This window comes from Streptomyces sp. NPDC047022 (genome assembly GCF_040644155.1).
Lineage (GTDB): Bacteria > Actinomycetota > Actinomycetes > Streptomycetales > Streptomycetaceae > Streptomyces.
The window spans coordinates 57,394-115,064 of the sequence record NZ_JBEYVV010000017.1 but is presented as its reverse complement, the minus strand read 5'-3'; the positions used below and the strand labels follow the sequence as shown (position 1 = coordinate 115,064).

Below are 57,671 nucleotides of genomic sequence, written 5' to 3'. Positions count from 1 at the left end.
CAGCACGCCGTAGACGACCCAGGGCTGACGGCCCATCTCCGTGAATATCCATCCCCAGGAGTTGGCGATCAACGGGAAGGCCAGGGTCCAGATCGCGATACGCCAGTACCAGGTGGTCAGTACCGGGCCGAGTGCCTTCCTCTTGAACAGCACCAGGTTCGGCACCTCGTCCTCGCCCACGCGCAAATGGTGCGGCAGCATGAACTTCTTGCGGGTGAGCCAGAGACCGGCCAGACCGAGGGCGAAGGACGACATACCGAAACCGATCATCCAGCGGAAGCCCCAGAAGGTGACAGGGATGATGGGCCGGTAGTCGCCCGGACCGAACTTCTGCTGCTCGGCCTTGTTGGTGTCGTTGATACCGGGGACGTAGGAGCTGAAGTCGTCGTTGGCGAGGAACGACAGGACACCGGGGACGGACAGCTCCACGGTGTTGTGGCCCTTGCTCACGTCTCCATAGGCGAAGATCGAGAACGGGGCCTCGTCCTGGCCGTTCCACATGGCCTCGGCCGCTGCCATCTTCATCGGCTGCTGCTTGAACATGACCTTGCCGAGCAGATCGCCGCTGACCGCGGTGAGCAGGCCGGCGATGACCACGGTGATCAGACCGAGCCGCAGTGAGGACTTCATCACGGCGATGTGCTTCTTGCGCAGCAGATGGAAGGCGGCGATGCCGACCATGAACGCGCCGCCCGTGAGGAAGGACGCCGACAGGGTGTGGAAGACCTGGGTGAGCGCGGTGTTCTGGGTCAGAACGTGCCAGAAGTCGGTGAGCTCGGCGCGGCCCCTCGCCTTGTTGATCCGGTAGCCGACGGGGTGCTGCATCCAGGAGTTGGCCGCGAGGATGAAGTACGCCGACAGGATCGTGCCTATGGAGACCATCCAGATGCAGGCCAGATGGAGCTTCTTGGGCAGCTTGTCCCAGCCGAAGATCCACAGCCCGATGAAGGTGGACTCGAAGAAGAAGGCGATGAGCGCTTCGAACGCGAGCGGGGCACCGAAGATGTCGCCGACGAAGCGCGAGTAGGCGGACCAGTTCATGCCGAACTGGAACTCCTGAACGATGCCGGTGACGACACCCATCGCGATGTTGATCAGGAACAGCTTGCCCCAGAACTTGGTGGCACGGAGGTACTTCTCCTTCTCCGTGCGCACCCAGGCGGTCTGCAGACCGGCGGTCAGCGCGGCCAGCGAAATGGTCAGCGGGACGAACAGGAAGTGGTAGACGGTGGTGATGCCGAACTGCCATCGCGCCAGAGTCTCCGGTGCCAAAGCCATGTCCACGTCGTCTTCTCCTTACATCGCCGTGGTCACAAGCGGCAGCTTTGCCCTTTTTGCCCTGCACTACCGGGGCAACCAGGGCAACTTTGTGAACGCGTTCACATTCACAAGCAATTATGGCGCATAGAGGTTCGAGCCCGAACAGCCGGGGGGGTCCTAATCGGACAAGATCAAAAATGCCAGCCCCGGCACCGCCCCCTGGACCGCGACCACGGCCTCCGGCGCACCCGCGGACGACAGCACACGGGCAGGCGCGGGGCAGGGCGCGGGGAACTACGCACGCCCCCACGCACCCGCACCCGGCGCCCCCAAGGACACGCCCCCTAGGGGCGCGGAGAACTGTGCGAAAACCCGGCCCCGCAAGCAGAGCACTACAGCCTTGAGCGAAGCGCTACCGGCGGTACCCCTCCGCCGCCTTCAGGAAGATGTCGTTCCCCGCGGCCTCACCGATGGTCACTCGCACACCTTCGCCCGGGAAGGGCCGCACGACCACGCCTGCCTGCTCACAGACCGCGGCGAATTCCACCGTCCGCTCCCCCAGCCGCAGCCACACGAAGTTCGCCTGCGTCTCGGGCACCGTCCAGCCCTGGGCGCGCAGCGCGTCGACCACACGCGTGCGCTCGCTCACCAATGAACCGACCCGGCCGAGCAGTTCGTCCTCCGCGCGCAGCGAGGCGACCGCGGCGTTCTGCGCCATCTGGCTCACCCCGAACGGCACGGCGGTCTTGCGCAGCGCCGCGGCCACCGGCTCATGGGCGATCGCGAACCCGACACGCAGCCCCGCGAGGCCGTACGCCTTGGAGAAGGTGCGCAGCACACAGACGTTCGGCCGATCGCGGTACAGCTCCACGCCGTCCGGCACCTCGGCGTCGCGGATGAACTCCCGGTACGCCTCGTCCAGTACCACCAGCACATCGCCCGGCACCCGGTCGAGGAAGCGCTCCAGCTCGGCCCTGTGCACCACCGTGCCGGTCGGGTTGTTGGGGTTGCAGACGAAGATCAGCCGGGTCCGGTCGGTGATCGCGTCGGCCATCGCGTCCAGATCGTGCACCTCACCCGAGGTCAGCGGCACCTGCACCGCTGTCGCACCGCTGACCCGGGTGATGATCGGGTACGCCTCGAAGGACCGCCAGGCGTAGATCACCTCGTCGCCCGGGCCGCTCGTGGCCTGCAGCAGCTGCTGTGCCACGCCGACCGAGCCCGTGCCGGTCGCGATATGGGCCTCGGGCACCCCGAAGCGCTCCGACAGCTCGGCCATCAGCTCCGTGCACGCCATGTCCGGGTAGCGGTTGAAGGACGCGGCCGCCGAGGTCACGCTCTCCATCACGCCGGGCAGCGGCGGATAGGGATTCTCGTTCGAGGACAGCTTGTAGGCGACCGGGCCGTCGGCCGCGGCGGGCTTGCCCGGCTTGTAGGTGGGGATACCCTCCAGCTCGGCACGCAGCCTCGGGCTCATCTCGCTCACCGCAGTCCTCCTCGCGCACATCACCGGCTCATGACCGCCACCGGCATCCAATGCTTCTCACCTTATGAGGATTCGCGTCCGCTGCGAATGGCCTGTGGACAACCGCTTCCGCCGCCGCTCCGCATCCGCCCGGGAAGCCGAGGCGCATGAGTGCACGAACCCGGGCGCATCGCCGCACCAAGGCGCTTGAAGCGGGGGGCGCGTCGCCCTCCTCAAAACGCGCCGGTGGCTCGCGCCGTGGCGCGCATCCCTCGTGAAGGTGAGTTGAGGCCTCTTCGAAATATGGCCCCCTTGGCAGGCTCATGCGCGCCAAGGGGTCACGTACTGACTCTTTGCCGTCCAAGTCTCGCCACTTCCAAGGCATTTGGACGATGTTGACCATGCAGAAACGTACCTGTCAACGAGTGCATATGCGTCCGCACTACCCCACCGCATGAGCCCTACTATCGGCTCGCCATGACAGCAGCAGGGAAGCACCAGGTGAGCCGGGCGGAAACCTCCCGCCGAGGAAGCCGGCCAGGGCGGGCGGGCATCAGAGACGTGGCCGCTGCCGCCGGGGTCTCCATCACGACCGTCTCCGACGCCCTCAACGGCAAGGGCAGACTGCCGGACGCCACCCGACGCCATGTCCGCGAGGTCGCCGACCGGCTCGGGTACCGTCCGTCGGCAGCGGCTCGCACGCTCCGTACCGGCAAGTCGGGCCTCATCGGCCTGACCGTGACGACGTACGGGGATGAACCTTTCACCTTCACCGAGTTCGCGTACTTCGCGGAGATGGCGAGGGCCGCCACGTCGGCCGCCCTCGCCCGGGGCTACGCCCTGGTCATCCTGCCCGCGACCTCACGCCACGACGTGTGGTCGAACGTCGCCCTGGACGGCACGGTCGTCATCGACCCGTCCGACCAGGACCCGGTGGTCAGCGAGCTGGTCCGGCAAGGGTTACCCGTCGTCTCCGACGGCCGCCCGGCCGGCACGCTGCCGGTCACCGCCTGGGTCGACAACGACCACGAGGCCGCGGTCCTGGGCATCCTCGACCATCTGGCCGAGGCCGGCGCCCGCCGGATCGGACTGCTGACCGGGACCACCACCGACACCTACACCCATCTGTCCACGACCGCGTACCTGAACTGGTGCGAGCGCGTCGGACAGGACCCGGTCTACGAGGCCTACCCGGCCCACGACCCGTGTGCGGGTGCCGTGGCCGCCGACCGGCTGCTGGCCCGGCCCGACCGCCCCGACGCGGTCTACGGGCTCTTCGACCCCAACGGCACCGACCTGCTGGCCGCCGCCCGCCGCTACGGGCTGCGCGTACCCGACGACCTGCTGCTCGTGTGCTGCAGCGAGTCCGCCGTGTACGCAAACACCGAGCCGCCCGTCACGACGCTCTCGCTCAAGCCGCGCCGGATCGGCACCGCGGTGGTCCAGCTCCTCATCGACGCCATCGAGGGCGTCCAGGCGGAGCAGCCGGTGGAGCAGGTGATACCGACGGAGCTGATCGTCCGCACTTCGTCCGAGCGGCGCTCACCCCGTACGACGATCAGCCCGCCGCGCTCTCCCGAACAGGGCTAGGGTCTTTCGTTTGGATCAGGCCGGATCAGGGAGCGGGGTCTGATCCAAACGAGAGACCCTAGGCCGCCGGCGGACCGCGGGCGGCGCACAGGCTGCCCGCGGGCGTCCGGCATCCCGGACAACGGCATGGACACACCGCCCATTCAGGGCGAATGCCGCAGGGAAGCGGGGTCCTTCCCCGATTCACCACCCCTGGGTCATCACATGGTGCGAGCCGCATTCCTATGATGGGCCCACGACACCGCGGGCCGCTGCGACCAGGCAGTCCGATCCGGTGCAGATGCGGCGCGATGGTGGAGGGGTCGATGACTCAGGGGGCCGGCCAGGGACCCGCGGCGGAGCGAACGACAACGCTGCGCGACTTCCGGGTGCCCGCGTACGTCCACGAGCCCGACCCGTACGCACAGAGCACGCCCCCCGGAGCCGTCCCTCCCACCGCGCCCGAGGCCTACCCCGGCGGTTACGACGCCTATACGCCCACCGAGCGGGACATCCCGGTCATCAATCGCGGCGACACCCTCCAGGTGGCGGTCGACCCGAACGCCGTGCCCGGCCCGCAGGCCGCCGAGGGACCGGGACCGCTGTTCGTGGTCGGGGACGTGCACGGGTACCTCGACGAGCTCGTGGCGGCGCTCCAGGAGAAGGGCCTCATCGACGCCGCGGGCAACTGGTCGGCGGGGACGGCGCGGCTGTGGTTCCTCGGCGACTTCACCGACCGCGGACCCGACGGCATCGGTGTCATCGAACTGGTGATGAGGCTGTCCGCGGAGGCCGCCGCGGCCGGCGGCTACTGCAAGGCGCTCATGGGCAACCACGAGCTGCTGCTGATCGGCGCCAAGCGGTTCGGCGACACCCCCGTGAACTCCAGCGCGGGCACCGCCACCTTCCAGGCCGCATGGCTGCTCAACGGGGGCCAGAAGACGGACATGGACCGCCTGCAGGACCACCACCTCCAGTGGATGGCCCGTCTGGACGCGATCGAAGAGGTCGACGGGCATCTGCTGGTCCACTCCGACACCACCGCATACCTCGACTACGGCGACTCCATCGAAGCCGTGAACGACACCATCCGCGAGACGCTCACGCGCAATGACGCGGATGAGGTGTGGGACCTGTTCCGGAAGTTCACCAAGCGCTTCTCCTTCCGCGACGAGGGCGGCGCCGACGCAGTGCGCTCCCTGCTGGACATGTACGGCGGCAGCCGCATCGTCCACGGTCACAGCCCGATTCCGTATCTCCTGGGCGAGGTCGGTTCGGAGGACGGCGAGGAAGGCACCGGTCCGGTGGTCGAGGGTCCCCACGTCTACGCGGACGGCCTGGCCATCGCGATGGACGGCGGAGTGACCATGGCCGGAAAGCTGCTCGTCCAGCAACTTCCCCTGCACGACTAGCCTTTGTCGTCCCGGCCTTTCCGCGTGGAGAACCGGGGAAGGGTGCGGCGGCCCGGGGCCAATTTCCTCGAACCCCCTGTCACCGTGTGCCGTCGCCGCTCTACCATCGGATTATCCGTAGCAGGCTCCCCTCCGTTTCTGCCCGACGGCTCGTCAGCATGCCGAGTCCCAAGCCCTACGGAGCATCGGGGGATGCAGATGAACAGCGTTCCGCAGCACCTGCTGAGCGAGGACCGCCAGGACTATGAGCGGATCCTCGATGAGGCGCTGCGCTCCGCGCCGCACCGCCCGGACCTGACCGCTGTGGGCCAGCGGCTCAACCCCGAACAACTACGCACCATGGCACTGGACGCCACCGCACTCATCACGGCGGCGGCTGCCACCGAGTACCACCACTACGTGAAGATCCGCGAGGAACTGCGCCGCCCGGCGCCGCCCGACCGGTCCGCCCATGAGGGCACCGACGACGCCCTGGAGCAGGAGATGGACGCCCTGGGGCTCGCCGCCAGCGTCGGAGAGGCCACCGTGAGCGCCGGGCCCGGTGCCGTCGCCACGGTACTCGCCCCCTTCCTGGCCGGAGCCGCCGCCGCGATCTTCCTGCTCGTGGGATACACCCTCAAGGTGGTCGACCCCCATCAGGCGTTCGCGCGGACCCTCCTGACCACCGGGTGGATCTTCGGCGCGGTGACCGCCGCCACGATCCTGATCGCCGCGGTCGGTCTCCTGCTCACCGCCCTGCGCAACGGAACCTCCGACGGCGATGCCGGTGTCCAGGAGGAGCTGATGGCTCAGATCGCCCAGGCCAGGGAGGCATGGCACGAGGCCCTGCTGGAGCGGGGCATCCTGCCGTTCCTGCGCGACGCACTCGCCGACCCGGGGACGGCCGCGATGAGCCGTACCTCGCCGGAGACGGCGCCCAGCCGTATGCCGAACCTCGGCTACGGGCGGCCGGGGTTCAGCAGCCCCGACAGCGGCCCCGGCACGGGACCACGCCCGAGCTTCACCAGCCCCGACTTCACCAGCCCGGACTTCGGGGGACCCGAACACCGGCCGGAGTAGGGGCGCTTGCGGCGACGGCCGCCCCACTGCGCCGTGAGCCTCCGGACAACGGGGGGCGCCGCCCCGGGACCGGCCTGTCGTGCCGTCCCGGGACAGCGCCCATGAGCCATGCGCCGATGCCCGAGGTCAGTCGGCGAGCGGGAGATAGACCCGGTTGCCGTGCGCCGCGAACTCCTCGGACTTGACCTTCATGCCCTGCAGGGCGGCCTCGTCGTATTCCGGTTCGGGCGCGGCCTGGCCGTACTTCTCGGTGATGCTCCGGCTGATCTTCATCGAGCAGAACTTCGGCCCGCACATCGAGCAGAAATGAGCCGTCTTGGCCGGCTCCGCCGGGAGGGTCTCGTCGTGGAAGGCGCGGGCCGTGTCCGGATCGAGAGCCAGGTTGAACTGGTCCTCCCAGCGGAACTCGAAGCGCGCGTCGGACAACGCGTCGTCCCACTCCTGCGCACCCGGGTGCCCCTTGGCGAGGTCGGCCGCATGGGCGGCGATCTTGTAGGTGATGACACCTGTCTTCACGTCGTCGCGGTTGGGCAGCCCCAGATGCTCCTTGGGCGTGACGTAGCAGAGCATGGCCGTGCCCCACCAGGCGATCATCGCGGCGCCGATGCCCGAGGTGATGTGGTCGTATGCCGGTGCCACATCCGTCGTCAGCGGCCCAAGGGTGTAGAACGGGGCCTCGTCGCAGATCTCCTGCTGGAGGTCGATGTTCTCCTTGATCTTGTGCATCGGGACATGGCCCGGCCCCTCGATCATGGTCTGCACGCCGAAGCGCCTGGCGATCCGGTTGAGCTCCCCGAGAGTGCGCAGCTCCGCGAACTGCGCCTCGTCATTGGCGTCCGCGATCGAGCCCGGACGCAGCCCGTCGCCCAGCGAGTAGGTGACGTCGTACGCCGCGAGGATCTCGCACAGTTCCTCGAAGTTCTCGTAGAGGAAAGACTCCTTGTGGTGCGCGAGGCACCACGCCGCCATGATCGAGCCGCCCCGCGACACGATGCCGGTCTTGCGGTTCGCGGTCAGCGGCACGAACGGCAGACGCACCCCGGCGTGCACCGTCATATAGTCCACGCCCTGCTCGGCCTGCTCGATGACCGTGTCCTTGTAGATCTCCCAGGACAGCTCCTCGGCCCTCCCGTCGACCTTCTCGAGGGCCTGGTAGAGCGGCACCGTACCGATCGGCACGGGGGAGTTGCGCAGCACCCATTCCCGGGTGGTGTGGATGTTGCGGCCGGTGGACAGATCCATGACCGTGTCGGCGCCCCAGCGGGTGGCCCAGGTCATCTTCTCGACCTCCTCCTCGATGGAGGACGTCACCGCGGAGTTGCCGATGTTGGCGTTGACCTTCACCAGGAACCGCTTACCGATGATCATCGGCTCGGTCTCCGGGTGATTGACGTTGGCCGGCAGAACCGCCCGGCCCGCCGCGATCTCCTCGCGCACGACCTCGGGCTCCACGTTCTCCCGGATCGCCACGAACTCCATCTCGGGCGTGATCTCACCGCGCCGTGCGTACGCGAGCTGTGTGGCCGGCGTACCCGGACGTGCGCGGCGCGGCTGACGCGGGCGCCCGGGAAACACCGCGTCGAGGTTGCGCAGCCCGCCACGAGGCGAGGTGTGCTTGAGTCCGTCGTCCTCGGGACGGACGGGACGGCCCGCGTACTCCTCGGTGTCGCCGCGGGCGATGATCCAGTTCTCCCGCAGTGGCGACAGTCCCCTGCGGACGTCCGTCGTCACAAGCGGATCGGTATACGGGCCGGAGGTGTCGTACAGCGTGACCGACTGCCCGATGGTGAGGTGCACTTGGCGGACGGGCACGCGCAGGTCGGGGCGCGAGCCCGCGACATACGCCTTGTGCCAGCCGATGGTCCTGCCGTCCGCCTGGGACTGTTCGTCCTGGTCGAGGGCAGGCATGGGTGCATCCTTGTTGGTCATGAGACCTACTCCCTACGCCGGCATTACCCGGTAACAGGTTCAGCGGTCGACGCAGCGGTTTCCGCCGGCGATGTTCCACGTGAAACATCGCGCCTGCGGAGGTCAGCGCCCTCTCAGCCCGGTGCTCCGAGCTCCCGCGTGTGCAAAGGTTCCCTCACGCTAGCGTCTCTTTACGCTGGCTGAACAGTAGGCCTTGCGCCTTCTTGCAATGATGCGTCGGTGACCACGACACAGCATCCGCCCCCCTATCCGTCCTCCGAGCCGCCCGGCCACCATGGCCGCGAGGACGGACACGGGCATGGCCACGGTCACTCCCACAGTCACAGTCACGGCCCGGCGGCCCCTGTCTCCCGGCAGCTGCGCAAGGTCATCGCCGCGATCCTCATCCCGTTCACCGCGGCGGTCATAGCCGGCCTTGTGATCCTGTGGCCCGGTGGTGTGCCGTCGCACCAGCGCAGCGGCCTCGGCTTCGACCGGCAGACGCAGCAGGCGACGGTCACCCGGGTCGTGGAGGTGGACTGCAAGTCCGTGAACGCCTCGGGTGGCGGGACCCCCATCGGGGACACCTCCGCCGCCGGCGGGTCCTCCGGACCGCAGAAAGCGAGCGGCACCTGCAAGAAGGCGACGGTCCAGGTCGACACCGGCAAGGACAAGGGACGTACGTTCACGGAGATCGTCCAGCCTGACCAGTCACGGCAGTTGGATCAGGGCGAGAAGGTCGTGGTCGCATACGAGCCCTCCGCGCCCAGGGATCTGCAGTACTCGGTCACCGATGTGAACCGGAAGCTCCCCATGGCGCTGCTCGCCGGGATCTTCGCCGTCGCCGTGGTGATCGTGGGCCGGATGCGCGGTGTCATGGCCCTCGTCGCTCTGGCCGTGAGCTTCCTCGTCCTCAACCTCTTCATCCTGCCGGCGATCCTGGGGGGCTCGAATCCGCTTCTCGTGGCCGTGGTCGGATCGAGCGCCATCATGCTGATAGCCCTCTATATGTGCCACGGGCTCTCGGCACGCACCTCGGTCGCGGTGCTGGGCACGCTCATCTCCCTGTCGCTCATCGGCCTGCTGGGCTCGGAGTTCATCGACTGGGCCGCGCTGACCGGGAACACGGACGACAGCACCGGTCTGATCCATGGCCTGTTCCCGCGCATCGACATGAGCGGACTGCTGCTCGCAGGCGTCATCATCGGCTCGCTCGGTGTGCTCGACGATGTGACCGTGACACAGACGTCGGCGGTCTGGGAGCTGCACGACGCCAATCCGACCCTGGGCTGGCGAGGCCTGTACCGCGCGGGTATCCGCATCGGCCGCGACCACATCGCGTCGGTCGTCAACACCCTCGTTCTGGCGTACGCGGGCGCCGCGCTGCCTCTGCTGCTTCTGTTCTCGATCGCGCAGAGCGGTGTGGTCACGGTCGCGGACAGCGAGCTGGTGGCCGAGGAGATCGTCCGCACGCTCGTCGGGTCGATCGGCCTCGTCGCCTCCGTGCCCGTCACCACCGTGCTGGCCGCCCTCGTGGTGTCGGCGGACCGCCCGGGGACGACCGCCGCCCCGGCCACCGGCCCGGCTCCCGTACCGGCCCGAGGAGGAAGAGGCCGGCGCCGCAAGCGCTGACGCGCTCCGGGCCGCCTGTGCGGCTCCACAGGCCCTGCGAATAGCCGAAGAACCGTTACGGCACTGTTCCGTGCCCCGCACCCGCGAGGAACCGTTACAGCGCCTCGGACGGCTTCAGCCCGCGCTCTGCTCCTCCGCCAGGATCCGGTCGAGCGCCTCGTCCAGATGTGCGTCGAAGTCGGCGAGGGAGCCTTCCTGCCCGAGCGGCACCAGCTTGTCCGTACGGTCGAGGAAGGCCACCAGGGGCACGGCCCCGGACTTGAACAGCGCCCGGTCCGCGCCCACCTGGAGCCGGATCAGGACATCGCCGAAGGTGTCCGGTTCGGCGGGCGCGATATGCACATCACCCTCACCGCACGGCCGTCCGACCCCGTCGACCAGCAACTCGCGCCCGAACGCCCAGGTCACGGGGGCATCCCCGGGCAAATGAAAGGTCAGCCGCACGGCATACGGATCACAGGTCTCGTAGAGCAGCTCCACCGGGATACGGAACGAAAGCTCCTCCGAGACGAGAAAACTCATCATGACCTCTGCCTGCACCGACTCGCGCATCGCCTACCCCGTCAGTAGCCGTCGACTGGCCAGGATTGATCCCCTGACACCTGCTGGAAGTTTGCTGAACGTGCATGGCAGATCACAAGGAGTGAGTTTTCAGATGCTGATAGAGACGGTGAGTGTCCCTAGCAGCTTTCCGATCTCCGCCTGCAACCGACGGGCCGCGGGCAGCAGCCGGTCGGCCTGATGCGACGGCAGGGAGATGGCCACCGCCGCGGCCGTCGCCCCGGCCGTGATGGGCACGGCGGCGCAAACCGTCCCGAGCGCGTACTCCTGGCGCTCGATGACGGGTTCCATCCTCCCCAGGCGTTCCAACCGCCGCAGGAGAGCGCGTTCGTCCCGCACGGTGTAGGGGGTGAGTGACTGTACGGGGCAGCGGTCCAGGTGGTCCCGGCGCGCCTGCTCGCTGAGCTGGGACAGCAGACACTGGCCGATGGCGTGCGCGTGGGCGGTCTCGCGGAAGTCGGCCCACTCCTCGACCGCGGGATTGCCGGGGGTGTCGGCGACGCCGAGCACATCGATCTCGCCCTCGCGGTAGACCGCGTAGTAAACCGGGGCACCGATCGAATCACGCCATTGTGCGAGCGCGTCGTCCATCATGCTGCGACGTTTCTGCTGCGCCGCGCTGCCACCCAGTTGCTCGGCGGCCTCACCCAGGAAGAAGAGGCCCTTTTCCCGGCGCAGATACCCTTCATGGGTCAGAGTGCGCAGCAGGTGGTAGGCCGTGGGAAGCGCCAGACCGACCTCGCGGGCCAGCTGCTTGGCCGGGGCCCCGTACTCGCGGTCGGCGACCGCTTCCAGCAGCCGCATCGCTCGCTGCACGGATCCGATGAGAGTGGTGGACTGCGGCGGCTCGGGCGGAAGGTGCGCCTCCGCCGTTGATGCGCGCCGCTGTACGGGCGGTGCGGGTACGTCTGCGCGTGCGATGCCGACCGTGGCCAAGGATCACTCCCGGAGCGCGAGGGTGGCCTCCCGTGCGGGGACACGGGAGGGGATGCGCCGCGCGCGGGGCCTGCCGCGCGTCGAACTCCGGACTCTAACGGTCGGCCGCCGTCCGTCGACTGCCTCGGCGGGGAAACTTCCCTCGCCCGAGGGAACCCCGTTTTTCTGTTACCGGCAGCATGTTTTAGACCGATCGGCCCTTCCCCGCCCCGGGCGCGTCCTCCCCCTGTCCGGCAATGCCCGGGCGGCTCACCAGTCGCCGCGTGACGCCGAGCCCGACATGAACTTCCGCACGATGTAGATCAGTCCGCCGACCAGCGCGACGAACAGCAGCACCTTGAACAGCAGCCCGATGACGATGCCGACGACGGTCGCGATCAGGCCTCCGAAGACGACCAGCGCGATGACCGGCACCGCAACCCACTTCACCCACCACGGCAAACCCGCGAAGATCTCTCGCATCGCCCTTGTCCTTGTCTCTCCGCCCCCTGCCCCACGCCCGTTGCGGGGGCACTGCTCACGGGGTTCTCGTTCTGCTTCGATGCTAGGGCCGCACAGGGCCACGGCCCACGGCCCGCATCCCTCGTCCTCCCCTGATCGTCCCCCTAGGGAACCCTGAGACGTGTCTCAGCTCTCGGGCGGAGAGAACACCACCAGAACCCTCAGATCCTCGGTGATGTGGTGAAACTTGTGGGCAACACCGGCCGGCACATAGACGACGCTGCCGCGCGCGATCTGGGTGGTCTCCATGCCCACGGTGATCGAGGCGCGTCCGCTGACGACGAAGTACACCTCGTCCTGCTGGTGCGGCTTCTGCGGATCGAGGTCGCCCGCGTCGAGCGCGTACAGGCCGACGGACATGTTCCGCTCCCGCAGGAACTGCAGATAGGCACCGTCGTTGGCCGCGCGCTCCGCTTCCAGTTCGTCCAGCCGGAATGCCTTCATCGAAGTTGCCTGCCTCGCTCTGTTCTCGCCGGTGATCGCGTCTGCCACGATCAGACACATGAAGAATTTCGTAGTCAAGACGCTCGCCAACGCGGGGGCCCTGGCCGTCGCCGTCTGGCTCCTCGACAAGATCACTCTCACCGGTGCCGGCACAGGCAAGAAGATAGGCACGCTGATAGTCGTCGCGCTGCTCTTCGGCCTGGTGAACTTCCTGGTCAAGCCGATCGTGAAGGTGCTGACGTTTCCGCTGTTCATCCTGACGCTCGGCCTGATCACGCTGGTCGTCAACGCCCTGATGCTGCTGCTCACCTCGTGGCTGGCGGGCAAACTGGATCTGAGCTTCCATGTCGAGGGCTTCTGGACCGCCGTCCTGGGCGGCCTGATCATCTCGATCGTCTCCTGGGCGCTGCACATCGTGCTGCCCGACGAGGACTGAGTGAACCGTATGGCCTACCGAGTCTGCTTCGTCTGCACCGGGAACATCTGCCGGTCCCCGATGGCCGAGTCCGTCTTCCGCGCGCGTGTCGAGGAGGCCGGTCTCGACGGGCTGGTCGAGGTGGACAGCGCGGGCACCGGCGACTGGCACGAAGGGGACGGCGCCGATCCGCGCAGCCTCGACGTCCTGGAGGAGCACGGCTACGACAGCGATCACACCGCCCGGCAGTTCCAGGCTTCCTGGTTCTCCCGGCTCGACCTGGTGATCGCGCTCGACTCCGGCCATCTCAAGGCCCTGCGCCGCCTCGCACCCACCCCCGAGGACGAGGCGAAGGTGCGTCTGCTGCGCTCGTACGACCCGGCCGCGGACGACGACCTCGATGTGCCCGACCCGTACTACGGGGGCAGGGACGGCTTCGAGACGGTCCTTGAGATGGTGGAAGCGGCGAGCACCGGGCTGCTCACCGCGGTACGCGAGCACGTGGAGGGACGGGCGGCATGACATCAGGGGATGCGTCAGGGGCTTTCGGCGGGTCCGGCGCGGGACACGGCGACGGCACGCGCGCGGTGCGGGCGGGGCTGCCCGAGCCGGTCACATACGAGCCGACCCTGCCGGGGCCCGTTTTCGCCGCACACTTCCACCTGCCCGGCGAGCCGGTCGGACCGTACACGTACGGGCGTGACGGGAACCCCACCTGGACCCATCTCGAACGCGCCATCGGCGAGCTGGAGGCGCCCGGCGCGGACGACGTGGAGACGCTCGCCTTCGCCTCCGGTATGGCCGCGATCTCGGCGATCCTGTTCTCCCAGCTGCGTGCCGGTGACAGTGTGGTGCTCCCCTCGGACGGCTACCAGGCGCTGCCCCTGGTGCGCGAGCAGCTGACCGCGTACGGCATCGACGTGCGCACGGCGCCGACCGGCGGGGACGCCCAGCTCGATGTCCTGGCCGGAGCGAAACTCCTGTGGATCGAGACCCCCTCGAACCCGGGGCTCGACGTCTGCGACATACGGCGGCTCGCCGAGGCAGCCCATGCCCAGGGCGCCCTCGTCGCCGTCGACAACACCCTGGCGACCCCGCTCGGCCAGCGCCCTCTGGAGCTGGGCGCCGACTTCTCCGTGGCCAGCGGTACCAAGATGCTCACCGGTCACGGCGACCTGCTGCTGGGGTACGTCGCATCACGGGACAGCGGACCGATGGCCTCCGTGCGGCGCTGGCGCAAGATCGTCGGAGCGATCCCCGGCCCCATGGAGGCATGGCTCGCACACCGCTCCCTGGCCACGCTCGAGCTGCGGGCCGACCGGCAGAGCTCCAACGCGCTCGCGGTCGCACGGGCGCTGCGCGACCGTCCCGAGGTGACCGGACTGCGGTATCCGGGCCTGCCCGACGACCCCTCACACAAGATCGCGGCGCAGCAGATGCGGCGCTTCGGTTGCGTGGTGTCCTTCTGCCTGCCCGCGCGCGCACGTGCCGATCGTTTTCTGGACGCCCTGAGCCTCGTCGACAACGCGACGAGTTTCGGCGGCGTGCGCTCCACCGCCGAGCGGCGAGGGCGCTGGGGCGGAGACGCGGTCCCGGAGGGCTTCATCCGTTTCTCGGCCGGCGCCGAGGATCCGGGAGACCTGGTGGCCGATGTGCTGCGCGCACTTGATGAGTCGGCGGGGTGAGCAGGATCTGGACGTGCCGTCCGGACGGCATACGTACGATGGACGGTCCGAGCCTCCCCCCTCGTGGCTCGGACCGTCCCGGTTCCCTGCGGGAAGAACCGCGCGAACAAGGCTAGTTGACTCTATGTCAGTGTCCAATCACAGTAGCGACAGAGACCTATCGACTTATTTATAGTTGGCCGCGTCCCAGGGTGCGGAGGGGAGACGACTGCATGGATCTGGCCCTGCTGCGCACCTTCGTGACCGTGCACCGGGCCGGTTCCTTCACGCGCGCCGCGGCACTGCTCGGCCTCTCGCAGCCGGCGGTCACCTCCCAGATCCGCACACTGGAACGGCAGCTGGGCCGGCCCCTTTTCCTGCGCCAGGCCCGCGGGGTGACGCCCACGACGATCGGCGACGAACTCGCCCACAAGGCCGCCCCCCACCTCGACGCCCTGGTGGAGATCACCGAGTCCGGGCTCGACGAGTACTCGTCGCTACGCACCCTCCACCTCGCCGGACCTCCGGAGTTCACCGCCGAGCGCGCCCTGCCCGCACTGGCGGAGCTGACCGATGACGACGGGCAGGGACTTGCCCTGCGCGCCTCCTTCGGGAACGCCGAGGAAGCCCTGGAGGGGCTCGCCGCGGGACACCACGACCTGGTTATCACCACGACCCGGCCGCGCGGTGCCCTCCTCACAGCGACCCCGCTGTGCGACGAGGAGCATGTCCTGATCGCGGCGCCGCGCTGGGCCCCCCGCATCGGGGGCCATCGGAAGCTCCGAGGGGCGATGGCACACGCGCTGGAGAACCTTCCGGTGGTCGAGGTCCATGAATCCCTGCCGTTCGTCTCCCGCTACTGGGCGTCCGTCTTCGACTCCCGCCCCGCCGCCTCGGGCACCGTGATCGTCCCCGATCTGCGCGCGGTCCTCGCCTGCGCCGCCACAGGGGCCGGACTCGCCGTACTGCCCCGCTACCTATGCGCCCCCGCGCTGGAGCGGGGCGAGGTGGTGACGCTCCATGAACCGACGATTCCACCCTTGCGGACCTATTTCCTCGCCGTCCGGACCGGGACACTGGCCATGCCCCATATCGCCAGGTCCCACGAATGGCTGCTGCGGTCGGCGGCCCTCTGGGCCTGACCTGCGGCTGAGGACACATCGATACGGACGGCGGCGGCCATCCCGTAATGGCGATCGCGGGCGCGGGCGATGGCGTGGCACCACTGATTCACCCCGAGTGGACTCCGTGTGGGGTGAGTGATGTTTCACGTGGAACGTGCTGGGCCACATTTCCCCCATGACCGTTCGCCCTGTGGTCAAACGCACCGCCCGCGCCATTCTGCTCGACGGAAACGATCTTGTTCTGATCAAGCGCACAAAGCCCGGCGTTGATCCCTACTGGGTCACACCGGGAGGTGGAGTCGAGCCGTCCGACACGACCGTGGTCGACGCCTTGCACCGCGAAGTGCACGAAGAACTCGGCGCCAAGATCACGGATGTGGTGCCGTGCTTCGTGGACACGGTCGAGCACATCGGAGAGGACGGGGGCGCGACCGGTGTGAAAGTCCAGCACTTCTTCGTCTGCCGTCTGGAGTCCATGGATGAGCGCCTGCGGCACGGACCGGAGATCGAGGAGCCCGCAGGCGAGTACGAGATCGTCCGAGTCCCCTTCACCAGGGTCGGCATCGCCTCCGTCCATCTCGTGCCGCTGTCCCTGAGGCACTATCTCGACGGCAACATCGAGGGCGTACGGGCCATGCACGCACCCGATCTGGGCTGACTCCGGGCCAGGCTCACTGACGACCGGTCCTGATCAGGTCGGCACTGTTTCACGTGAAACATCCATCCCTGTCCTGCACGGTCGGGGATGACATGGCCAAAAGCCTGTGCGTTCCCTCGCAAAGCGGTGGACACCAGCGGCTCATGTCGGACAGCCTGACCTGCGTGTCGACACCTCTCCTCGCCGCTCTGCCCATCCGCCGTCTGACGCACCGCGATCTCCTCGCCTGCGCCGACTTGTCCGAGGACCGGGGTTGGCCCCGCGAGGAACACAAGTGGGGGCTCCTCCTCGCCGCCGGAAAGGGATACGGCATCGATGCTCCAGACGGAGGTCTCGTCACCGCCTGCGTCGTGACGGAATACGGGTCCCCGCAGCGTCCGGATCTGTGTGCCATCGGCATGGTGCTCGTCGCCGAGCGGCACGCCCGTCAGGGAGTCGGCCGTCGGCTGATGCGGCATGTGGTGACGGAGACGGGCACCACCACACCGCTCACGCTCTACGCGACGCCCAACGGCCGTCCCCTCTATGAGGAACTCGGCTTCAAGGTCACGGGCAGCTCCGAGATGCTGCGCGGACACTTCGCTGCCGAAGGACCTCCGTCGGCGGTCGCCACCCGCCCCGCCACGGGGGAGGACCTCGCCTCACTCGTCCAGCTCGACAAGGAAGTGTTCGGCGTCGACCGCACCCACATGATCACGCGGCTGCCCGCCTTCTCCGACCAGTTGCGCGTCGCGGAGGAAGACGGACGGATCACGGGGTACGCGGCCGTCTGGCCAAATATGAACACGCATGTCGTGGGCCCGCTCATCGCCCGCGACACCGAGACGGCGAAGGCACTTGTGGCTTCTCTTGCCGCCCGCACCGACCGGCCGTTGCGCATCGATGTGGACGTACGGCACGAAGACCTGCTGACGTGGCTGAAGGAGCGCGGGCTCGCCTCCGTCACATTCACCTCGCTCATGACGTACGGCATCCCCGACCTCCCCGGCGACTGGACGCGGCGCTTCGCCCCACTGACGGTGGCGGCCGGCTGAACCCGGGTTCAGACCCCGTTCTCACTCAGCGGTGGACCGGGGCGCGCCGTTCACCGAGTACGGCCCCGGCCACGACCGTGCCGGAGGCCGTCTCACGGTGCTCCAGGGCGGCGGAGACGAACGCCAGCAGCAGCGCGGACAGGGCGAGGAGCGCACCCACCCAGTTGGGGGCGGTGTAACCGAGACCGGCGGCGATCACGATGCCGCCGAGCCAGGCGGACAGCGCGTTGCCGAGGTTGAAGGCGCCGATGTTCACGGCCGAAGCGAGGGTCGGGGCGCCATGGGCGTGGTCCAGGACCCGCTTCTGCAGCGGAGGCACACTCGCGAAGCCAAGGGCCCCGATCAGTACCAGGGTGATCGCCGCGAGGACCTTGTAGTGGGCGGTCAGGGTGAACAGCGACAGGACGAGAGCCAGGCCGCCGAGCGACACATACAGCATCGGCATCAGTGCGCGGTCCGCATACCTGCCCCCGATCAGGTTGCCGCCGACCATGCCGAGTCCCAAGAGGACCAGCAGCCAGGTGACCGAGCCCTCGGAGAAGCCCGCGACGTGGGTCATCATCGGTGCGATGTAGGTGATGGCCGCGAACACTCCGCCGAAGCCGAGGACGGTCATCGCCATGGCGAGCAGCACCTGTGCGTTCTTGAAAACGGCCAGCTCTTGGCGCAGGCGGACACCTTCGGGCTTGGGCATCTCGGGCACGAGCCGAGCGACACCGAGCAGCCCGGCCACCCCGAGTGCGGCGACGAGCGCGAAGGTGACGCGCCAGCCGGCGGACTGTCCGACGAATGTGCCGAGCGGGACACCGATGACGTTGGCGACGGTCAGGCCACTGAACATCATGGCGATGGCGCTCGCCCTCTTCTCCGGGGCGACCAGCTCCGAAGCGGCCACGGAGCCGATGCCGAAGAACGCTCCATGGGCCAGGGAGGCCACCACCCGGCCCACCAGCATCAGCCCGAAGGCCGGGGCCACGGCGGAGAGCAGGTTGCCGAGGATGAACAGGCCCATCAAGAACATCAGCATCCGCTTACGGGACACCTTGGTGCCGAGTGCGGTCATGATCGGGGCGCCGAACATCACCCCCAGGGCATAGCCCGTCACCAGGAGCCCGGCGGTGGGGATGGAGACCCCGAAGTCGTTCGCGACCTGGGGCAGCACGCCCATGATCACGAACTCCGTCGTGCCGATTCCGAAGGCCCCGATCGCGAGGGCCAGAAGCGCGAGAGGCATGAGACAGCAGACCTTCCAAACGGTTGCATGAGCGTGTTGCGAACTCACACAATAATTGCAGACGCGTGTTACTTGCAAACGCGGGCTATTGCTGCTGTGTTCTATCCTGGATACGAGCCGCTCCAGAACGGAGGAGAACGCCATGACAGCGACGGAACCCGCGCTCACCGCCCTGGCCCAGGGCTGGTGCGCCCTCTCCCTGTTGCACGGGAAGATCGAGGCCCGTGTAGAACGCGCCTTGCAGGCCCAGCACGGACTGAGCGCCCGGGAGTACTCGCTGCTGGACGTGCTCAGCCGCCAGCACAACGGCGAGGGCGGGCATCTGCAGATGAAGCAGGTGGCCGACGCGGTGGTCCTCAGCCAGAGCGCCACGACCCGGCTCGTCACCCGGCTCGAGGACCGCGGCCTGCTCTCGCGCTACCTGTGTCCTACGGACCGGCGCGGCATCTACACGAATGTCACCGCCGCCGGACTCGAACTCCTTGAGGCGGCCCGCCCCACCAATGACGCCGCGCTGCGCCAAGCACTCGATGAGGCGGCGAAGAACCCCGAGCTTGCTCCGCTGGTCCGCGCCGTCTCGTCGTTGAACGCTCCCGCCTGAGGGGTCCCGCGCACTGCCCAGGGCCGCCGGTGCGCACCCGCATAGGGTGCGGGCATGGGAGATCTTGAGATACGCCCCGCCACCCCGGACGACGTTCCCGCAGTCGTCGCCATGCTCTCCGACGACCCGCTGGGCTCACAACGGGAGTCGGTGGACGACCTGACGCCCTATCTGAGCGCGATGGAGCGGGTGACCAGCGATCCGAACCAGCACCTCGTGGTCGCCGTACGCGAGGGAAACGTCGTGGGCACCCTCCAGCTCACGATCATTCCGGGACTGTCCCGCAGGGGCGCGACCCGCGCGCTCGTCGAAGCCGTACGCGTCCACCGCGATGAACGCGGCGGCGGCCTCGGTACACAGCTCATCGAGTGGGCGATCGGCGAATCCCGGCGCGAGAACTGCCGGCTTGTCGAGCTCACCTCCGACGCCACCCGTACGGACGCTCACCGCTTCTACCAGCGGCTCGGCTTCACGGGCTCGCACATAGGGTTCAAACTCCCCCTCTGAGCGGCCTCGGTTTCCCCCGTGTATTGCCGGCGGGTGTCGTGTTTCACGTGAAACACGACACCCCCCAGGGTCCTTTCGGGTCAGCCGATCCCCCGCCATCCCTCCGGGTCCACTCCGCCGGGCACCGGGGAGCCCTCGTCGTACGGCCGACGGGTGAAGACAAACGATCCGACGTCCAGATGGCTCACGGCTCCGTCCGGGCGCCGCACGGCCCGTAGAAGCTCTCCGGCGTAGTAGCCCTCGAGGCCCGTCCACGTCCCATCACCATCAGCCCGGAACCGGGAGCGCCGACCGGGGCCCGACAGCGGTTCCAGTGAGACGAGTCCATCCGTCGTGAGGCGCAGGGCGAAACCGCGCGTTCCCCAGTACCACTGCCCCGCCAACTCCAGTACGGACGGGTCGACTTCTCGCAGGGGTCGCCATGGTTCGGGGATCCGCGGTTCGGCCTCGGCGACAATCCGGACGAGATCGGCGGCCGCCTCGGACATCAACGGCCCGGACGTGCAGTTGGCCAGGACTACGGCTGCGACGTCATCCTCGACGCTGAAGGTGAGGCAGGCGAGAAAGCCTGGCAGCGACCCCGTGTGCCCGAGAAGGAGTCGTCCGTCCGAGCGGCGGATCTCCAGACCCAGGCAGTACGCGTATCCCGTGGCCACGTCGGCGGGTTCGGGGGGAGCCGCCGGGGTCCGCATCTCCAGCAGAGACCCGGCGCTCAGCACTCGGTCGTCGCCCCGGACGAGGAAGGCCGCGAATCTCGCCAGGTCCCCTGTTGTCGACCAGAGTTGCCCGGCCGAGGCCATCCGGCCGAGGTCCTCGGCCGGTTCGGGCAGCAGGACATCGGCCCACGGGTGGACCGCCCAGCCGTCCGCGTACGGCGCCTGTGGGCGCACACCCGTACGGTGCAGGCCCAGAGGTTCGAGCACCTCCCGGCTCAGGACCTCCTCCCACGAGGCTCCGCGTACCTCCTCGACGAGCGCGCCGAGCAGGCTGTAGCCAGGGTTGGAGTAATGGAAGCGCCGGCCGACCGGATGCACGAACGGCTGCTCGCCCAGCACATCCCGGAGCCGGGGACGCAGCGAACCCGGTGTCCGCTCCCACCATGGCGCGGGGGACTCGGCCGCCAACCCTCCTGTATGGGCGAGCAGTTCGGCAATGGTCGCCTCACCCACCCCGGTGCCGGGAAGATGCTTCTCCAACGGGTCACCGAGATCCACCAGCCCCTCGTCACGCAACCGCAGCACAAGGACCGCGGTGAAGGTCTTGGTGATCGAACCGATCCGGTACTGCATGTTCTCGTCCGGCGCGGGGCCGTCCTCGCAGGTACGCGAGCCGTGCCACACCGACCTCCCGCCGCGGACGACCGCCGCCGCCAACGACGGCGCCCGCCCTTCGGACTGCGCGACAGCGATGCGGTGCAGCAGGGCCCGGCGCGTGGCAGGAAGCAGCTCTTCTTGCGATGTCGTCATGGCTACAGTCCATCCGGCATCGGTTGTCCCGTCGAGTCCGGGTGCCGGCTCGCGGGTGGCCAAGGCCGTCACGCCAAAATGTGCCGACAGCAGGCCGATCAGGTCTGCGCCATGTCCACGAAGCGGGAGTAGTGGCCCTGGAAGGCGACCGTGATCGTCGCCGTCGGGCCGTTACGGTGCTTTCCGACGATGATGTCCGCCTCGCCCGCGCGCGGCGACTCCTTTTCGTACGCGTCCTCGCGGTGCAGCAGGATCACCATGTCGGCGTCCTGCTCGATCGAGCCGGACTCACGCAGGTCGGACACCATGGGTTTCTTGTCGGTGCGCTGCTCGGGGCCTCGGTTGAGCTGCGAGAGAGCGATCACCGGCAGCTCCAGTTCCTTGGCCAGCAGCTTCAGGTTTCGCGACATCTCGGAGACTTCCTGCTGCCGGCTCTCGGACCGCTTCGAGCCGGACTGCATGAGCTGCAGATAGTCGATGACGACCAGTTTCAGGTCGTTGCGCTGCTTGAGGCGCCGGCACTTGGCGCGGATCTCCATCATCGACAGGTTCGGCGAGTCGTCGATGTAGAGAGGGGCCGCGGACACATCCGGCATCCGGCGCGCGAGGCGGGTCCAGTCCTCGTCCGTCATCGTGCCGGACCGCATGTGATGCAGGGCCACACGGGCCTCGGCGGACAGCAGACGCATCGCGATCTCGTTGCGGCCCATTTCCAGCGAGAAGATCACGCTCGGCAAGTTGTTCTTGATGGATGCGGCACGCGCGAAGTCCAGGGCCAGCGTCGATTTACCCATGGCGGGACGGGCCGCGATGATGATCATCTGGCCGGGGTGCAGCCCGTTGGTGAGCTGGTCGAGATCGGTGAAGCCGGTCGGTACACCTGTCATCTCGCCCGACCGTGACCCGATCGCCTCGATCTCGTCGAGTGCGCCCTCCATGATCTCGCTGAGCGGCAGATAGTCCTCCGCCGTGCGCTGCTCGGTCACCGCGAAGATCTCGGCCTGGGCGCTGTTGACGATTTCGTCGATGTCGCCGTCGGCCGCGTATCCCATCTGCGTGATACGCGTCCCGGCCTCGACCAGGCGGCGCAGCACCGCGCGTTCGTGCACGATCTGCGCGTAGTATTCGGCATTCGCGGCGGTCGGTACCGTCTGCACCAGCGTGTGTAGATAGGAGGCGCCACCGACCTTGGTGATCTCTCCGCGCTTGGTCAGCTCGGCGCCGACCGTGATGGGATCGGCCGGCTCGCCCTTCGCATAGAGATCGAGGATCGCCTGGTAGATGGTTTCGTGAGCGGGCCGGTAGAAATCGTGGCCCTTGAGGACCTCGACGACATCTGCGATCGCATCCTTGGACAGAAGCATGCCGCCGAGTACGGACTGCTCGGCGTCCAGGTCCTGCGGCGGGACACGCTCGAAGGCGGAGCCCGCGCCGTCCCAGTTGCCACCGTCCTGACCGCGGTCGTGCTGCTCGTCGCGGCCTCGACCGCCCTCGCGGCCCCGGCGGGAGGCGGGAACACGATCACTGGGACCGCTGTCGGCCCACGGATCGTCCAAGGGCTCGGAAATGCTCACCGGGCCGCCTCCTCCCGTCCGCCGTGCGGACCTCGCCGCGCCCCTCTTTTCTAGGGCATGGCACTGACATCTCGAGAAGCCCGGCTCCGGTTCAGACGTGTCGGTCTCACATGTCTTCCGAGGACGGAGGACGGAGCGGGCGCCGGACCACGTTAGGCCCCTCGGGGGCGTCAGCCAATCTGGTTATCCACAGGCCATGTGGACGAGCTTCCCGATGCTGTGGAGAACTCCGCGAAACCTGTGCACGACACGGTGGACAGCCCTGTGAACAAGCCCTCAGCCCCTCCGCAGAAGAGCGCCTGACCAGCATCTTTCCCATCCACCGGCTGTGCAGAAGAAAAACTTCCCCCGTCGGACCAAGATCCCCTCGAAGGGTGCACAGCGCCGCGCCGCACATAGATTCCAGTAAGGGGCACAAACACTTTGCATCTCTTACCTGTGGACGGTTAGATTGATGGCCATGACACAGGCTCCCGCGACGCCCCTCGCTCCCCGACGCCGGCACGACCGGGAGATCGTCGCACTCGCTGTGCCCGCCTTCGGCGCACTCGTCGCAGAGCCACTGTTCGTGATGGCCGACAGCGCGATCGTCGGCCATCTCGGCACTGCCCAGCTGGCAGGTCTCGGTGTCGCCTCGGCACTGCTCACCACAGCGGTGAGCATCTTCGTCTTCCTCGCCTACGCCACCACGGCCGCGGTCGCCCGCCGGGTCGGCGCGGACGATCTCCGCGCAGCCGTCCGCCAGGGCATGGACGGCATCTGGCTGGCCCTGGTACTGGGGACCGCCGTGATCGCCGTCGTCCTGCCCACGGCCCCCGGCATCGTCGGCCTCTTCGGCGTCTCACAGACAGCCGCGCCTTTCGCGACCACGTATCTGCGGATCTCGGCGCTGGGCATACCCGCCATGCTGGTCGTGCTCGCCGCCACGGGTGTTCTGCGCGGGCTGCAGGACACCAGGACGCCCCTGTACGTGGCCGTCGCCGGTTTCGCGGCGAATGCCGCCCTCAATGCGGGCCTTGTCTACGGCGCCGGCCTGGGGATCGCCGGATCCGCCTGGGGGACCGTCATCGCCCAGTGCGGCATGGCGTCCGTGTATCTGTATGTGGTCGTCCGTGGAGCTCGACGGCACGGCGCCTCATTGCGGCCCGACCTGGCCGGGATACGGGCCTGCGCACAGGCAGGCGTCCCCCTGCTGGTCCGTACGCTCTCGCTGAGGGCGATCCTGATGATCGCCACCGCCGTGGCGGCACGGCTCGGAGACGCGGAGATCGCCGCCCACCAGATCCTCCTGTCGTTGTGGAGTCTGCTCGCCTTCGCCCTGGACGCCATCGCCATCGCCGGGCAGGCCATCATCGGACGCCATCTCGGTGCGGACGACCCGGGGGGTGCCCGGGATGCCTGCCGCCGCATGGTGCAGTGGGGCGCTTCCATCGGGGTGGCGCTCGGCCTCCTGGTGCTGGTGAGCCGCCCGCTCTTCCTCCCCTTGTTCACCGATGACACCGCCGTCCACCACGCGGCGCTGCCCGCTCTGGTGATCGTGGCCGCCGCGCAGCCCGTCTGCGGAATCGTCTTCGTACTGGACGGCGTACTGATGGGTGCCGGGGACGGCCCCTATCTCGCCTGGGCGATGCTGCTGACCCTGGCGGTCTTCACTCCGGCGGCCCTGCTCGTCCCGGTGCTGGGCGGCGGGCTCACCGCCCTGTGGGCGGCGATGACGTTGATGATGGCCGCGCGACTGCTCACACTGTGGCTGCGGACGCGTTCGGGAAGCTGGATCGTGACAGGAGCGACGCGGTGACGCCGTGACCCGCTGCGGGGTGGGCGGATGGCACCGAACGCGAATCGCGTCTACACAGCCCTGTTTCACGTGAAACGGAAACCTCGCACGGCCAGGGTTTCGCGCCGTCATCGCGAATGGGGCCGCACCCTGGAGGGTGCGGCCCCATTCAACGCTTCAGAGAGCGTGCTCTCAGGCAGCGACGACCTCGATGTTGACCTTGGCGGCAACCTCGGGGTGCAGACGCACGGACGTCTCGTGGGCGCCCAGCGTCTTGATCGGCGCGCCCAGCTCGATGCGGCGCTTGTCGACCTCGGGGCCACCGGAAGCCTTGATCGCCGAGGCGACATCGGCCGGGGTGACGGAACCGAAGAGACGGCCGGAGTCGCCGGAACGGACCGAGAGGCGGACCTTCACACCCTCGAGCTGGGCCTTGATCTGGTTGGCCTGCTCGATGGTCTGGATCTCGTGGATCTTGCGAGCACGACGGATCTGCTCGACGTCCTTCTCGCCGCCCTTGGTCCAGCGGATCGCGAACTTCCGCGGGATCAGGTAGTTGCGAGCGTAACCGTCCTTGACGTCGACGACGTCGCCGGCGGCACCGAGGCCGGAGACCTCGTGGGTGAGGATGATCTTCATGAGTCGGTCACCCTTCCCTTATCGCGCGGTGGACGTGTAGGGCAGCAGCGCCATCTCACGGCTGTTCTTGACGGCCGTGGCGACGTCACGCTGGTGCTGCGTGCAGTTGCCGGTCACGCGGCGGGCACGGATCTTGCCGCGGTCGGAAATGAACTTCCGCAGCATGTTCGTGTCCTTGTAGTCCACGTACGTGACCTTGTCCTTGCAGAATGCGCAGACCTTCTTCTTCGGCTTGCGCACAGGCGGCTTCGCCATGGTGTTTCTCCTGTGTGATCAAGAAGTTTGGGATACGGCCCGCCCTTGAACCGGCGCCAGGTCCGAGAACCCGGCCCGAAGTCCTAGAAGGGGGGCTCGTCCGAGTAGCCGCCGCCACCACCGCCGCCGCCGGAGCCACCGCCCCAGCCGCCGCCACCGCCCTGGCCACCGGCAGGAGCGCCGGTCGCCCACGGGTCGTCGGCCGGAGCGCCGCCCTGCTGGCCGCCGCCGGGGCCACCGCCCCAGCCGCCGCCACCCTGGCCGCCACCGCCTCCGTAACCACCCTGGCCACCCTGGCCACCACGGCCGCCGGCCGTCTTGGTGACCTTGGCCGTGGCGTTGCGCAGGCTCGCGCCGACCTCGTCGACATCGAGCTCGTAGACCGTGCGCTTGACGCCCTCACGGTCCTCGTAGGACCGCTGCTTCAGCCGGCCCTGCACGATGACGCGCATGCCTCGCTGAAGCGACTCGGCGACGTTCTCCGCCGCCTGACGCCAGACCGAGCACGTCAGGAACAGGCTCTCGCCGTCCTTCCACTCGTTCGTCTGACGGTCGAAGGTGCGGGGAGTGGACGCGACGCGGAACTTCGCGACCGCCGCACCGGACGGGGTGAAGCGCAGCTCGGGGTCGTCGACAAGATTGCCGACGACCGTGATGACGGTCTCGCCTGCCATGGGGAACCTCTCGGCGGGTTTGCTGCTGGCTGCTTGCTGCTACTCGAATCCCGGGATCAGCTGAGCGGAGCTCAGTGGGTCTCGGGACGGAGGACCTTGGTCCGGAGGACCGACTCGTTCAGGTTCATCTGGCGGTCGAGCTCCTTGACGACCGCAGGCTCGGCCTGCAGGTCGATGACCGAGTAGATGCCCTCGGGCTTCTTCTTGATCTCGTACGAGAGACGACGACGGCCCCAGGTGTCGACCTTCTCGACCTTTCCGCCGCCGTCACGGACGACAGAAAGGAAGTTCTCGATCAGCGGGGAGACAGCACGCTCCTCGAGATCGGGGTCGAGGATGACCATCACCTCGTAGTGACGCATGTGGAACCCACCTCCTCTGGACTCAACGGCCACGGTCGTTCCGTGGCAGGAGGGTTGTGATGCGTACGCAACGGTATCGGCCGCCACTGACAATCGGGGTCGGTAGGCGGTTGACCCGGCTGAGCCTGGGCAGACACCGGTGCAGACGGTACAGAGTACCCGCACACGTGCTTCCGGTTGAAATCCGGCCGTGGAGCGCCACAATCTGTACACATCGGGTGTGTATGGCGCTACGATGCGCCGCCTTCCGCAGGAGGTGCCCATGGCACAGGTATTGCGACCCAACACCACCGGTTCACTCTTCGCCACGGACGGCAAGGCCCATCCCCTCCAGGACACGCTTCTCGTGGTGACCCTGGTGCTCGGGCTCACGGCCTTCATCACAGGTTTCTTCCACGGCCTGCATCTGCTCAGCTCCTGGACCGGCCTGGTGGGGATCTTCACCGGCGCCTACGGACAGTTCATTTCCATCACGACCCGTGAGCGCTTCGGTCTGATCCTCGGGTTGGGCGCCTCGGCCATCGGCTTCTTCCTCGGCATGGCTCACGGCGGTCTCTTCGGCGGGCTCATCGGCCACTGACCACCCGGTCGCCGGACGGTCCGCGAGGCTGTCGGGCGATCGGATGGGCACATAGGTTCCATACAGCCATTCGGGGCGCTCGCAGGGCGCAGTAGGCTTCGCGCGAGAGCCGGAGCCCCTGTACCCATGGGGACACACCAGCCCGAGGAGCGCCCCGAATGAGCCTGACCCTGAGGACGATCAGCCGCGAGCAGCATCTGGCGTACATCCAGAGCCTGCCGGCGGCTAGCCACATGCAGGTTCCGGCCTGGGCGGATGTCAAGGCCGAGTGGCGTTCCGAGAGCCTCGGCTGGTTCGACAAGTCCGGCGAGCTGGTGGGCGCGGGACTGGTGCTCTACCGCCAGCTGCCCAAGCTCAAGCGTTACCTCGCCTATCTGCCCGAGGGTCCGGTCATCAACTGGTTCGCGCCGAATCTGGACGACTGGATCCAGCCGATGCTGGCGCATCTCAAGCAGCAGGGCGCCTTCTCGGTGAAGATGGGCCCGCCGGTCATCATCCGGCGCTGGGAGGCGGGCTCCATCAAGCAGGGCATCCAGAACCCGGACGTGAAGCGCCTGCGCGACATCGAGGCGGACTTCATCGAGCCGCGTGCCTTCGAGGTGGCCGACAAGCTCCGCCGCATGGGCTGGCAGCAGGGCGAGGACGGCGGCGCCGGCTTCGGCGACGTGCAGCCCCGTTATGTCTTCCAGGTACCGCTCGCGGGCCGCTCCCTGGAAGAGGTCCACCAGAACTTCAATCAGTTGTGGCGCCGCAACATCAAGAAGGCGGAGAAGGCCGGCGTCGAGGTGGTCCAGGGCGGCTACCACGACCTCGAGGAATGGCAGCGGCTGTACGAGATCACGGCCGTGCGCGACCACTTCCGGCCCCGCCCGCTGTCGTACTTCCAGCGCATGTGGACGGCCCTCAACACCGAGGACCCCAACCGCATGCGGCTCTACTTCGCCCGGCACAACGGGGTGAACCTGTCCGCGGCGACGATGCTGGTCGTCGGCGGTCACGTCTGGTACTCCTACGGCGCCTCCGACAACATCGGGCGTGAGGTCCGGCCCTCGAACGCGATGCAGTGGCGGATGCTGCGCGACGCGTACGCGCTGGGTGCCACCGTCTACGACCTGCGCGGCATCTCCGACTCGCTGGACGAGACGGACCACCTCTTCGGCCTGATCCAGTTCAAGGTGGGCACGGGCGGCCAGGCCGCCGAGTACCTCGGTGAATGGGACTTCCCGCTCAACAAGCTGCTCCACAAGGCACTTGACATCTATATGTCGCGCCGCTGACACCGCCCCCGTCCGGGGCCGCGCAGTCGGCCCCGCGTCGCCCCGCCACTCCGGCGGATCCGACACAATTCCCTCTCAGACCTCTGACACACGGCAGCCACGAGAAAGGTTCCGGGACCGGCCATGGCGCTCACGCTCTACGTCGACACCGCGCGCTGGCGGGCACACCACAAGCACGTGCAGGAGCAGTTCCCGGGGCTCGTCCCCGTCTGCAAGGGCAACGGCTACGGCTTCGGCCATGAGCGCCTGGCGGAAGAGGCGACCCGGCTGGGCTCGGATGTTCTGGCTGTCGGCACGACCTACGAAGCGGCCCGGATCAAGGACTGGTTCGGCGGCGACCTGCTGGTGCTGACGCCGTTCCGGCGCGGCGAGGAGCCCGTACCGCTGCCCGACCGTGTCATCCGCTCGGTGTCGTCCGTGGACGGCGTGTACGGGCTCGTGGGCGCTCGTGTGGTCGTCGAGGTTATGTCCTCCATGAAGCGGCACGGTGTGAGCGAGCAGGACCTTCCGCATCTGCACGCGGCCATCGAGAACGTGCGGCTCGAGGGCTTCGCCCTCCATCTGCCGCTCGACCGCACCGACGGCTCCGACGCCGTCGAGGAGGTCATCGGCTGGATGGACCGGCTGCGCGCGGCCCGGCTGCCGCTGCACACCATGTTCGTCAGCCATCTCAAGGCCGAGGAACTGGTGCGGCTGCAGCAGCAGTTCCCGCAGACACACTTCCGCGCCCGGATCGGCACCCGGCTGTGGCTGGGTGACCACGAGGCGACCGAGTACCGCGGGGCGGTCCTGGACGTCACCCGTGTCGCCAAGGGCGAACGCTTCGGCTACCGGCAGCAGAAGGCGGCCTCCGACGGCTTCCTGGTCGTCGTGGCGGGCGGAACGTCCCATGGCGTGGGCCTGGAGGCCCCCAAGGCCCTGCACGGCGTCATGCCCCGCGCCAAGGGCGTCGCCCGGGCCGGTCTCGCCACGGTGAACCGGAACCTCTCGCCCTTCGTCTGGGCGGGCAAGCAGCGCTGGTTCGCCGAACCCCCGCACATGCAGGTCTCGATCCTCTTCATCCCCGCGGACGCGACGGAACCCAAGGTCGGCGACGAACTGGTGGCGCATCTGCGGCACACCACCACCCAGTTCGACCGGCTCGTGGACCGTTGAGCGGAACACAGCCGCGCACGGCGCCCTTGGCGGCAGCCGCGGGCGCAGACGGCGATACAGCGCTGACAGCACGAAGGCCGTACACGGGATTCCGTGTACGGCCTTTGCCGTGGCCTCTCGGCACTCTGTTCGCTCAGGGCGAACCGTAGCGCGTGGGCTCGGCGTCCTGGCCGCCCCACTCCACATACGGCCCCCCGGAGTGCAGCGCGTGCCGCGGCGGACGGGCGGCGGCTCCGAGCACGAAGACGTCGGGTGTCCCGTCCAGTACACCGCCCGAGGGGTCGTCGTCACCGGCCCGGCGCACCGCATCCCGCTCGGGCATGAAGATGTCGCGCACGACGACGGCGCACAGGTAGAGGGTGCCCAGCAGGTGCACCGCGATGGCGACCTGGTACCCGTCGTCCGGCAGGCCCTTGTGGGCGTCTGCGCTGGTCGTGTACGCGAGATACATCCAGATCCCGAGGAAGTAGCCCACCTCGCACGCCTGCCAGATCAGGAAGTCCCGCCAGCGTGGGCGGGCCAGTGCGGCGAGCGGGACCAGCCACAGCACGTACTGCGGCGAGTAGACCTTGTTGGTGAGGATGAACACCGCGACGATCAGGAACACGAGCTGGGCGAAACGCGGGCGGCGCGGGGCCGTGAGCGTCATCGCGGCGATACCCGCACAGGCGACCAGCATCATGACCAACGCGCTGGCGTTGGCGGCATCCGTGGTGATCTCGATGTTCCGCCACCGCGAGATGAACAGGAAGACGGAGCCGAAGTCGATGGCGCGCTCCTGGCTGAAGCTGTAGAACTTCGACCAGCCCTCGGGGGCGAGGAGCATCACAGGCAGATTGACCACGATCCACGCACCCACGGCCCCCAGCACCGCGGTCCCGTACTCCCGCCACTTGCCCGCCCGCCAGCACAGCACGAAGAGCGGTCCGAGTACGAGGAACGGGTAGAACTTGGCGGCCGTCGCGAGACCGATCAGGACGCCGAAGGCGAGGGGACGGCCCCGCGACCACATCAGCATCGCGGCGGCCAGCAGCGCCACGGCGAGCAGATCCCAGTTGATGGTGGCGGTCAGCGCGAAAGCGGGCGCAAGGGCCACCAGGAGGCCGTCCCAGGGCCGACGGCGGTGGACACGCGCGGTGCATACGGCGATGACAACGGCGCACACCATGAGCATCCCGGCGTTGACCATCCAGTACATCTGCTCCTGGGCCTGGAGGGTGCCGCCCTGGACCGGCCATGAGGCGATCTCCATGAACACACCGGTGAGCACCGGGTACTCGAGGTAGCTCATGTCGCCGGGGAGCTTGTCGAAGTAGGGCACGCGCCCGTCGGCGAACCCACGGGCCTGGTAGAGGTGCGGAATGTCCGAGTAGCACGCGTGGGTGTACTGCGAGCTGGCGCCGAAGAACCAGCCGCTGTCGTAGCACGGCAGCTTCTGGACCATGCCGAGGGCGAACATTCCGATCGCGACGAGCGCCACGATGCGCACGGGAGTCCACCAGGACGTCCCGAGCAGCGCGTGCCGTCCGACAGGACCGCCGATCAGCTCACTGCCGGCCGCGGCGACCTCGTCCTCCCTGGTCGGCCTGACCGTGTCCGGCTCATGGACGCTCACTCGTGTCGTCTCTGCACTGGGCATGGGCTCATCCTGCCGTATCCGCATAAGAAAACGACGGGGCCGTCACACCCGGCGGGTGTGACGGCCCCTCTCTGTCAATGTTTCACGTGAAACACTCCGTTTCACGTGAAACACGTTCCGTGACGACTATCCGGTGCCGCCGGGGCCGCCGATGAAGCCACCGTTTCCGTTGCCCCGGGTACTTCCTCCGGGCCCGGTGGTCTCCGTCGGCGTCGTTCCGCCCGTCGCACCGGCGTCGGTGCCTCCATTGTTGTTGCCGCCGTTGAAGCCACCGTTGCCGCCACAGTTCCAGCCGAACTTGCCGCAGGTGTCGCTCGGCGTCGGCGTGGGCGAGATGAACGACCGGCTGGGCGTGGGCGAGGGCGAGGGGCTCTGCGTCAGGCTCTGCGTGGGCGTCGGAGCCGCGGTCGGGCTCGGGGTGTCGTTGACGATCTCACCGATCGGCTGAGGCGTCGGGAACGGCTGCGGACTCTGGCCCTGTAGAGCCTCCGCCATGTAGTCGTGCCAGATCTCGGCGGGGAACGAGGCGCCGTGGATCTTCTTCTGGCCGCCCGTTCCGTACATCTGCAGGAAGGTGCGGTTCTTGTTCGCCGCGTTGTCGTCCATGCGGTACATGCCGATGGAGGTCGACAACTGCGGTGTGTACCCGACGAACCAGGCGGACTTGTTGCCGTCCGTCGTACCGGTCTTGCCCGCCACGTCGCGGCCGGGCAGCTGTGCCGCGGTACCGGTTCCCTTGTCCACCACGGTCTTCAGAACGTCGCTCACGTTGTCGGCGACCTGCGAGGTGAAGGCCTGCTTGGTCTGCTTGACGTGCTGGAAGACCGGTCCGCCCCGGTCTTCGACCTTCTCGACCGAGTACGGGTCGTTCTGCTGACCGCTGGCCGCGAAGGTCGCGTAGGCGCCGGCCATACGGATGGCACTCGGGGAGGAGGTACCGATGGAGAACGAGGGGAAGTTGGCGCTGGCCAGGCTGGAGTCCAGGATGCCCGCGTCCAGAGCCGACTGCTTGACCTTGTCCAGACCGACATCCATACCGAGCTGGACGTAGGCGGTGTTGACCGAGAACTGCATCGCCTGACGCAGATCGATCTTGTAGTCGGGCGGGTTGCCGACCGACTCATTGCCATCGTTGGTCTGCAGCCACTCCTCGCCCTTCTCGTTCTTCCAGACGTTCCCGTTGTATTCCTTGATCTTCAGCTTGTTCTTGCCGCTGTAGAAGCTCTTCGGGGAGACGACGGTGCGCTCGTCCTGCGCCTGCTCATCCCCTAGATCCGGATTGCGCACGCCCCACTTCATCGCGGCCGCCAGCACGAAGGGCTTGAACGTCGAACCCACCTGGGCACCGGTCGCGTCGGCGTTGTTGGTGAAGTGCTTGGTCGCGTCCTCACCACCGTAGATCGCCTTGATGGCACCGGAGGAGGGCTCCACGGACGCGCCGCCGAACTGGACATAGGTGTCCGTCTTCGGGCGATCCTTCGGCTTGATGTTCGCCTGCTGGACCTTCTTGACGGCGCTCTCGAGCTCGCCGACCTTCTTCTTGTCGAAGGTCGTGTGGATCCGCAGACCACCCGTCTGCAGCTTCTGCTGGGTGACGTGCGTCTGATCGCTGTGGGTGACCAGATAGCTGTTGGCCAGGTCGACGAGATAGCCGATCTGCCCGCTCAGCCGGGTGTTCGACCGCGGGTTCTGGACATGCGGCAGGGTCCTGTACTTGTCCCGCTCCGCGGCGCCGAGATGACCGTACTGGACCATCTTGTTGAGGGTGTCCTGCATCTGCAGCTCGGCCCGGTGCTGGTTGGCCTGGGGTGTGGCGGACGGGTCGATGGAGGTCGAGCCCGCCGGGTCGTAGTACGTGGCGCCCTTCAGCATCGCCGCCAGGAAGGCGCACTCGCCCGGGTCCAGCTTGATGGCGGGCTTGTTGAAGTACGCGTGCGCGGCGGCCTCGATGCCGTAGGCGTTCCGCCCGTAGTAGGCGGAGTTCAGATAGCCGGCCAGGATTTGGTCCTTCTTGACCGTGGCGCCCACCTTGACCGCGACGAAGATCTCCGTGAACTTCCGGGAGACCGTCTGGGACTGGTCGTCCAGCATCGCGTTCTTGACGTACTGCTGGGTGATGGTGGAGCCACCCTGGGTCTGGCCGCCCGTTGCCATGTTGTAGACGGCGCGGGCGATGCCCTTCGGGTCGATGCCGCTGTCTGTGTAGAAGGTCTTGTTCTCCTGGGAGATGACGGCGTAGCGCATCGCCTGGGGGATCTGCGAGAGGTCGACGATCTGGCGGTTCGTCTCGCCGCCCGTGGCGACCATCTCGCTGTTGTCGGACCAGTAGTAGACGTTGTTCTGGGCCTGCGCGGTCTTGGCGATGTCGGGAACGCCCACCATCGCGTATCCGATGCCCGCGACCGCCACCAGGCCTCCTATGAAGCTGATGAACAGTCCGGTGACCAGCTTCCACGACGGTACCCAGCGGGCGGCTCCGTACTTGCCTGCACGCGGGTAGTCGATGAAGCGCTTCTTGGCGGGACCGGATGCCCGTCCCCTGCCGCGCCCCGGCCCGTTCGGGCCGCCGGGACCGCGTCCAGGGCCATCGGGTGCTCTACGCCGACCGCCCCCACTTCTCTGCGACGCTCGCCTGGCCTCAGCGCGACTGCCGTACGAGGGTTCTTCACCCCCCACCCCATGAGAGTCGGAAGGAGACCCGGTGGCGCCTCGCGGTGCCGCGCGGCGGCTGGGGGGCGCCGGCTGACCGCGGCGGGTCGCGGCGCGTCCGCCTCCCTGCGGCTGCGGCGATTTGCGACGGTGCTCGCTCATCGAACGATTACTCCTCGGGCAGGCGCATCCTGGCGCGCCTGGAAACGGCGGCTGGTTTCCGGTCCCCCCAAAGTACGGATGCGGTCGTTTGTGCATTCACCCGTACTGCACCGAGGACGAGGACGTTCCCTGGCGCCACTCGGTTCCCGGCGATGTGCATGCCGCACAGACTACGCACCGCCAAAACCTGCCTGACCCAGAACTTCACCCTAAAAAGTGCAACTCGCCTCGCCCGAATCGCGGATGTGACCCCGTTCACCCTGTCCCCTCTTGTCGCGCGCGGAGGGGCGTTCTATCGTTCTGATGTATCGACTCGATACATCAGCGTGAGATAAAGACCGTGCGGACGAGACAGTGACAGGGAGGAGGCGCACATGAGCCGGCGTTCCGGGATCCTCGAGTTCGCCGTCCTCGGCCTGCTCCGCGAGTCCCCGATGCACGGCTATGAGCTGCGTAAACGGCTCAATACATCATTGGGTGTATTCCGCGCGTTCAGCTACGGGACGCTCTACCCGTGCCTCAAGACGCTGGTCGCCAACGGCTGGTTGACAGAGGAGTCGGGCGGCACCTCCGAGGACGCCCTCGCCGCTCCGCTCGCGGGGCGCCGCGCCAAGATCGTCTACCGGTTGACGGCGCAAGGTAAGGAGCACTTCGAGGAACTGCTCTCGCAGACGGGTCCCGACGCGTACGAGGACGAGCACTTCGCCGCTCGTTTCGCCTTCTTCGGACAGACGTCCCGCGACGTGCGCATGCGCGTCCTCGAGGGCCGCCGCAGCCGACTGGAGGAGCGCCTGGAGAAGATGCGCGCCTCGCTGGCACGCACCCGGGAGCGCCTCGACGACTACACCCTCGAGCTCCAGCGCCACGGGATGGAATCCGTGGAGCGCGAAGTGCGCTGGCTGAACGAGCTCATCGAGAGCGAGCGGGCCGGACGGGACGTCAGGGGTCCCGCCGCCGACGGCTCCACTCACCACAGCACATCTGGAGAGACGGGCGGCCTGCCCCGGCACCGGGACAGCACCCGGCCGGATCCGTCCGACGACACCACCGCGTGAGGTCCAGTCGGGGCTTCACCTCGTATACACAGGGAGCAACCGGAATGGGTTCGGTTCGCGTAGCCATCGTCGGCGTGGGCAACTGCGCCGCATCGCTGGTGCAGGGCGTCGAGTACTACAAGGACGCCGACCCGGCGTCCAAGGTCCCGGGCCTGATGCACGTCCAGTTCGGCGACTACCACGTCCGTGACGTCGAGTTCGTCGCCGCGTTCGACGTGGACGCCAAGAAGGTCGGCCTCGACCTGGCGGACGCCATCGGCGCCTCGGAGAACAACACCATCAAGATCTGCGACGTCCCGTCCACCGGTGTGACGGTCCAGCGCGGCCACACTCTCGACGGTCTCGGCAAGTACTACCGGGCCACCATCGAGGAGTCCTCCGAGGCCCCGGTCGACGTCGTCCAGGTGCTCAAGGACAAGCAGGTCGACGTCCTCGTCTGCTACCTGCCGGTCGGCTCCGAGGACGCGGCGAAGTTCTACGCCCAGTGCGCCATCGACGCCAAGGTCGCCTTCGTCAACGCCCTCCCGGTCTTCATCGCCGGCACCAAGGAATGGGCCGACAAGTTCACCGAGGCGGGCGTCCCGATCGTCGGTGACGACATCAAGTCGCAGGTCGGCGCCACCATCACGCACCGCGTCATGGCGAAGCTGTTCGAGGACCGGGGTGTCATCCTGGACCGCACGATGCAGCTGAACGTCGGCGGCAACATGGACTTCAAGAACATGCTCGAGCGCGAGCGCCTGGAGTCCAAGAAGATCTCCAAGACGCAGGCCGTCACCTCCCAGATCCCCGACCGGGACCTCGGCGAGAAGAACGTCCACATCGGCCCGTCCGACTACGTGGCCTGGCTGGACGACCGCAAGTGGGCGTACGTCCGCCTCGAGGGCCGCGCCTTCGGTGACGTCCCGCTGAACCTGGAGTACAAGCTCGAGGTCTGGGACTCCCCGAACTCCGCGGGTGTCATCATCGACGCGCTGCGCGCCGCGAAGATCGCCATGGACCGCGGCATCGGCGGCCCCATCCTGTCGGCGTCCTCGTACTTCATGAAGTCCCCGCCGGTCCAGTACTTCGACGACCAGGCCCGCGAGGCCGTCGAGAAGTTCATCAAGGGCGAGGTCGAGCGCTAAGGACCACGCGAGCAGCGTGTGCCAGGACCGGTCCGCCGGTCTTCGTGAGTCCCCGGGTCATGTGCCCGGGGACTCTCGTGTGTGAGGCTGTGCCCATGTCCGTCCTGCGTGACCTGAGCGTCCTCCTGCGCTTCAGGAACTTCAGACGCCTGCTCGGCATCCGCCTCCTGTCCCAGGGGGCCGACGGCGTCTATCAGGTCGCACTCGCCGCCTACGTTGTCTTCTCCCCGGAGAAGCAGACCTCGGCCACGGCGATCGCCTCCGCGATGGCCGTGCTGCTCCTTCCGTACTCCCTCGTCGGCCCCTTCGCCGGTGCCCTGCTGGACCGCTGGAGGCGCCGCCAGGTCTTCCTGTACGGAAACCTGTCACGGTCCCTGCTGGCCTGTGCGACGGCTGTCCTGATGCTGAGTCATGTGCCCGACTGGCTCTTCTACGTCTCCGCACTGTGCGTCACCGCGGTCAATCGCTTCGTCCTCGCGGGCCTGTCCGCCGCCCTGCCCCGGGTGGTCGACGACGAACGCCTGGTGATGGCCAACTCCCTCTCACCGACGGCCGGCACGCTCGCCGCGACCGCGGGCGGCTCTCTCGCCTTCGCGGTCCGTCTGGTGGCGGCGGACTCCGACGCCGCGGTGGTGCTGCTCGCAGCGGCCCTGTACCTGGGTGCGGCCCTGACCTCGCTGAGCCTGGCACCCGGGCTGCTGGGCCCCGACCGGGAGGCGGCCCCGCCACGGCTGGGAGCGGCCCTCACCGGCACCTTCCGCGACATGGTCGCGGGAGTGCGTCATCTCGCGGCACCGGCGCGCCGGGAGACCGCCTGGGCGCTTGCCGCGATGACGCTGATGCGGTTCTGCTACGGCGCGCTGCTGGTCCTGCTGCTGATGCTGTGCCGCTATGCCCTGTCCTCGAGCTCGGACCAGGGACTCGCCCTGCTGGGGCTGGCGCTGGGCGTGTCCGGCGCCGGGTTCTTCGCCGCCGCCGTGGTGACACCGTGGGCGGCGGGGCGGCTGCGGCCCGGTGGCTGGATCGTCGTGTGCGCCGCGTCCGCCGCGGTTCTGGAGCCCGCCCTCGGTCTCCCGTTCGCCACCGGCCCCATGCTGGTCGCCGCCTTCGTCCTGGGACTCACCACACAGGGCGCGAAGATCTCCACGGACACGATCGTCCAGCACACGGTCGAAGACGCCTTCCGGGGCCGGGTCTTCTCCGTCTACGACGTGCTCTTCAACGTCGCCTTCGTCGGCGCCGCGGCGGTCGCCGCACTGATGCTTCCCCCTGACGGCCGCTCGGCGGCCCTGGTGGTCACGGTCGCCTGCGTCTACGCAGCGGTTGCTGCCGCTATGTACCGCTTCGGATGCCGGTAAGTGTCACATCAAAGCCACAGAGTCCTACCGGACTTCTACGTTGTCAGTGCGCACCGATAGCTTACGTGGGTCTTACTTCGCGCCACACGCGCCTCTCACGTCCCAAGGGGGACCCCGACAGTGACCACTCCGCCGTCCCAGGGCCAGAACCCGTACGCTCAGCCGCCTAACGCGCCCTTGGGTCAGCAGCCCGGCCAACCGGGCGTTCCGCCACAGCAGTTCGGACAGCCGGGCGTCCCGCCGCAGCAGTTCGGACAGCCTGGTGTTCCGCCGCAGCAGCCTGGACAGTCCGGTGTTCCGCCGCAAGGTGGCGCTCCCTACGCACCGTTCCCGAACCAGGGCGGACCCGCGGCCCCGATACCCCCACAGAAGGGCAAGAGCGGGAGTAAGAAGGCGCTGCGCATCATCGGCAGCATCGTCGTCGCCATCATCGTCCTGGTCGTGAAGTTCGGCATCGGCTGGTGGTTCAGCGAGACGGACGCGGAGACCACCTCGGTGGGTGCGTGCATGCACAACGACGGCACGCAGTTCGACCCGAAGCTCAAGGAGGTCGACTGCTCCTCCAGCTCGGCGCAGTACAAGGTCGTCAAGAAGTTCGACGGCACCAGCGACGGCGACAAGTGCAAGGACGTCCCGGACGCCACGATCTCCTACTACCAGTCGGGGGCCGCACATGACGTGGTGCTCTGCCTGAAGGACAACAAGTAGCCATCGGCCGCATGGTCCGCATCGGTGCGGGCACGGCAGAGGGGCGATGTTTCACGTGAAACATCGCCCCTCTTCCTTCACCCCGGGGTCATGTTTCACGTGAAACATGACCCCGGCCCCCGTCTCATCCCTGCTCGGCCCACCACTCCTTGAGCGCCGCTACCGCCGCGTCGTGCTCCATGGGCCCGTTTTCCAGACGCAGCTCCAGCAGGTGCTTGTACGCCTTGCCCACGACCGGGCCAGGGCCGACCCCCAGGATGTCCATGATCTGGTTGCCATCCAGATCGGGGCGAATAGCGTCGAGCTCCTCCTGCTCCTGGAGCTCGGCGATACGCTCCTCGAGGCCGTCGTAGGCGCGGGAGAGCGCGACGGCCTTGCGCTTGTTGCGGGTCGTGCAGTCGGAGCGGGTCAGCTTGTGGAGCCGGTCGAGGAGCGGACCCGCGTCGCGCACATAGCGGCGTACCGCGGAGTCCGTCCACTCGCCGGTTCCATAGCCGTGGAACCGCAGATGGAGCTCGACCAGGTGTGAGACGTCCTTCACCAGATCGTTGGGGTACTTCAGCGCCGCCATCCGTTTCTTGGTCATCTTGGCACCGACCACCTCGTGATGATGGAAGGAGACCCGGCCGTCCTTCTCGAACCGCCGCGTCCTCGGCTTCCCGATGTCATGCAGCAGCGAGGCAAGCCGCAGCGTGAGGTCGGGCCCCTCCTTCTCCATCGCCATGGCCTGTTCCAGCACGATCAGCGTGTGGTCGTAGACGTCCTTGTGCCGGTGGTGCTCGTCACGCTCCAGCCGCAGCGCCGGAAGCTCCGGCAGAACGCGGTCGGCGAGTCCGGACCCGACCAGCAGCGTCAGTCCCTTGCGGGGGTGGTCGGAGAGGATCAGCTTGTTCAGCTCGTCCCGCACGCGTTCGGCGGACACGATCTCGATGCGTTCCGCCATGCCCTTCATGGCCGCGACGACCTCGGGAGCGACCTCGAAGTCCAGCTGAGCCGAGAAACGCGCGGCCCGCATCATCCGCAGCGGGTCGTCGGAGAACGAATCCTCCGGCGTACCCGGGGTGCGCAGCACGCGGGCCGCAAGGTCATCGAGCCCGCCGTAGGGGTCGATGAACTCCTTCTCGGGCAGGGCGACGGCCATCGCGTTCACCGTGAAGTCGCGCCGGACGAGATCGTCCTCGATGCGGTCGCCGTACGACACCTCCGGCTTGCGCGAGGTCCGGTCGTAGGACTCGGACCGGTAGGTCGTCACCTCGATCTGGAAGCGCTGTACGGCGTCCCCGACGCGAGCGTCCTTCTGCGCGCCGACCGTCCCGAAGGCGATACCGACCTCCCAGGTGGCATCAGCCCACGGCCTCATGATCTTCAGGACGTCCTCAGGGCGGGCGTCGGTCGTGAAGTCCAGGTCATTGCCGAGCCGGCCCAGCAGGGCATCCCGCACCGACCCTCCGACCAAGGCGAGCGAGAATCCGGCCTCCCGGAAACGGCGGGCGAGGTCATCGGCGACAGGGGACACCCGCAGCAGTTCACTCACTGCGCGGCGCTGCACCTGGCTCAGGGGGCTGCTGGGACTGTCTTCGTTGGCGTTCGGCACAGCAGAAAAGGGTACGTGGCGCGCGCGGCGGCAGGCGCCTCCATTAATCGTGCACAAGCATCCCGTAAACATGCACAAGCGTTCCGCCCGCATGTTTACCTGGATCACCACGCATACAGGACAGCCCGGCCGCCGGCTCCGATCTTGGGGCGCGGACTGGGGCACTTCTGTTCCGCGGGCATCGTTACCATGCCTGGACGGACATTCCGACGACCACTGACGACGACGAGGGACGGGCGAGCGCGTGGCCGACGAGGCAGACTTCCAGGGGATGAGTCCCTCACCTGCCCGCCGGTGGCTCCGGCGCACCGGAGCACTGCTGGCGGGTGCGCCCCTGCTGGCCGGCCTGCTGCAGCTGCCCGCCGGTATGCCGGCCCACGCCGTCGAGAAGAGCGCCCCCGCGGAGGCCGGCGGCTCCCGGACGGTCAGCGTCTCAGTCGACACGCTCACCCCCAGCGCGCCCACCGACAGCGACACCCTGACCGTGTCCGGCACGGTCACCAACAACAGCAAGCAGGCCGTCACGGATGCCCATGTGGGCCTGCGAGTGAGCCCCGACACACTGAGCAGCCGCTCCGCCATCGACCATGCCGCGCAGCGCACCGGCTACCTGCCCGGCGTCGACGGCGCCGAGATCGGCGGCAAGTACGTCGAGGACTTCGACAAGCTCGCCCCGGGCGTCTCGCAGACGTTCAGCATCTCGGTGCCCGTCAAGGACCTGGACCTCGGCGACGACGGCGTCTACCAGCTCGGCGTCTCGCTCTCGGGCCAGACCGCCGCCCAGCCGTACGAGCAGGTGCTCGGCATCCAGCGGACCTTCCTGCCCTGGCAGCCCGACGCCCCCTCCACCAAGACGAAGACCACGTATCTGTGGCCGCTGATCTCCAACGTCCATATGACCGCGGAGACGCTTCCCAACCAGCAGCAGACCCCCGTCTTCCAGAACGACGACCTGGCCAAGGAGATCTCTGCGGGAGGCCGCCTCTCCCAGCTCCTCTCCCTGGGCAAGAACCTCGATGTCACCTGGGTGATCGACCCGGACCTGCTGGCCTCCGTGGACGCCATGGCGAGCGGCTACAGCATCAAGGGGGACGGTGACAAGGTCACGGCGGGCAGGAACCAGACGGTCGCCAAGCAGTGGCTCGGCGAGCTCGAGAAGGCGGTCCAGAACAAGGAGGTCGTCGCCCTCCCCTTCGCCGACCCCGATCTGGCCTCGCTCGCGCACAACGGCAAGAACGTCACCGGCTCTCTCAGCCATCTGAAGGACGCCACCGACGTGGCGTCGAGCACAGTGGAGACCGTCCTCCATGTGAAGCCCGACACCGACTTCGCCTGGCCGGTGGACGGGGCCATCGACCCCTCGATCGTCAAGGTCGCGACTTCCGCGGGCGCCGACAAGGTGATCGCCCGCAGCGACAGCCTTCAGGACGACCGTCTGTCCTACACGCCCACCGCCGCCCGCCCCATCGGCTCAGGCACCACGGCGGTGGTGGCGGACGCAGGCCTCTCGACGGCGTTCGAGGACGATATGACCTCGGCCTCCGGGTCCACGCTCGCCGTGCAGGAATTCCTGGCCCAGAGCCTGATGATCAACCTTCAGGAGCCGGGGAAGGAACGCAGCATCGTCGTCGCCCCGCAGCGGATGCCGTCCGCGAGCCAGGCCGCCTCGATGGCGCAGGCGCTGACGGCACTCCAGGGCGGCCACTGGTCCCAGCCCGCCGGCCTATCGGACGCGGCCAAGGCCAAGCCCGACCCCGATGCCGCGACGAACGTGCCGTCCACCTCCCGCTACCCCTCCTCGCTGCGCAAGGAGGAGCTGCCGCAGTCGGCGTTCCAGCTGATCGAGGACACCCAGGACAAGCTCGACAGCTTCAAGGTGATCCTGAACGAACGCGCACGGGTCGTCACGCCCTTCGGCAGGGCCATAGACCGCGCCATGTCCACCTCCTGGCGAGGGCACCCCACCCGGGCACTGGTCTTCCGGCAGGGCGTGAGGTCGTACCTCGACCTGCTCACCAGCCAGGTCCGGCTGATCAAGAAGTCGGAGACGAAGCTCTCGGGCCGCAGCGCCACGATCCCCGTGACGGTGCAGAACAACCTCATGCAGGGCGTCGGCCATCTCGTGCTGCGTCTCACATCGCAGCAGCCGACCCGTCTGAAGGTCGGAAACGGCCCCTACTACGAGCAGCCCATCTCCGTCTCGGGCGGGCACAGCCAGTCCGTGAAGTTCACCACCACGGCCAACGCCAACGGCAGGGCCGCGGTCGTCGCCCAGCTCTTCACGGAGGACGGCCAGCCATACGGCACCCCCGTCACCTTCGATGTGAACGTCACCGAGATCACGCCGACGGTGATGCTGGTCATCGCCGGCGGTGTCCTGCTGCTCGTACTCGCCGGCTTCCGCATGTACACCCAGCGCAAGCGGGTGGCCGCACGCCAGGCCGAGGAGGAGCCGGACAGCGGTTCCGAGGACCCGGACGCCGCCCCGCAGGGGGAGGGCCTGAACGAGTCCGCGGACGGCACCGTAGACACTGGGGACACGGTAGGTTCCGCGGAGAAACCCGAACAGGAGTCGGATACGCACACCGGGGCAGACGACCCGGAGCAGCCGAGTGACCCGGCAGCGGACACCGCACCGGAAAGCACCGACCCCTCCGGCACGGGTGAGAGAGTGGACCGTTGAGCGATGTCGTGGCCGGTGAGCCTGGTGACAATGAGGTGGGGCAACCATGAACGCGCCGTACGACGGTGACCGCGGCCGGAGCGCCGCGGGCGGCTCGGGCTACCCCGAGGGCCCGCCGCCGCACGAGCACGGAGAGCACGGACAGCCCTCACGGATGGACTCAGGACCCGAGACGGACGCCTATCCCCAGGACGCCTATCCCCAGGACGCGTACCCCCAGGACGCCTACGGTCAGGACCCCTACGGGGCACAGGACCTCACTGCCCAGGATCCGGTGGCCGAGGCCTTCTACGACCGTGCCGCGCACCCGCAGCCGGCGCCTGGCACGTATCAGCAGCATCCCCCCCACGCGCAGCCGCAGACGCCGCCGTACGCCCCGGACCCCCGGATGTGGACGCGGCCGTCCGCGCCGGAGCCGGAGGGGCCCTCGCAGCACCTGGCGTACGGCGACCCCCGCACGGCGCAGTTCACGGGCGCCGACGACCAGGCCGCCCGGGCCGGCGAGGAGCACCACGAACCGGATGCCTTCGCGCATCTCTTCCGGGACCAGCAGCAGGGCGGCGGCCGGCAGTACACGGAGCGGCCGGCGGTGCCCGGCCCGGCCTACGCACCGTCCCCCGGCCAGAGCCCCGCGGGTCAGTACGCGGGATCCGCCTACGCTGCCCCCATGTCCGCGCAGGAACGGGCTTACGCCGCCGCCCCCGGAGCGGCCTCCGTACCCGCGTCGGCGCCCGCGGCCGCCCCCGAGGCGGTCCCCGGGGAAGCACCGGCCGGGAAGAAGGGCGGACGGGCCTCGGGCCTGCTGAAGTCCAGCGCCGTGATGGCGGCGGGCACGATGGTCTCCCGGCTCACCGGCTTCATCCGCTCGGCGCTGATCGTGTCCGCACTGGGTGTGGGTCTGCTCGGCGACACCTTCCAGGTCGCTTACCAGCTGCCGACGATGATCTACATCCTGACCGTCGGAGGCGGCCTCAACTCCGTCTTCGTCCCGCAGCTCGTGCGTGCCATGAAGGAGGACGACGACGGCGGCGAGGCGTACGCGAACCGGCTGCTCACCCTGGTCATGGTTGCGCTGGGCGCACTCACCGTGGTCACGATCCTCGCCGCGCCGCTCCTCATCCGTCTGCTGTCCGACCCCGTCGCCAGCGACCCGGCGGCCGACGCGGTCGGCGTGACCTTCGTCCGCTACTTCCTGCCCTCGATCTTCTTCATGGGCATCCACGTGGTGATGGGGCAGATCCTCAACGCCCGCGGAAAGTTCGGCGCGATGATGTGGACCCCGGTCCTGAACAACATCGTGATCATCGTGACGCTCAGCATGTTCATCTGGGTGTACGGCTCCGCGGCGAACTCCGGGATGAAGGTCACGACCATCCCGCCGGACGGCCAGCGCCTGCTCGGCGCCGGTGTCCTGCTCGGGCTCGTGGTCCAGGCCGTCGCGATGATCCCGTATCTGCGGGAGACCGGGTTCCGGCTGCGGCTGCGCTTCGACTGGAAGGGCCACGGTCTGGGCAAGGCGGCCACCCTCGCCAAGTGGACCATCCTGTTCGTCCTCGCCAACCAGGCGGGCGCGATCGTGGTGTCCCAGCTGTCCACGGCCGCGGGCAAGGCATCTCCCGTCGAGGGCACCGGCTTCGCCGCCTACGCCAACGCTCAGCTGATCTGGGGCCTCCCGCAGGCGATCATCACCGTTTCCCTGATGGCCGCCCTGCTGCCGCGCATCTCGCGCTCCGCCTCGGAGGGCGACGCGGGTGCCGTCCGCGACGACATCTCCCAGGGCCTGCGCACCACGGCCGTGGCGATCGTGCCGATCGCCTTCGGCTTCATCGCACTCGGCATCCCGATGTGCACCCTGATCTTCGGGTCCTCAGGCACCGGCGCCGCCACCAACATGGGGTACATGCTGATGGCCTTCGGCCTCGGCCTGATCCCGTACTCCGTGCAGTACGTCGTCCTCCGCGCGTTCTACGCGTACGAGGACACCCGCACCCCCTTCTACAACACGGTCATCGTGGCCGCCGTGAACGCGGGCGCCTCGGCAGCCTGCTACCTCCTGCTCCCGGCCCGCTGGGCCGTGATCGGGATGGCGGCCTCGTACGGCCTCGCCTACGCGATCGGTGTCGGTGTCGCCTGGGCCCGGCTGCGCAAGCGGCTGGGCGGCGATCTGGACGGTGCCCGGGTGATGCGTACGTACGCGCGGCTCGGGATCGCCTCGGTGCCCGCGGTGCTGCTGAGCGGCGCGGTCTGCTACGAGGTCGGCCAAACGCTGGGGCAGGGTGCCGGCGGCTCGTTCCTCGCCCTGATCGGCGGCGGGGCCCTGCTGCTGGGCGTCTTCTACGTCGCCGCACGGAAGATGCGCATCGAGGAACTCAACTCAATGGTCGGAATGGTGCGCGGGCGCCTGGGGCGCTGAGGCGGGGGTACGCGCACAACCATCGTCCGCCGCCGTGTGTCGTGCATAGCGGCGGACTATGGGCACAATTGGTTTCTGCGTCGGACAGCGCGCAACGGATGGGGAGGCAGGAACGACGGTGGCGGAACGGAGCACGGCTGCCGTCGACGTGGCAGACAACAGCGGTGACGAGCCGCTGACCGCCAAGGCGGACCAGTCCACGTCCGACGGGGTGACCCAGGACCGGGAGCGGGACACGGACAGCGACGAGGTACAGGGGAGCGCTGCGGCAGAGCGCCCCGGGAAGACCTCGCCGCCCGAATTGCACAGCGGCCACAAGCTTGCCAGACGCTACCGCCTCGAGGAGTGCGTCACCCGTCTGGACGGATTCAGCAGCTGGCGCGCCATGGACGAGAAACTCCGCCGCGCCGTCGGTGTGCACATACTGCCGGCGGACCACTCACGGGCACGCTCCGTGCTCGCCGCGGCGCGCTCGTCCGCCCTCCTCGGTGATCCCCGTTTCGTGCAGGTCCTGGACGCGGTGGAGGAAAACGATCTCGTCTATGTGGTGCACGAGTGGCTGCCCGATGCCACCGAGCTGACCACGCTGCTGTCGTCGGGGCCGCTGGAGGCGCACGACGCCTACCACATGGCCACGCAGGTCTCCCAGGCGATGGCGGCCGCCCACCGTGAGGGGCTCTCCCATCTGCGTCTGAACCCGGGCACCGTGCTGCGCGCCTCGTCCGGCCAGTGGCGTATCCGAGGGCTCGCCGTGAACGCCGCTCTGCGCGGCATCAGCTCCGACACCCCGCAGCGGACCGACACGGAGGCCATCGGGGCTCTCCTGTACTCCGCCCTCACCCAGCGCTGGCCTTACGAGAGCGACGCCTACGGTCTGTCCGGGCTGCCCAAGGGCGTCGGCCTGATCGCTCCCGATCAGGTGCGTGCCGGCGTCCATCGCGGTCTTTCCGAGCTCTCCATGCGGGCGCTGGCCAACAACGGCGCCACCGCCTCACGCCATGAGTCCCCGTGCACGACGCCCGAGGAACTGGTGAAGGCGATCGGCGAGATGCCGCGCATCCGGCCGCCGGAGACCACTTTCACGGCCCCGCCCGAGTATCAGCGCACGACGTACCAGCAGGGCACCTACGGGCGTTCCACGGCCCGTCCGGGCGCCACCCAGGCCGTGCCCGTCCCGCCGCCCCCGCTGCAGAGCCCCACCGGCAGAGCCCTCAAGTGGGCCGTCTCGGCCCTGCTCATCGCAGCACTGGGCCTCGGCAGCTGGCAGCTCGCCGAGGCCCTGATGGACAACGGCAAGCCGGAGAACACGAACCGGACGCACACGACGGACGGCGGCGACAAGAACGGCATCGCTCCCAAGCCGGCCGCGTCGATAACGATCAAGGGTGCCAAGGAGTTTGTCGCCAAGCCCGACGCCCAGCACCCCGGCGACGTCGACAAGACGTACGACCACAACCCCTCGACGTACTGGAAGACCAGTACCTTCGTGGACGGTCCGGCCCTCGCACCGTACAAGCCGGGTGTGGGCATCATGTACGACCTCGGTTCGGGACAGAAGCCCGCCACGGCTTCCATCGGGCTGCTCTACGGCGGCGACCACACGACGATCGATCTCTACGCGGCCGATTCGCTGACACCGCCGTCGCTGGACTCGATGAAGAAGATCGGCACCGTGACCACAAGCGGGACCACCGCCACGGTGAAGATCGCCGAGCCGGTGAAGACCCAGTACGTCCTGGTGTGGATCACGGCCTTGCCGTACTCGGGCTCGGACGGATACACCGGCGCCGGCTACCGGCAGGCGATCACCGAAACGAAGTTCACGGGCTGAGTACGCGTTGATGGGGAGGGGGTCCGATGGCGGATGAAGCCGGATACGGCGACGCAAGCGATCAGGACCTCCTCGCCCGTCATGTCAGTGGCGATCCCGAAGCCTTCGGTGAGCTCGTGCGGCGGCACCGCGACCGGCTCTGGGCCGTGGCCCTGAGGACGCTGGGGGACCGCGAGGAGGCCGCCGACGCCGTCCAGGACGCCTTTGTGTCCGCCTACCGGGCCGCCCACACCTTTCGCGGCCAGTCGGCCGTCACGACATGGCTGCACCGGATCACGGTCAACGCCTGCCTGGACCGCGCCCGTAAGGCCGCGTCCAGGAAGACCTCACCGGTCGATGACACGGAACGGCTGGAACAGCTCCTGGAGCCGCATGAATCGGCCTCCGCTCCAGCCGAACGCAATGATCTCCACAGGGAAGTGGTGGAAGCCCTGGGCGCCCTGCCGACCGAACAGCGGGCTGCCCTCGTACTGGTCGACATGCAGGGCTATCCGGTGGCGGAGGCCGCACGCATCCTCGATGTGCCGACCGGGACGGTGAAGAGCCGCTGCGCGCGTGGCAGAGCCAGACTGCTGCCGCTGCTGACACATCTGCGCAAGGAGGACGGCAGCGGTGACGACAAGAAGTCGGGCGGCGGACGGAACCGGACGCAGAAGCCATCCGTCCCACCCGCAGCGGGACCACAGGATGCAGGGCAAAGCGATTCAGCTGCTGTGAAGGGCGGAGGTGGACGAGCGTGACATCCACGACCGACACAGCCGGACATCCGGATGTCGAGGAGCTCTCCGACCTCAGTGAAGGTCTTCTCCCCGCGTCCCGCACCACGGACGTACGGCAGCACCTGGACAGCTGCCCTCTCTGCACCGACGTATACGGCTCGCTCAGGGAGATCCGCGATCTCCTCGGCACCCTGCCGGAGCCGGCACGGATGCCCGCCGACGTGGCGAGCCGTATCGACGCCGCCCTCGCCGCTGAGGCCCTGCTGGGCGCCGGGGCCACCGCCGAGGACGCCCTTGCGTCGGCATCGCCCACCGCGCATGTTTCACGTGAAACATCGCCCTCATCCCCGGTCGACCGCCCCTCGGGCCACTCCCGCGCGGCCACCGGACCAGGGCGGGCCACACGGACGCGCCGGAGTGGTCGCAGGGTTCTCGTGCTGGGGACCGCCGTCGCGGCAGCGGCCCTTGGCCTGGGTACGCTGCTGGTCCAGACGCTGGGTGACAACGGCTCGGGCAGCTCCCCGCAGGCCTCCCAGCCCCGCACGGATGCGGCGCACACCTACTCCCCGGGCACTCTGCAGGGGCAGGTGACGGACCTGCTCGCGACGAGGAAGGGTGGCCGGTCCAGCAGTGCCAAGCCGTGGGGGGCCGAATCGGAGCCCGGTACCACGGGGTCACAGGGCATGCGCCCCAACCAGACGTTCCAGGACACCAGCGTCGCCCTTCCCACCTGTATCGAACAGGCCCTGCACACCGGCCAGACCGCGCTCGCCGCCGATCAGGGGGTGTACCGGGGAACGACCGTCTACCTCGTCGTGACTCCCGATGCCTCCGACAGCACCAAGGTCACGGCCTACCTGATCGACTCCACATGTGTGAAGCAGGCATCGGCCTCTCCTGGCAAGGTACTTCTGACCACCTCGTACAGCCGGTCCTGAGGCCACCCGCATCGGAGAGTTTCTGTCCGCGCCCCGCTTGGCAACTGTGTGCGGTGACACGGCTCCGTGTGCCCGGACACACCGGGAATGCGGGCCCCTTAGGATCCGTTGGGTGGGGTGGAAGTACCGAGCCAACCTCCACAGAGCAGCAGCAGTCCCCAGAGACGAGGAATCAAGCCGTGAGCGACGTCCGTAACGTGATCATCATCGGCTCCGGGCCCGCCGGCTACACAGCCGCGCTGTACACCGCCCGCGCATCGCTCAAGCCGCTGGTGTTCGAGGGTGCCGTTACCGCGGGTGGCGCGTTGATGAACACCACCGAGGTGGAGAACTTCCCCGGCTTCCAGGACGGCATCATGGGACCTGAGCTCATGGACAACATGAGGGCCCAGGCCGAGCGTTTCGGCGCCGAGCTCGTTCCGGACGACATCGTCTCCGTCGACCTCAACGGCGAGATCAAGACCGTCACGGACACCACGGGTACGGTCCACATGGCCAAGGCGGTCATCGTCGCCACTGGCTCCCAGCACCGCAAGCTGGGCCTGCCGAACGAGGACGCCCTCTCGGGGCGCGGAGTCTCGTGGTGCGCCACCTGTGACGGCTTCTTCTTCAAGGACCAGGACATCGCCGTGATCGGCGGCGGTGACACCGCGATGGAGGAGGCCACCTTCCTCTCCCGGTTCGCCAAGTCCGTGACCATCGTCCACCGCCGTGACACCCTGCGCGCCTCCAAGGCGATGCAGGATCGCGCCTTCGCCGACCCGAAGATCAAGTTCGTCTGGGACAGCGAGGTGGCTGAGATCAAGGGCAGCCCGAAGCTGGAGGGCCTGACGCTGCGCAACCTGAAGAGCGGAGAGCTCAGCGAGCTGCCGGTGACCGGCCTGTTCATCGCGATCGGCCACGACCCACGCACCGAACTCTTCAAGGGACAGCTCGACCTCGACGACGAGGGCTACCTCAAGGTGGAAGCTCCCACGACCCGGACCAACGTCACTGGCGTCTTCGGCGCCGGCGACGTCGTCGACCACACCTACCGCCAGGCGATCACCGCGGCCGGCACCGGTTGCTCCGCCGCCCTCGACGCCGAGCGCTTCCTCGCTGCCCTCGCCGACAGCGAGCAGCAGGCATAAGCCGAGAAGGCCTCCGCCTGATCCCCTTCCGATCACCCCCACCGCACCACCGAGTTAAGGAGCCCGCCGTGGCCGGCACCCTCAAGAACGTAACCGACAGCACCTTTGAGCAGGACGTCCTCAAGAGTGACAAGCCTGTCCTGGTGGACTTCTGGGCTGCCTGGTGCGGTCCGTGCCGCCAGATCGCCCCGTCACTCGAGGCCATCGCTGCCGAGTACGGCGACAAGATCGAGGTCGTCAAGCTCAACATCGACGAGAACCCCGCCACGGCCGCCAAGTACGGTGTCATGTCGATCCCGACCCTGAACGTCTACCAGGGCGGCGAGGTCGCCAAGACCATCGTCGGCGCCAAGCCGAAGGCCGCGATCGTCCGTGACCTCGAGGACTTCATCGCCGAGTAGACGGCGCCGCGGCCAAGGCGGTGATGTTTCACGTGAAACACGAATGGGCCAGCCCTCGGGGGGCTGGCCCATTCGCATGTCACATCGCATGCCTCGGGAAGCGGAAGCCAGGATCAGCCACGAGCGCGCCGCCGAGCCCTCACAGCGGGCGCAACACCGGCTCCTTCTGTACGGCTCCCAGAAGCCGGTCCAGCGCCAGCTCGACGTCTTCCTTCCAAGAGAGCGTCGTACGCAGCTCCAACCGCAGCCGCGGATGCCTCGGATGTGTGCGCACCGTCTTGAAGCCCACCGCCAGCAGATGCTCGGCGGGCAGCAGACACGCCGGTTCCTTCCAGCGGGCGTCGCCGAACACCTCGATCGCTTTGAAGCCCCGACGCAGCAGGTCCTTGGCGACCGTCTGGACCATCACACGACCGAGTCCCTGCCCCTGATATCCGGGCATGACGAAGGCGGTGATCAGCTGCACCGCATCCGGCGATATCGGGCTCGTGGGAAATGCCGTGGACCGCGGGACATAGGCGGGCGGTGCGTACAGCACGAAGCCCACCGGTACGTCGTCCACATAGACCACCCGGCCGCAGGACCCCCAGTCCAGCAGGACGGCGGAGATCCACGACTCCTTCTCCAATGCGGCGGTTCCGGCCGTTACCGCGGCCTCACCGCTGACTGGGTCCAGTTCCCAGAAGACACACGCGCGACAGCGGCTGGGAAGATCCGGAAGGTTGTCCAGCGTGAGCGGTACGAGCCGACGCCCCATGAAGGCTGTTCCTCGCTTCCTTCGCCCGCGGCGTCGCGGGCGGCTGTGAGAGTGCTCCGCTCCCTGAGCAGGCTGCCGACGAACCCGCCGACCGCTCCCAGGCTCAGGCCCGCGGTCAGCAGTCCGGTACGGCTCATGGTTCGCATGGCCCCGCCTCCCCGATGAAGGTCCTGCCAGGTGGATGCGCCATACCCGAGCGCATCGTATCCATGATGCGATTCCATCGATACAGAGTGAAAGCAAAGAGCGGACCGTGTTCCGGTACACACCGGACACGATCCGCTCTCCTGGCCTACTGGCCGGAACGTCGAGCCACCCGCGGAGACTCAGTCCTCGGATTCCTCGGAGGCGTCGTCGAGAAGGCTCCTCTGAAGGACAGGTCCCTCTCCCGGGGCGAGCGAACCGAGGATTCGCTCAAGATCCTCCATCGACGCGAACTCGACGGTGATCTTTCCCTTCTTCTGGCCGAGGTCGACCTTCACCCGGGTCTCGAAGCGGTCCGAGAGCCGGGTCGCGAGGTCACTCAGCGCAGGGGACACCCGAGCACCGGCGCGCGGTCCCTTGGCACGGGGTGCGCTCTTCGGCCGAGACCCCATGAGGGTGACGATCTCTTCCACAGCCCGCACGGACAGACCCTCGGCGACGATCCGATGGGCGAGCCGGTCCTGCTCCTCCGAGTCCTCGACGGACAGCAGCGCCCGAGCGTGGCCCGCGGAGAGCACCCCGGCGGCAACCCGGCGCTGGACCGCCGGCGACAGCTTCAGCAGCCGCAGGGTGTTGGAAACCTGAGGCCGCGACCGGCCGATTCGGTCCGCGAGCTGATCGTGGGTGCAGTTGAAGTCCTTGAGGAGCTGGTCATAGGCGGCTGCCTCTTCCAGCGGATTCAGCTGGGCCCGGTGCAGGTTCTCGAGCAGGGCGTCCAGAAGGAGCTTCTCGTCGTCCGTAGCCCGCACGATCGCCGGAATGAACTCCAAGCCCGCCTCACGGCACGCCCGCCAGCGGCGCTCACCCATGATCAGCTCGTAGCGTCCCGAGCCCACCTGCCGCACCACGATGGGCTGGAGAAGACCGACCTCCTTGATGGAGGTGATCAGCTCGGCGAGGGCATCCTCGTCGAAGACGTCACGAGGCTGCCGGGGGTTCGGGGTGATGGAGTCCAGGGGCAGCTCGGCGAAGTGGGCACCGAGGGGTGGCATGGAGGTCTCGGTGGCTTCGTGCGCCGAGGGCTCCTCTGTTTCATGTGAAACAGCCGGAAGCGTCGCCACCTTCGCGGCCGCGACGCCGCGGTCGGTCGTCAGCGTTGCCGCCGCCGAGGTGGACGAACCGCTCCCCGCCCCACCCGGAGCGGCCGCCTTCTCACCTGTCGGGGCAGCAGGGATCAGCGCGCCCAGGCCACGACCCAACCCCCTCCGTCGCTCGCTCACTGGATCCCCTCCACCATGCTCTGTTCCGTCTGTGCGCCGACGTGGGCCTGCTGCGCGTCATAGTGGACGCCAACACCCTTCAGCGCGATTTCACGTGCCGCCTCAAGATAGGAGAGTGCGCCACTCGATCCAGGATCGTAGGTCAATACCGTCTGCCCGTAGCTGGGAGCCTCGGAGATACGGACGGAGCGAGGAATGCTCGTCCGCAGGACCTCGTCACCGAAGTGGGTGCGCACCTCTTCCGCGACCTGGGACGCCAGACGCGTCCGTCCGTCGTACATGGTGAGCAGGATGGTCGACACATGCAGGGAGGGGTTGAGATGCCCTCGGACCAGGTCGACATTGCGGAGCAACTGGCCCAGTCCTTCCAGGGCGTAGTACTCGCACTGGATCGGAATGAGCACTTCCTGGCCGGCGACCAGCGCATTGACCGTCAACAGTCCCAGTGAGGGCGGGCAGTCGATGAGGATGTAGTCCAACGGCTGCTCATACGCCTGGATCGCCCGCTGCAGCCGGCTCTCCCGAGCCACCAGGGATACCAGCTCGATCTCGGCACCGGCGAGATCGATCGTCGCCGGAGCACAGAAGAGACCTTCGACATCCGGGACCGGCTGGACGACCTCTGCCAGGGGCCTGCTCTCGACCAGCACGTCGTAGATGGACGGGACTTCGGCGTGGTGGTCGATTCCCAGGGCGGTGGACGCATTTCCCTGAGGGTCGAGGTCGACCACCAGGACTCGGCCACCGTGCAGGGCGAGAGACGCAGCGAGGTTCACCGTCGTCGTGGTCTTGCCGACCCCGCCCTTCTGGTTGGCGACCACCATGACACGGGTCTGCTCGGGCCGTGGCAAGCCTTCACCGGCTCGGCCCATCGCCTCCACGGCAAGTTGGGCGGCGCGACCGATGGGAGTGTCGTCCATCGGGGGCGGTGTTTCACGTGAAACATCCTCCCCCATCGATTCGGTACGGGGACCGGGGACCGGATCGGTCATCGGTCCCGCGATGTTGGCGTCGGACCGCAAGGATTCACTCTCCTCGACTTCAGGCTCGCTATGAACAGAGCCTCCCATGCCTTTGGGGTCGTGAACCAGTGAGGTCTGTTCTTCTGTGGAGAAATCCACCTCTGTGGACAACTCCGCGCCCTTGCGCGGGGACGAAGTACCACGAGTGGACGGACCCCTGGGGGATCCAAGGGGCTTACGCTCTCGGGGTTCGGCCGCGGCCCGGCCTCGACTGATGATGCCGTGCAGGAGTGAGCGACGTTTCACGTGAAACACGATGCACAGCAGCTCCGGCCGAATCTCCGCGACACTCCGAGATACGACTCTCCGAGATGCGCGGTTTTGACAGCTTATGCCGCATAAGACGGGTTGGATCGGCCACAGCCGGCCGCAGTCGGCCAGGCAGACGAATCGCCAGCCACCCGGCCTCCGCGTCACACCTGCCGCCGCACCACGGCGGTCAACGTCGGCGGCGCACCCGTCCTGTCCGGGCCGCCTTCGCTCGCTTCGCCGCAAAGCGCACGCCGCCCGGGCTCTCCCCGACCTCTACGCGCACCACTGTCGACAGCGGCTCCACGACTCCCTCGCCGACATGCAGAACCGATGTCCCCACGGCTCCGAGCTTGGCCAGAGCGGTGGCCGCGCTCTTCAGCTCCTCTTCCGCAGTGTCGCCCTTGAGCGCCAGCATTTCCCCGTAAGGACGCAGCAGTGGAATGCCCCAGGTGGCCAGCCGGTCCAGCGGCGCGACGGCACGTGCGGTCACGACATGGACCGGAGGAAGTGTGCCCATGACCTCTTCCGCGCGACCACGGACGACGGTCACATGATCGAGCCCCAGCAGCTCGACGACTTCGGTGAGGAAGTTGGTGCGCCTCAGCAGGGGCTCGAGCAGCGTGATCCTGAGGTCGTCACGGACGAGTGCGAGCGGGATTCCCGGCAGTCCGGCACCCGAGCCTACATCGCACACGGTCACCCCCTCGGGGACGACCTCCGAGAGCACAGCACAGTTCAAGATGTGCCGCTCCCACAGCCGGGGCACTTCCCGTGGGCCGATCAGACCTCGCTGCACACCTGCCTCGGCGAGCAGCTCCGCGTAGCGGACCGCATCCGCGAAGCGATCACCGAACACGTCGCGTGCCTGCTCGGGCGCAGGGGGAAGCTCTGCTGCCTCCGTCACGGGGACCGTCCTTCCGTACCGCATGAGCGCACTGAGCGCAGAACACCAGGGCTTATCAGGGACCACCGGCTGCCGGGACCGCTCAGGACCACAGCCGCGAGGACTACCAGGCTGACAAAGTTCGGCCCCGTCTGCGCTACAGACGGGGCCGGAAAAACTTTCTGACCGGATCAGGCGGGCAGCACGACGACGAACCGCTGCGGCTCTTCGCCCTCGGACTCGCTGTTCAGCCCCGCGGCCTTGACCGCGTCGTGCACCACCTTGCGCTCGAACGGCGTCATCGGCTTGAGCTTCACGGGCTCACCGGTGCTCTTCACCGCAGCCGCCGCCTCGGCTCCGATCTCCGAGAGCTCCGAGCGCTTCTTGGCACGGTAGCCCGCGATGTCCAGCATCAGCCGGCTGCGGTCACCGGTCTCCCGGTGCACTGCCAGGCGCGTGAGCTCCTGGAGCGCTTCCAGCACCTCGCCGTCCCGGCCGACCAGCTTCTGCAGATCACGGCTGCCGGCGTCGCTGATGATCGACACGGACGCGCGGTCGGCCTCGACGTCCATGTCGATGTCACCGTCGAGATCGGCGATGTCGAGCAGACCCTCGAGGTAGTCCGCCGCGATCTCGCCCTCCTGCTCCAGGCGGTTCAGGGTGTCTGCGCCCTCGGCAGCGGCGGAGGTGGTGCCTTCCGTCACGGGATGGACTCCTTCTTACTTCTTGGACGCTTACTTCTTGGACGGGGACTTGGGCCGCTGTGGACCCTTGCGGCCGGACTGGGCCTTGCTGCGCGCGCCGTTGCCGGGCTGGGAAGCCGACTTCTTGGCGCCACCGGCCTGCGTGGGGCTCTCCGGCTTGGCGTCCTCGGGCTCGTCGGACTTGCTGAGCGACGTGGACGGCGTACCCGGCTCGTCGGCGGCCTTTGCACCGCCCGACTGGCGCTGGGCCTTGGTCTGACGCTTGGGCTGCTGACGCTTGGGAGCCACGTCGGTGAGGGGCGTACCGTCCTCGGCGGTCGCGACGGCCACCGCCTCGCCCTTCTCCACGGTGCCGTCGGGCTGGGCGGCGAGGCCCGCCTTGCTCAGGCTGTTGATGAACTTGCGCTCGAACTCGTTGCGCTCGCGGCCCTTGGCGACGATCGCCTTGACGATGTCCTTCTCGCTCCGCTTGCGGATCTTGCCGTGGTGCTCGACGTGCTTGGTCAGGCGCTCCAGGTAGGCGGCCTGGGCCTTGGAACCCGGGGTCGGGTTGTTGTGGATCACATACATCTGCTGGCCCATGGTCCACACGTTGGTGGTCAGCCAGTAGACGAGGACACCGACCGGGAACCTGATGCCGAAGAAGGCGAACATGATGGGGAAGACGTACATCAGCATCTTCTGCTGCTGCATGAACGGCGTCTTCACCGTGGTGTCGACGTTCTTCGTCATCAGCTGTCGCTGTGTGTAGAACTGCGACGCCGACATCAGGATGATCATGATCGCGGTGACGACACGGACGTCGGTCAGCGAGGCGCCGAGCTTCTGGACCGTGTCGGCGCCGTCGAGGAACTTGGCGGCCAGCGGGGCGCCGAAGATGTGGGCCTTCTGGGCGCTGGAGAGCAGCGGCTGGTTGATGACGCCGATGGTCTTGCCCGACGCGATGCCGTTGAGCACGTGGTACAGGGCGAAGAAGAACGGGGACTGCGCCAGGATGGGAAGGCACGAGGAGAGCGGGTTGGTGCCCGCGTCCTTGTACAGCTTCATCATCTCTTCGGACTGGCGCTGCTTGTCGTTCTTGTAGCGCTCCTGGATCTTCTTCATCTCGGGCTGGAGCGTCTGCATGGCCCGGGTTGCCTTGATCTGCTTCACGAAGAGCGGGATCAGGCAGATACGGATGAGGATCACCAGGGACACGATGGACAGGCCCCAGGCCCAGCCCGTGTCGGGACCGAAGATCTTCCCGTACACCGAGTGGAACTGGACGATGACCCAGGAGACGGGTGTGGTGATGAAGCTGAAGAGGCTGGCAATCGTGTCCACTAATCATGCTCCTTGGGCATGGGACGAGGTCTCTGCGACCGGGCTCGAGGGGGCGTCCCCCTCGGTGGCCGGTTCAGCGGCGGAGGGCCCGCCCTTGCGTGCACGCCAGGCGCCACGCAGCATTTCGTGCCACCGCGGACGCTTGCGTGGCGGGACATGGTCCACACCACCGAGCGACCACGGATTGCACCGCAGGATGCGCCAGGCGGTGAGTGCCGTCCCCTTGATCGCACCGTGCCGGTCTATGGCCGTGTAGCCATAGTGGGAGCACGAGGGGTAGTACTTGCAGACCGGCCCGAGCAGCGGACTGATCGTCCACTGGTAGAGCTTGATCAGAGCCAGCAGCGGGTACTTCATCGCGCGCCCCCTCCTCCCAGTAGCCGTTGAAGGGCGGCATCCAGGTCTCGGGCCAGCTGTGCTTGGTCGGCGTCACCCGCACCGGGCAGCGCTCGTACGACTACAAGGCTACCGGGGGACAACAGGGCCACTCGGTCACGCATCAGATGGCGAAGCCTGCGCTTCACCTTGTTGCGTACGACCGCTCCACCCACGGCCTTGCTCACGACGAAACCCGCACGCGTCAGGGGAGCGCTCTCCCCAGGCGCGTGCGGGTCCGTGGCACCGCTGCGAAGGTGGACGACGAGAAGCGGGCGTCCGGCCCGACGTCCTCGGCGTACCGCGGTCGCGAAGTCCTCGCGCCGCCTCAGCCGATGCTCGGTAGGCAGCACGTCATGACCTGTACGCGATCAGGCGGACAGGCGGGCGCGACCCTTGCCGCGGCGAGACGCCAGGATGGCGCGGCCGGCACGGGTGCGCATACGCAGCCGGAAGCCGTGGGTCTTCGCGCGACGACGGTTGTTCGGCTGGAAGGTGCGCTTGCTCACTCGGGGGCTCCAGAAATGATTCGACGGTTGGCGGGGTGTCGTCTGGCTGTCACCGTGCGCCCACGAGTAGCTCGCAATACGCCCGAGTGCACCGCTTCCCGATCACCGAAATGTGCCCTGGTCGGAACACTGAAGCGTGATCTGTGCCCATCGGAGGCAGGCGGCAGCAGCCATCGACAACTCGACCTGGTCACGGTACGCGGGGCTACGCCATCCGGTCAAACCAACGACCCGTGGGAGACACTTGTCCACAGGCTGGGGACAACAACTTG

Annotated in this window: 53 protein-coding genes and 1 riboswitch (1 of these 54 running past the window's edge); of the genes, 27 read left to right on the top strand and 26 right to left on the bottom strand. The window is 67.9% G+C overall.

Annotation, left to right across the window (positions count from 1 at the left end; all coding sequences use genetic code 11):
* Both ABZ845_RS19485 and hisC read right to left on the bottom strand, forming a co-directional pair.
* Positions 1-1,284 carry the 5' portion of a cytochrome ubiquinol oxidase subunit I gene (locus ABZ845_RS19485; RefSeq protein ID WP_360981006.1) on the bottom strand. 225 nt of this gene lie to the left of the window's left edge, so 1,284 of the gene's 1,509 nt are visible here — the first part of the coding sequence; it begins with the start codon at positions 1,282-1,284; the stop codon falls past the left edge of the window.
* 388 nt (positions 1,285-1,672) lie between these two features.
* Positions 1,673-2,746, bottom strand: coding sequence for a histidinol-phosphate transaminase (gene hisC / locus ABZ845_RS19480; RefSeq protein ID WP_360981003.1), 1,074 nt, complete (start codon positions 2,744-2,746; stop codon positions 1,673-1,675).
* Positions 2,747-3,202: 456 nt separating this feature from the next.
* Between hisC and ABZ845_RS19475 the strand changes: the two genes are divergently transcribed.
* The 3 genes from ABZ845_RS19475 (at position 3,203) to ABZ845_RS19465 (ending at position 6,765) form a co-directional block, all read left to right on the top strand.
* Positions 3,203-4,315 carry a LacI family DNA-binding transcriptional regulator gene (locus ABZ845_RS19475; RefSeq protein ID WP_360981000.1) on the top strand — a complete coding sequence of 371 codons (1,113 nt, stop codon included), beginning with the start codon at positions 3,203-3,205 and terminating at the stop codon, positions 4,313-4,315.
* A gap of 305 nt (positions 4,316-4,620) precedes the next feature.
* The gene (locus tag ABZ845_RS19470) at positions 4,621-5,706 is read left to right on the top strand and encodes a metallophosphoesterase (protein ID WP_360980997.1); all 1,086 of its coding nucleotides are present in this window, start codon (positions 4,621-4,623) and stop codon (positions 5,704-5,706) included.
* A 192-nt stretch (positions 5,707-5,898) separates the two neighbouring features.
* Complete coding sequence (locus ABZ845_RS19465) at positions 5,899-6,765, top strand: hypothetical protein (RefSeq protein ID WP_360980994.1); 867 nt, start codon at positions 5,899-5,901, stop codon at positions 6,763-6,765.
* A 126-nt stretch (positions 6,766-6,891) separates the two neighbouring features.
* On the opposite strand, the gene thiC is transcribed toward ABZ845_RS19465, so the two are convergent.
* Positions 6,892-8,694 (bottom strand): phosphomethylpyrimidine synthase ThiC, encoded by a 1,803-nt coding sequence (gene thiC, locus ABZ845_RS19460; RefSeq protein ID WP_360980991.1) that lies wholly within the window; start codon positions 8,692-8,694, stop codon positions 6,892-6,894.
* A riboswitch (TPP riboswitch) is annotated at positions 8,687-8,842 on the bottom strand. (Overlaps the previous gene by 8 nt.)
* 71 nt (positions 8,843-8,913) lie before the next feature.
* Between thiC and ABZ845_RS19455 the strand changes: the two genes are divergently transcribed.
* A complete protein-coding gene (locus ABZ845_RS19455) occupies positions 8,914-10,305 on the top strand; it encodes a YibE/F family protein (RefSeq protein WP_360980988.1) in 1,392 nt (463 codons plus the stop codon).
* Between the two features lie 114 nt (positions 10,306-10,419).
* Here ABZ845_RS19455 and ABZ845_RS19450 read toward each other — a convergent pair whose 3' ends face one another.
* The 4 genes from ABZ845_RS19450 to ABZ845_RS19435 form a co-directional block, all read right to left on the bottom strand.
* Positions 10,420-10,857, bottom strand: coding sequence for an SsgA family sporulation/cell division regulator (locus tag ABZ845_RS19450; RefSeq protein ID WP_360980985.1), 438 nt, complete (start codon positions 10,855-10,857; stop codon positions 10,420-10,422).
* A gap of 99 nt (positions 10,858-10,956) precedes the next feature.
* Positions 10,957-11,802 (bottom strand): IclR family transcriptional regulator C-terminal domain-containing protein, encoded by an 846-nt coding sequence (locus ABZ845_RS19445; RefSeq protein ID WP_360980982.1) that lies wholly within the window; start codon positions 11,800-11,802, stop codon positions 10,957-10,959.
* A gap of 249 nt (positions 11,803-12,051) precedes the next feature.
* On the bottom strand, positions 12,052-12,264 hold the full coding sequence (locus ABZ845_RS19440; protein WP_360980979.1) for a DUF5326 family protein: 213 nt from the start codon (positions 12,262-12,264) through the stop codon (positions 12,052-12,054).
* Between the two features lie 165 nt (positions 12,265-12,429).
* Positions 12,430-12,747 carry a cupin domain-containing protein gene (locus ABZ845_RS19435; RefSeq protein ID WP_360981055.1) on the bottom strand — a complete coding sequence of 106 codons (318 nt, stop codon included), beginning with the start codon at positions 12,745-12,747 and terminating at the stop codon, positions 12,430-12,432.
* Positions 12,748-12,805: 58 nt separating this feature from the next.
* Between ABZ845_RS19435 and ABZ845_RS19430 the strand changes: the two genes are divergently transcribed.
* The 6 genes from ABZ845_RS19430 (at position 12,806) to ABZ845_RS19405 (ending at position 17,642) form a co-directional block, all read left to right on the top strand.
* Entirely contained in the window at positions 12,806-13,183 is a 378-nt protein-coding gene (locus tag ABZ845_RS19430) for a phage holin family protein (protein ID WP_360980976.1), read from the top strand.
* A 9-nt stretch (positions 13,184-13,192) separates the two neighbouring features.
* On the top strand, positions 13,193-13,684 hold the full coding sequence (locus ABZ845_RS19425; RefSeq protein WP_360980973.1) for a low molecular weight protein-tyrosine-phosphatase: 492 nt from the start codon (positions 13,193-13,195) through the stop codon (positions 13,682-13,684).
* A complete protein-coding gene (locus ABZ845_RS19420; protein ID WP_360980970.1) occupies positions 13,681-14,847 on the top strand; it encodes a cystathionine gamma-lyase in 1,167 nt (388 codons plus the stop codon). The genes ABZ845_RS19425 and ABZ845_RS19420 overlap by 4 nt, the downstream gene beginning before the upstream one ends.
* A gap of 212 nt (positions 14,848-15,059) precedes the next feature.
* Entirely contained in the window at positions 15,060-15,968 is a 909-nt protein-coding gene (locus ABZ845_RS19415) for a LysR family transcriptional regulator (protein WP_360980967.1), read from the top strand.
* Between the two features lie 157 nt (positions 15,969-16,125).
* Positions 16,126-16,608, top strand: a complete 483-nt coding sequence (locus ABZ845_RS19410; RefSeq protein WP_360980964.1) for an NUDIX hydrolase — start codon at positions 16,126-16,128, stop codon at positions 16,606-16,608.
* Positions 16,609-16,772: 164 nt separating this feature from the next.
* Positions 16,773-17,642, top strand: a complete 870-nt coding sequence (locus tag ABZ845_RS19405; RefSeq protein WP_360980961.1) for a GNAT family N-acetyltransferase — start codon at positions 16,773-16,775, stop codon at positions 17,640-17,642.
* Positions 17,643-17,667: 25 nt separating this feature from the next.
* Here the strand turns inward: ABZ845_RS19405 and ABZ845_RS19400 are convergent, their stop codons facing one another.
* On the bottom strand, positions 17,668-18,876 hold the full coding sequence (locus tag ABZ845_RS19400) for an MFS transporter (RefSeq protein WP_360980958.1): 1,209 nt from the start codon (positions 18,874-18,876) through the stop codon (positions 17,668-17,670).
* A gap of 142 nt (positions 18,877-19,018) precedes the next feature.
* Here ABZ845_RS19400 and ABZ845_RS19395 point away from each other — a divergent pair, with 142 nt between their 5' ends.
* A complete protein-coding gene (locus tag ABZ845_RS19395; RefSeq protein WP_360980955.1) occupies positions 19,019-19,477 on the top strand; it encodes a MarR family transcriptional regulator in 459 nt (152 codons plus the stop codon).
* 54 nt (positions 19,478-19,531) lie between these two features.
* Entirely contained in the window at positions 19,532-19,984 is a 453-nt protein-coding gene (locus tag ABZ845_RS19390; RefSeq protein WP_360980952.1) for a GNAT family N-acetyltransferase, read from the top strand.
* Between the two features lie 80 nt (positions 19,985-20,064).
* On the opposite strand, the gene ABZ845_RS19385 is transcribed toward ABZ845_RS19390, so the two are convergent.
* Complete coding sequence (locus ABZ845_RS19385; RefSeq protein WP_360980949.1) at positions 20,065-21,450, bottom strand: serine hydrolase domain-containing protein; 1,386 nt, start codon at positions 21,448-21,450, stop codon at positions 20,065-20,067.
* Positions 21,451-21,548: 98 nt separating this feature from the next.
* Positions 21,549-23,024, bottom strand: coding sequence for a replicative DNA helicase (gene dnaB, locus ABZ845_RS19380; protein WP_360980946.1), 1,476 nt, complete (start codon positions 23,022-23,024; stop codon positions 21,549-21,551).
* A 460-nt stretch (positions 23,025-23,484) separates the two neighbouring features.
* Between dnaB and ABZ845_RS19375 the strand changes: the two genes are divergently transcribed.
* Positions 23,485-24,822, top strand: a complete 1,338-nt coding sequence (locus tag ABZ845_RS19375; protein WP_360980943.1) for an MATE family efflux transporter — start codon at positions 23,485-23,487, stop codon at positions 24,820-24,822.
* 171 nt (positions 24,823-24,993) lie between these two features.
* On the opposite strand, the gene rplI is transcribed toward ABZ845_RS19375, so the two are convergent.
* From rplI to rpsF, 4 genes are all read right to left on the bottom strand, one after another.
* Positions 24,994-25,440: a 50S ribosomal protein L9 gene (gene rplI, locus ABZ845_RS19370; RefSeq protein WP_360980940.1), complete on the bottom strand. Its 447-nt coding sequence runs from the start codon at positions 25,438-25,440 to the stop codon at positions 24,994-24,996.
* 18 nt (positions 25,441-25,458) lie between these two features.
* A complete protein-coding gene (rpsR, locus tag ABZ845_RS19365; RefSeq protein WP_003949403.1) occupies positions 25,459-25,695 on the bottom strand; it encodes a 30S ribosomal protein S18 in 237 nt (78 codons plus the stop codon).
* A gap of 83 nt (positions 25,696-25,778) precedes the next feature.
* Positions 25,779-26,369, bottom strand: a complete 591-nt coding sequence (locus ABZ845_RS19360) for a single-stranded DNA-binding protein (RefSeq protein WP_360980937.1) — start codon at positions 26,367-26,369, stop codon at positions 25,779-25,781.
* 71 nt (positions 26,370-26,440) lie between these two features.
* On the bottom strand, positions 26,441-26,731 hold the full coding sequence (gene rpsF / locus ABZ845_RS19355) for a 30S ribosomal protein S6 (RefSeq protein WP_004985983.1): 291 nt from the start codon (positions 26,729-26,731) through the stop codon (positions 26,441-26,443).
* 262 nt (positions 26,732-26,993) lie between these two features.
* Here rpsF and ABZ845_RS19350 point away from each other — a divergent pair, with 262 nt between their 5' ends.
* The 3 genes from ABZ845_RS19350 (at position 26,994) to ABZ845_RS19340 (ending at position 29,743) form a co-directional block, all read left to right on the top strand.
* Positions 26,994-27,311 carry a hypothetical protein gene (locus ABZ845_RS19350; RefSeq protein WP_360980934.1) on the top strand — a complete coding sequence of 106 codons (318 nt, stop codon included), beginning with the start codon at positions 26,994-26,996 and terminating at the stop codon, positions 27,309-27,311.
* Positions 27,312-27,469: 158 nt separating this feature from the next.
* Entirely contained in the window at positions 27,470-28,588 is a 1,119-nt protein-coding gene (femX, locus tag ABZ845_RS19345) for a peptidoglycan bridge formation glycyltransferase FemX (protein ID WP_360980931.1), read from the top strand.
* A 123-nt stretch (positions 28,589-28,711) separates the two neighbouring features.
* A complete protein-coding gene (locus ABZ845_RS19340; protein ID WP_360980928.1) occupies positions 28,712-29,743 on the top strand; it encodes an alanine racemase in 1,032 nt (343 codons plus the stop codon).
* Between the two features lie 133 nt (positions 29,744-29,876).
* On the opposite strand, the gene ABZ845_RS19335 is transcribed toward ABZ845_RS19340, so the two are convergent.
* Together ABZ845_RS19335 and ABZ845_RS19330 are read right to left on the bottom strand one after the other, a co-directional pair.
* Positions 29,877-31,382, bottom strand: coding sequence for a glycosyltransferase 87 family protein (locus ABZ845_RS19335; RefSeq protein ID WP_360980925.1), 1,506 nt, complete (start codon positions 31,380-31,382; stop codon positions 29,877-29,879).
* 126 nt (positions 31,383-31,508) lie between these two features.
* Positions 31,509-34,193 carry a transglycosylase domain-containing protein gene (locus ABZ845_RS19330; protein WP_360980922.1) on the bottom strand — a complete coding sequence of 895 codons (2,685 nt, stop codon included), beginning with the start codon at positions 34,191-34,193 and terminating at the stop codon, positions 31,509-31,511.
* Between the two features lie 374 nt (positions 34,194-34,567).
* On the opposite strand from ABZ845_RS19330, the gene ABZ845_RS19325 reads away from it, so the two are divergent.
* The 4 genes from ABZ845_RS19325 (at position 34,568) to ABZ845_RS19310 (ending at position 38,441) form a co-directional block, all read left to right on the top strand.
* The gene (locus tag ABZ845_RS19325; RefSeq protein ID WP_360980919.1) at positions 34,568-35,248 is read left to right on the top strand and encodes a helix-turn-helix transcriptional regulator; all 681 of its coding nucleotides are present in this window, start codon (positions 34,568-34,570) and stop codon (positions 35,246-35,248) included.
* 44 nt (positions 35,249-35,292) lie between these two features.
* Positions 35,293-36,375 carry an inositol-3-phosphate synthase gene (locus ABZ845_RS19320; RefSeq protein WP_360980916.1) on the top strand — a complete coding sequence of 361 codons (1,083 nt, stop codon included), beginning with the start codon at positions 35,293-35,295 and terminating at the stop codon, positions 36,373-36,375.
* A gap of 95 nt (positions 36,376-36,470) precedes the next feature.
* Positions 36,471-37,733, top strand: a complete 1,263-nt coding sequence (locus tag ABZ845_RS19315) for an MFS transporter (RefSeq protein WP_360980913.1) — start codon at positions 36,471-36,473, stop codon at positions 37,731-37,733.
* 120 nt (positions 37,734-37,853) lie between these two features.
* Positions 37,854-38,441 carry a hypothetical protein gene (locus tag ABZ845_RS19310; protein WP_360980910.1) on the top strand — a complete coding sequence of 196 codons (588 nt, stop codon included), beginning with the start codon at positions 37,854-37,856 and terminating at the stop codon, positions 38,439-38,441.
* A gap of 124 nt (positions 38,442-38,565) precedes the next feature.
* Here the strand turns inward: ABZ845_RS19310 and ABZ845_RS19305 are convergent, their stop codons facing one another.
* Positions 38,566-40,035: a CCA tRNA nucleotidyltransferase gene (locus ABZ845_RS19305; RefSeq protein ID WP_360980907.1), complete on the bottom strand. Its 1,470-nt coding sequence runs from the start codon at positions 40,033-40,035 to the stop codon at positions 38,566-38,568.
* Between the two features lie 244 nt (positions 40,036-40,279).
* On the opposite strand from ABZ845_RS19305, the gene ABZ845_RS19300 reads away from it, so the two are divergent.
* The 7 genes from ABZ845_RS19300 (at position 40,280) to trxA (ending at position 50,150) form a co-directional block, all read left to right on the top strand.
* A complete protein-coding gene (locus ABZ845_RS19300; RefSeq protein ID WP_360980904.1) occupies positions 40,280-42,718 on the top strand; it encodes a DUF6049 family protein in 2,439 nt (812 codons plus the stop codon).
* 46 nt (positions 42,719-42,764) lie between these two features.
* Positions 42,765-45,131 (top strand): murein biosynthesis integral membrane protein MurJ, encoded by a 2,367-nt coding sequence (gene murJ, locus ABZ845_RS19295; protein WP_360980901.1) that lies wholly within the window; start codon positions 42,765-42,767, stop codon positions 45,129-45,131.
* A gap of 118 nt (positions 45,132-45,249) precedes the next feature.
* Positions 45,250-46,962, top strand: coding sequence for a protein kinase family protein (locus tag ABZ845_RS19290; RefSeq protein ID WP_360980898.1), 1,713 nt, complete (start codon positions 45,250-45,252; stop codon positions 46,960-46,962).
* 26 nt (positions 46,963-46,988) lie between these two features.
* Entirely contained in the window at positions 46,989-47,702 is a 714-nt protein-coding gene (gene sigM / locus ABZ845_RS19285) for an RNA polymerase sigma factor SigM (protein WP_360980895.1), read from the top strand.
* Positions 47,699-48,619, top strand: a complete 921-nt coding sequence (locus tag ABZ845_RS19280) for a hypothetical protein (protein ID WP_360980892.1) — start codon at positions 47,699-47,701, stop codon at positions 48,617-48,619. Before sigM ends, ABZ845_RS19280 begins: the two co-directional genes overlap by 4 nt.
* 179 nt (positions 48,620-48,798) lie before the next feature.
* Entirely contained in the window at positions 48,799-49,749 is a 951-nt protein-coding gene (gene trxB / locus ABZ845_RS19275) for a thioredoxin-disulfide reductase (protein ID WP_360980889.1), read from the top strand.
* Positions 49,750-49,817: 68 nt separating this feature from the next.
* Positions 49,818-50,150, top strand: coding sequence for a thioredoxin (gene trxA / locus ABZ845_RS19270; RefSeq protein WP_360980886.1), 333 nt, complete (start codon positions 49,818-49,820; stop codon positions 50,148-50,150).
* A gap of 139 nt (positions 50,151-50,289) precedes the next feature.
* Here the strand turns inward: trxA and ABZ845_RS19265 are convergent, their stop codons facing one another.
* From ABZ845_RS19265 to rpmH, 9 genes are all read right to left on the bottom strand, one after another.
* Positions 50,290-50,907, bottom strand: a complete 618-nt coding sequence (locus ABZ845_RS19265) for a GNAT family N-acetyltransferase (RefSeq protein ID WP_360980883.1) — start codon at positions 50,905-50,907, stop codon at positions 50,290-50,292.
* 326 nt (positions 50,908-51,233) lie between these two features.
* The gene (locus ABZ845_RS19260; protein ID WP_360980880.1) at positions 51,234-52,331 is read right to left on the bottom strand and encodes a ParB/RepB/Spo0J family partition protein; all 1,098 of its coding nucleotides are present in this window, start codon (positions 52,329-52,331) and stop codon (positions 51,234-51,236) included.
* The gene (locus tag ABZ845_RS19255) at positions 52,328-53,401 is read right to left on the bottom strand and encodes a ParA family protein (RefSeq protein WP_360981052.1); all 1,074 of its coding nucleotides are present in this window, start codon (positions 53,399-53,401) and stop codon (positions 52,328-52,330) included. Before ABZ845_RS19255 ends, ABZ845_RS19260 begins: the two co-directional genes overlap by 4 nt.
* A 391-nt stretch (positions 53,402-53,792) precedes the next feature.
* Positions 53,793-54,509 carry a 16S rRNA (guanine(527)-N(7))-methyltransferase RsmG gene (rsmG, locus tag ABZ845_RS19250; RefSeq protein ID WP_360980877.1) on the bottom strand — a complete coding sequence of 239 codons (717 nt, stop codon included), beginning with the start codon at positions 54,507-54,509 and terminating at the stop codon, positions 53,793-53,795.
* 170 nt (positions 54,510-54,679) lie between these two features.
* On the bottom strand, positions 54,680-55,192 hold the full coding sequence (locus ABZ845_RS19245) for a R3H domain-containing nucleic acid-binding protein (protein ID WP_360980874.1): 513 nt from the start codon (positions 55,190-55,192) through the stop codon (positions 54,680-54,682).
* A gap of 30 nt (positions 55,193-55,222) precedes the next feature.
* Positions 55,223-56,515: a membrane protein insertase YidC gene (yidC, locus tag ABZ845_RS19240; RefSeq protein WP_360980871.1), complete on the bottom strand. Its 1,293-nt coding sequence runs from the start codon at positions 56,513-56,515 to the stop codon at positions 55,223-55,225.
* Positions 56,516-56,518: 3 nt separating this feature from the next.
* Positions 56,519-56,872 carry a membrane protein insertion efficiency factor YidD gene (yidD, locus tag ABZ845_RS19235; protein WP_360980868.1) on the bottom strand — a complete coding sequence of 118 codons (354 nt, stop codon included), beginning with the start codon at positions 56,870-56,872 and terminating at the stop codon, positions 56,519-56,521.
* Positions 56,869-57,243, bottom strand: coding sequence for a ribonuclease P protein component (gene rnpA, locus ABZ845_RS19230; protein ID WP_360980865.1), 375 nt, complete (start codon positions 57,241-57,243; stop codon positions 56,869-56,871). The genes yidD and rnpA overlap by 4 nt, the downstream gene beginning before the upstream one ends.
* Positions 57,244-57,261: 18 nt before the next feature.
* A complete protein-coding gene (gene rpmH / locus ABZ845_RS19225) occupies positions 57,262-57,399 on the bottom strand; it encodes a 50S ribosomal protein L34 (protein WP_003949374.1) in 138 nt (45 codons plus the stop codon).
* Between the last annotated feature and the right edge of the window lie 272 nt (positions 57,400-57,671).

Bases quoted from the DNA above. Each gene is read 5' to 3' on its own strand.
- ABZ845_RS19330 (WP_360980922.1), bottom strand. From the start codon at position 34,193: ATGAGCGAGCACCGTCGCAAATCGCCGCAGCCGCAGGGAGGCGGACGC.
- ABZ845_RS19410 (WP_360980964.1), top strand. From the start codon at position 16,126: ATGACCGTTCGCCCTGTGGTCAAACGCACCGCCCGCGCCATTCTGCTC.
- femX (WP_360980931.1), top strand. From the start codon at position 27,470: ATGAGCCTGACCCTGAGGACGATCAGCCGCGAGCAGCATCTGGCGTAC.
- ABZ845_RS19255 (WP_360981052.1), bottom strand. From the start codon at position 53,401: ATGGGAGGCTCTGTTCATAGCGAGCCTGAAGTCGAGGAGAGTGAATCC.
- ABZ845_RS19470 (WP_360980997.1), top strand. From the start codon at position 4,621: ATGACTCAGGGGGCCGGCCAGGGACCCGCGGCGGAGCGAACGACAACG.
- ABZ845_RS19340 (WP_360980928.1), top strand. From the start codon at position 28,712: ATGGCGCTCACGCTCTACGTCGACACCGCGCGCTGGCGGGCACACCAC.
- ABZ845_RS19320 (WP_360980916.1), top strand. From the start codon at position 35,293: ATGGGTTCGGTTCGCGTAGCCATCGTCGGCGTGGGCAACTGCGCCGCA.
- ABZ845_RS19430 (WP_360980976.1), top strand. From the start codon at position 12,806: ATGAAGAATTTCGTAGTCAAGACGCTCGCCAACGCGGGGGCCCTGGCC.
- ABZ845_RS19335 (WP_360980925.1), bottom strand. From the start codon at position 31,382: ATGCCCAGTGCAGAGACGACACGAGTGAGCGTCCATGAGCCGGACACG.
- ABZ845_RS19350 (WP_360980934.1), top strand. From the start codon at position 26,994: ATGGCACAGGTATTGCGACCCAACACCACCGGTTCACTCTTCGCCACG.
- murJ (WP_360980901.1), top strand. From the start codon at position 42,765: ATGAACGCGCCGTACGACGGTGACCGCGGCCGGAGCGCCGCGGGCGGC.
- ABZ845_RS19440 (WP_360980979.1), bottom strand. From the start codon at position 12,264: ATGCGAGAGATCTTCGCGGGTTTGCCGTGGTGGGTGAAGTGGGTTGCG.
- ABZ845_RS19400 (WP_360980958.1), bottom strand. From the start codon at position 18,876: ATGCCTCTCGCGCTTCTGGCCCTCGCGATCGGGGCCTTCGGAATCGGC.
- ABZ845_RS19395 (WP_360980955.1), top strand. From the start codon at position 19,019: ATGACAGCGACGGAACCCGCGCTCACCGCCCTGGCCCAGGGCTGGTGC.
- ABZ845_RS19425 (WP_360980973.1), top strand. From the start codon at position 13,193: ATGGCCTACCGAGTCTGCTTCGTCTGCACCGGGAACATCTGCCGGTCC.
- ABZ845_RS19435 (WP_360981055.1), bottom strand. From the start codon at position 12,747: ATGAAGGCATTCCGGCTGGACGAACTGGAAGCGGAGCGCGCGGCCAAC.
- ABZ845_RS19265 (WP_360980883.1), bottom strand. From the start codon at position 50,907: ATGGGGCGTCGGCTCGTACCGCTCACGCTGGACAACCTTCCGGATCTT.
- ABZ845_RS19475 (WP_360981000.1), top strand. From the start codon at position 3,203: ATGACAGCAGCAGGGAAGCACCAGGTGAGCCGGGCGGAAACCTCCCGC.
- rplI (WP_360980940.1), bottom strand. From the start codon at position 25,440: ATGAAGATCATCCTCACCCACGAGGTCTCCGGCCTCGGTGCCGCCGGC.
- ABZ845_RS19325 (WP_360980919.1), top strand. From the start codon at position 34,568: ATGAGCCGGCGTTCCGGGATCCTCGAGTTCGCCGTCCTCGGCCTGCTC.
- ABZ845_RS19465 (WP_360980994.1), top strand. From the start codon at position 5,899: ATGCAGATGAACAGCGTTCCGCAGCACCTGCTGAGCGAGGACCGCCAG.
- ABZ845_RS19385 (WP_360980949.1), bottom strand. From the start codon at position 21,450: ATGACGACATCGCAAGAAGAGCTGCTTCCTGCCACGCGCCGGGCCCTG.
- ABZ845_RS19375 (WP_360980943.1), top strand. From the start codon at position 23,485: ATGACACAGGCTCCCGCGACGCCCCTCGCTCCCCGACGCCGGCACGAC.
- ABZ845_RS19420 (WP_360980970.1), top strand. From the start codon at position 13,681: ATGACATCAGGGGATGCGTCAGGGGCTTTCGGCGGGTCCGGCGCGGGA.
- ABZ845_RS19315 (WP_360980913.1), top strand. From the start codon at position 36,471: ATGTCCGTCCTGCGTGACCTGAGCGTCCTCCTGCGCTTCAGGAACTTC.
- rpsR (WP_003949403.1), bottom strand. From the start codon at position 25,695: ATGGCGAAGCCGCCTGTGCGCAAGCCGAAGAAGAAGGTCTGCGCATTC.
- ABZ845_RS19415 (WP_360980967.1), top strand. From the start codon at position 15,060: ATGGATCTGGCCCTGCTGCGCACCTTCGTGACCGTGCACCGGGCCGGT.
- ABZ845_RS19450 (WP_360980985.1), bottom strand. From the start codon at position 10,857: ATGCGCGAGTCGGTGCAGGCAGAGGTCATGATGAGTTTTCTCGTCTCG.
- ABZ845_RS19360 (WP_360980937.1), bottom strand. From the start codon at position 26,369: ATGGCAGGCGAGACCGTCATCACGGTCGTCGGCAATCTTGTCGACGAC.
- ABZ845_RS19390 (WP_360980952.1), top strand. From the start codon at position 19,532: ATGGGAGATCTTGAGATACGCCCCGCCACCCCGGACGACGTTCCCGCA.
- thiC (WP_360980991.1), bottom strand. From the start codon at position 8,694: ATGACCAACAAGGATGCACCCATGCCTGCCCTCGACCAGGACGAACAG.
- sigM (WP_360980895.1), top strand. From the start codon at position 46,989: ATGGCGGATGAAGCCGGATACGGCGACGCAAGCGATCAGGACCTCCTC.
- rpsF (WP_004985983.1), bottom strand. From the start codon at position 26,731: ATGCGTCACTACGAGGTGATGGTCATCCTCGACCCCGATCTCGAGGAG.
- yidD (WP_360980868.1), bottom strand. From the start codon at position 56,872: ATGAAGTACCCGCTGCTGGCTCTGATCAAGCTCTACCAGTGGACGATC.